Source organism: Micromonospora sp. NPDC002411, assembly GCF_053592955.1.
The window spans coordinates 1-55,956 of sequence record NZ_JBSFBM010000001.1 but is presented as its reverse complement, the minus strand read 5'-3'; the positions used below and the strand labels follow the sequence as shown (position 1 = coordinate 55,956).

Sequence of the window (55,956 nt, the reverse complement as noted above, 5' to 3'; positions counted from 1 at the left end):
CCCTGTCACCCCTGCGGGGCGCATGGGGAACAATGGTGAGGTGACCAGGCCCGCCTCCACCCGTGCCGCCCGTCTCGACCAGGTCTGCGCCGCCGCCGTCGAGGTGGCTCGTGCTGGCATCACCGAGGTCGACGCCGACGATGTTGGCGACCACCTGCAGGTTGTTGCCGAAGGTGAACGGCTGGTCACCCATTACTTCGAATGCCGCCTCGCTGGCTACCGGGGTTGGCGGTGGGCGGTCACCGTCACCCGCGTGTCGCGCAGCAAGACGGTGACCATCTGCGAGACGGTGCTGCTGCCCGGGCCCGACGCACTGCTCGCGCCCGGCTGGCTGCCCTGGCAGGAGCGTCTCAAGCCGGGCGACCTGGGTCCGGGCGATCTGCTGCCGACTTCGCCGGACGACGACCGGTTGGTCCCCGGTTACCTGCTCTCCGACGATCCGGCGGTCGAGGAGACCGCGTGGGAGTTGGGCCTCGGGCGGGCGCGGGTGTTCTCCCGCGAGGGCCGCATCGAGGCAGCGCAGCGCTGGTACGACGGCGACCACGGCCCCGACGCTCCGATCTCCACGGCCGCGCCGGCCGCTGCCCGTTGCGGCAGCTGCGGTTTCTACCTGCCGCTGGCCGGTGCGATGCGGCAGGCCTTCGGTGCGTGCGGCAACTTCTTCGCCCCGGACGACGGCCGGGTGGTGAGCGCCGACCACGGTTGCGGCGCGCACTCCGAGACGCTCATCGAGGCGGCCGAGACCGCCGTCGAAGAACTACCCACGGTGTACGACGACAGCGCGGTGGAGGCCATGTCGGTCAGCCGTGCCCCGGGCTCGGTGGAGAACGCCGAGCCGGCGGAGCCGTACGGGCACCCCTGACCGTTCGCGGCGGCCGGGCTCAGCTCGCGCGGCGTCGGCGTCGGTTGGCGTCGTGCCGCATCATGACGGCGAGCCCCGGGAAGCCCCACAGGAAACCGGCGAGGCAGGTCCAGAGCCAGTTCTGGTGACCGTGGTCGGTCAGCCAACCCCGGAAGAAGATCAGCAGGACCAGCCCGGCCACCGCCCACGCGATCAACCCGGCGAGGGCGAACGGCACCATCGGCGGGTCCAGCGGTGCGGGCCGCGGTGGCTGCTCGTTCGGCATTCGGCAAGCGTACGCGACTGACTTCCCCTGCCCGTCGCTGATCTGGGACGATGCGCGCGACAACCGGAAGATCACCTGCGAGGACCTGATGGCAGTAGCGCCGCCCGAGAACGGCACACCTCCCAACCCCGCTCAACCGCGTAACGGCTTCGACCGGTTCTTCGAGATTTCCGCCCGTGGCTCGACGATGAGCCGCGAGGTACGCGGTGGCCTGGCGACCTTCTTCACGATGGCGTACATCGTGGTGCTCAACCCGCTGATCCTGGGTGGTGCCGTCGACGGTGACGGCAAGACCCTCCCGATTCCCGCGCTGGCTGCCGCTACCGCGCTGGTCGCCGGCCTGATGACGATCCTGATGGGTGTCGTCGGCCGGTTCCCGTTGGCGCTCGCCGCTGGTCTGGGCGTGAACGCGCTGGTGGCGTACGAGATCGCCCCCGAGATGACCTGGGCCGACGCGATGGGCCTGGTGGTGATCGAGGGTGTGATCATCGCGGTGCTGGTGTTGACCGGTCTGCGGACCGCTGTGTTCCGCGCGGTGCCGACCCAGATGAAGACCGCGATCGGCGTCGGCATCGGTCTGTTCCTGACCATCATCGGCCTGGTGGACGCCGGGTTCGTCCGGCGGATCCCGGACGACGCCAACACCACCGTGCCGGTCGGTCTGGGCATCGGCGGCAAGCTGGTGAGCTGGCCGATGCTGGTCTTCGTGGTGGGTCTGCTGATCACCCTGGTGCTGGTGGTCCGTCGGGTGCGGGGCGCGATCCTGATCGGCATCCTCGCCTCGACGGTGCTGGCGGTGATCGTGGAGGCGATCGGCAACATCGGCCCGTCGTTCGTCAACGGTCAACCCAACCCGAAGGGTTGGTCGCTGAACGTGCCGGAGTTGCCGAAGACGGTGGTGGACCTGCCCGACCTGTCGCTGCTCGGCAAGTTCAACGTGCTCGACTCGTGGGGTCGGGCCGGCTGGGTGGTCGTGCTGATGTTCGTCTTCACGCTGCTGATCACGGACTTCTTCGACACCATGGGCACGATGGTGGCCGTCGGCCAGGAGGGTGGCCTGCTCGACGAGAAGGGCACCCCGCCGCGGGCCAAGGAGATCCTGCTCGTCGACTCGATCGCCGCGGCGGCCGGTGGTGCGGCCAGCACGTCCAGCAACACGTCGTACATCGAGAGTGCCGCCGGTGTCGCGGAGGGTGCCCGGACCGGTGTGGCGAACCTGGTCACCGGCGTGCTGTTCCTGCTGGCGATGTTCCTGGCGCCGCTGGTGGTGATCGTGCCGTTCGAGGCGGCATCGACGGCCCTGGTGGTGGTCGGTTTCCTGATGATGACCGCGGTGCGGACGATCGACTGGTCCGACTACGAGATCGCGATTCCGGCGTTCCTCACCATCGTGTTGATGCCGTTCACCTACTCGATCTCCAACGGGATCGGCGCCGGCCTGATCACCTTCGTGGTGGTCAAGTTGGCGAAGGGTAAGGCCCGCGAGATCCACCCGCTGCTGTACGGGGTGGCCGCGTTGTTCGTGCTGTACTTCCTGCGCGGGCCGATCGAGTCCCTGGTGCTCTGACGGTCGTCCGGGCGGGGAGTCGAACAGGATTCCTCGCCCGGAACTGCACCAATGTCCTCGTGAGCCTGGTCATATGAGATGTCGTTAGCCAGGCTCATTAGTTAAGCTAACTAACGTGATGGAGCGGACGGTGACGGCGGAACGCGTGCCACCGGCGCGACTGGCTCCCCAGTTGCGTGATGCGATCACCCGACTCAACCGGCGGGTCCGCCAGGCCCGACCGGTCGGCGACCTCACAGTCACCCAGGTCTCCGCGCTCACCAGCCTGCGGCTGGCGGGCGCGCTGACGCCCAGGGAACTGGCCGACGTCGAGCGGGTGCAGCCACCGACGATGACCAAGATCGTCGGGAAGTTGGAGGACCGCGGCCTCGTGCGGCGGACACCCCACCCGACCGACGGCCGGCAGGTCATCCTCGCGGCGACCGAAGGGGGGCAGGCCGTGCTCGACCAGTTCGAGCGGGCCCGCGACGAATGGCTGGCCCACCGGCTGGCCGCGCTCGACGAGGACGAACGGGAGACCCTGCAGAGGGCCGCCCAGATTCTCCAGCAGCTCGCTCGCGCCTGAGCCGCGCCCGCGCCACCGGGTCCGTGCCGTCACCTGTCGATGACGCGTACGTCCGGAGGAGGCGCACCAAGAGTGCAGGCCAAGCTGAGCACGATGTTCCAGTCCCTACAGGTCCGCAACTACCGCCTCTTCGCATCCGGGCAGCTGATCAAACTGATCGGCGTCTGGATGATGTTCATCGCCCAGGACTGGCTCGTCCTCGAGCTCTCCGACAACTCGGCGACCGCGCTCGGCGTGGTCACCGCGTGTCAGTTCACCCCGGTGCTGCTGCTCACCCTGCTCTCCGGCAGGCTCGCCGACCGGTACGACAAGCGTGTGCTGCTCTTCGCCGCCAACACCTTCTGGACCGTGCTGGCGCTCGGCATGTCCGTGCTGGTCCTCACCGACCTGGTGCAGCTCTGGCACGTCTTCGCCTTCGCCGCGCTGCTCGGCACTGCCAACGCCGTCGAGACCCCGGTCCGTCAGGCGTTCGTCTCCGAACTCGTCGGCACGTCTCTGCTGCCCAACGCGCTGTCGCTGAACGCCGCCGTGTTCAACTCCGCCCGGATCGTCGGCCCGGCCGTCGCCGGCCTGGCCATCGCCGCGTTCGACGTGGGGCCGGTGTTCCTGTTCACCGCCCTCAGCTCGATCGCGCCCCTGGTCAACGTGGTCCGCATGCGGACGGCCGACCTGCACCGCGACGCCCTGTTGCCGCGCGACGAGCGGGCGTCCGCACGGGTCGTCGACGGTCTGCGGTACGTGTGGCGGCGCCCCGACCTGCTGATGCCGATGGCGATGATGTCGGTGATCGGCATGTCGCTGTTCAACTTCCAGCTCACCCTGGCCGCGCTGGCCAAGACGGTGTTCCACACCGGCGCTGCCTCCTTCGGCCTGTTCAGCACCGCCCTGGCCGTCGGTGCCCTCGGCGGCGCGCTGAGCGGCACCGGCCGGCGTAGTCGCCCGTCGGTCTGGTTGGTGCTCGGTGCGGCGATCGCCTGCGCCAGCTTCGGCACCCTGGTCGGCCTCGCGTCGACGTACTGGCTGGTGGTGGCACTGCTGGTGCCGACCGGCTTCTGCATGGTCTTCTTCGCCCAGGCCGCCAACCAGCGCATCCAGATGGGCGTGGACGCGGCCTTCCGGGGCCGGGTGATGGCCCTGTGGGTGCTGGTGTTCCTGGGAACCAACCCGGTCGGCGCGCCGTTGATCGGCTGGGTCGCGGAGCACTTCGGCGCTGGCGCCAGTATCTGGATGGGCGGGCTGATCTCGCTGGCCACCGCCCTGATCGCGCTCACCTGGCAGCTGCGCCACTCCGGTGCCCGGCTGCGCTTCCGGGTGCTGCCGATGCCCCGCTTCTACGTCACGTCCACCGACTGCTGACCAGTGCGAAGCGCTTCCGCGCCATCCGCGCCGTCTTCGGCGGATGGCGCGGATGCGCGCAAACCGCTGGCGAGGGGGCACGATGGGGCTTAGCGTCGATGTGTGGGAGTCGAGCGCGCGCTGATGCTGGCCCTGGCGCTCCTCGCCGTGGCCAGTCTTCCGGCGGCATTTGCCCTGCTCTTCTGCTACGACGAGATCATCGACCGGATGGTCTGCGGCTGGTCCGAGTGGCGTGAGCGGCGGCGGGAGAAACGGACGATCGCGCGCCTCGACCGGGCCATCGAGGCGGACGCGTTGACCCGGGACATCGACCTCAGCGCCTTCGACAGCACCGACCGTCGTCCCCTGGAACAGCTCGCCGCCGACCTGCGGCGTCTGGGCGGCCAGCGGCTCGGTGGCCCCGGCCGACCGATGGTCTGGCACGGCGCGCTGCTTCAGGCGTACGACGATCGTCTTCGCCTCGCCTGCCGAGCCCTCGGCATCGCCGAGCACCTCGGCGAGTTGGACGGCGTCGACCAGGAGATCGAGCGGGTCCGGGTGGAGGGTGTGCTGCACGCCGCCGGGCTGAGCCTGCCGGCGGCGAGGGCCGGGCACTGGCAGCGGCACCGCTGAGCGTGCGGCTCTTCGTCGCGGTCTACCCCCGTCCCGAGTCGGTCGACCACCTGACCGCGCGGGTCATGCGCCTACAGGTCGCCGCTGCTGCCGCCGCCGGTATCAACGTCCGGCTCGCCGAACCGGCCCACCTCCATGTCACGCTGGCCTTCCTCGGTGACGTCGAGGCTGCCCGGCTGGTCGAGGTGGAGAGCGCGCTCGGGCTGGCCGCGGAGTCGTTCCGGGACGACCGCAACGCCGCGCCCCGGCTGAGTCTCGGCGGCGGTGGTCGGTTCGGCCAGGGTCGGTCCACTGTGCTCTGGGCGGGCCTCCGGGGCGAGGTCGAAGCCCTGCATGCGCTGGCCCGGCTGATCCGGTCCCGGCTGCGGCACGCCGGGCTGCCGTACGACGAGAAGTCGTTCCGCCCGCACCTGACCATCGCCCGGCCCGGTGATCGGATGGACCTGGCCGACATCGAGGCCGACCGGGCCGATCTCGACGACTACCAGGGCCCGGAATGGCCGGCAGCCGAGCTGCTGCTGATACGCAGCCACCTCGACTCGCGGCCATCACGCTACGAACGGCTCGCCGCCTGGCCGCTCTGACCGCCCCGAGGTCGTGATCCCCTCGGGTTCTCGGAAATCGAGGCCTCCTGCTCGCGTCGACAGCCCGGTCTCCGCGAAGCCGAGCCGATCACGGCCCCGCTGCCCCTCGCACTCTGACTCTGGGCCGTTCGACGTCTCACGTTGACGGGTGGTGAACCACCACCCGTCAACGCGAAGCGTCAGGAGGACTCGCGCGCCGCCGGGCCGCTGCCGAAGAGAACGTCGTCCCAGCTGGGCAACCGCTTACGCGGCTTGCCGTTCGCATCGGTGGACTCGCCGCCGCCGGCAGCCGCCGCGGCGCCCGTCCGGCGAGGCCGCAGCACCGCCAGCGACGGCACGGCCGGCACCTCCTTGGGTGCGTCCGAGTCGTCGTCGAAGGCCGACCCCTGGCCGCCGCCGAGCAGCGCGGCAGCGCCCCCGCCGACCGGCCGCTGCCGAGGCGCGTCCGACCCGGCGAGAGCAGCCGGAGTACGCGGCTCCAGACCACGGCCGGACGAGGCGCCGAGTGGACGGTCCAGTGAGGCGAGCAGCGCGTCGCGGCCTGCACGGATCGGATCCCGACCGGGACGCGGGTGCTCGGACGCTGCCGGCAACCCGTGCCCGCCACGGCTCGGCTCACCACGCGACGGACCGGGCAGGGCGTGCCCGCCCCGCTCCGGTGCGGGCTCCTGGCCGAGGATCGGCGTGGGCCGCTCGGCGCACAGGTATTGCGCCATGTCGTCGTGCGGGGCCACCGACTGCCGGGTCTTGTCCAGATCCCAGATGGCCTGGGCGGTGGCCTTGCCGGACGGCCAGGTGGCGATGATCCGCCAGGTGCCGTCGTCACGCCGGTACGCGTCCCAGGAGATCTTCTCGGTGTCGATGCCGTGCTGGCTCAACCGACCGTTGACCACCTCGGCGAGCGGGGTGGGCTTCTCCGCTCCCTTGAGGCGGGTGCGGCGGGCGTGCTGCGCGAGCATCGCCCGCTCCTGCAACACCGGACCGGCGTATCGCAGCACCCGGTCGACCGGCACGCCGGCGATCCGGGCCACATCCTCGGCGGATTCACCGGAGCGGATGCGGGCCTGGATGTCCCGAGGGGACAGTGAGGGAGTCGGGTCGGCCGCCGTCGGCGCCACCACGAGCGGCGGCGCGCCCGGCTCGGCGTGCAGCGCACCGGAGATCCGTTCGTCGATCGGCAGCGCGAGCAACCGCCCGACCTCGTCGGCGAGAACCAGGGCATGGCCGTCCTCGGAGAGGGCGACGAAGCGTACTGGGCGCATTGCGTTGCCTCCGTCCCGCTTCGCTGGCCGCACGCCACGAGTCGGCCACCCAGGCGTCTCCGACCACCGTACGCGCATCTGCCTCGGGGTGGGGGAAGCGACACCCCGCATGTCGTGACTGAGCTGCGGCGATGATCACGGTCGGTGTCCGTGGAGGCCCCGACGGACACCGACCGTGACGAAGCTCAGAGTCGCTCGACCACGTAGTCGATGGACGCGGTCAGCGCCTCGACATCGGCCGGCTCGACGGCCGGGAACAGCGCCACCCGGAGCTGGTTGCGCCCGAGCTTGCGGTACGGCTCGGTGTCCACGATGCCGTTGGCGCGCAGCGCCTTCGCGATGGCCGTGGCGTCCACCCCGTCGGCGAAGTCGATCGTGGCGACCACGTTGGAGCGCAGTGCCGGGTCGGTCACGAACGGGGTGGCCACCGTGGAACGTTCCGCCCAGCCGTACACCGTGGCGGCGCTCTCGGCGGTGCGCTTCGCCGCCCAGGAAAGGCCGCCCTGCGCGTTCATCCAGTCGGTCTGCTCGGCCGCCAGGAAGATGGTGGCCAGCGCCGGGGTGTTGTAGGTCTGCTCCAGCCGCGAGTTGTCGATCGCGGTGACCAGGTCGAGGAAGGCGGGGATGTAGCGCCCGGACGCCTTGATCTCGGCGGCCCGGTCCAGCGCGGCCGGCGACATCAGGGCCAACCAGAGGCCACCGTCGGAGCCGAAGCACTTCTGCGGGGCGAAGTAGTAGACGTCGGTCTCACCGACGTTGACCTCCAGGCCACCCGCGCCGGAGGTCGCGTCGACCAGCAGCAACGCGCCCTCGTCCGCGCCGGCCACCCGGCTGATCGGGACCGCCACACCGGTCGAGGTCTCATTCTGCGGCGTCGCGTACGCGTCCACGCCGGACTCGGCGACCAGTGTCGGCGCGCTGCCCGCGTCGGCCTTGCGGACGGTCGGCTCACCCAGGAACGGCGCGTCCTTCACCGACTTGGCGAACTTGGCGCCGAACTCGCCGAAGCTGGCGAACTGGGCCCGGTCGCGGATCAGGCCGAAGGTGGCGACCTCCCAGAACGCGGTGGTGCCACCGTTGCCGATGACGACCTCGTAGCCCTCGGGCAGCGAGAAGAACTCGGCGATGCCGGAGCGCAGCCGGGCGACCTGGTCACGGACCGTCTTCTGCCGGTGCGAGGTGCCCAGGTAACTGGTAGCGACCTCGGCCAGCGCGGACACCGCCGCGGGACGGACCTTGGACGGGCCGCAGCCGAAACGTCCGTCGGCGGGCTTGATGTCATCGGGAATCCGGATGGTCGGTGCGTCAGCCACGGTCTTCAAGATCCTTCCACAAGGGCGAGGGCGGGCCCGGCGACACTGCCGGCCCCCATCCTCGCACCCGGACCCATCGGTGGAAGCCGGGCCCCTGCGGGCAGGTCTGAGGCCTTCGCCACACCGGCGTGCCCGACCGGGGCACGACGCGCAGGGGCCCCGACCCGACGCCGAACGTCGGGCCGGGGCCCCGGTAAGCAGCTCAGACGCCGTGCGGGATCGCGCCCCAACCCTCGACGTCGGACGGCTTGCGGGTCTCCGGGCCGACGTAGCGGGCGGACGGGCGCACCAGCCGCTGGAGACGCTTCTGCTCCAGGATGTGCGCGCTCCAGCCGCCCATCCGTGCGCAGGTGAACATCGAGGTGAACATGTGCGCCGGCACCTCGGCGAAGTCCAGCACCACGGCCGACCAGAACTCGACGTTGGTGGCCAGCACCCGGTCCGGGCGGCGGGCCTGCAACTCGGCGAGGGCGGCCTTCTCCAGCGCCTCGGCGATCTCGAAGCGCGGCGCGCCCAACTCCTTGGCAGTGCGCCGGAGCACGCGGGCGCGCGGGTCCTCGGCCCGGTAGACGCGGTGGCCGAAGCCCATCAACCGCTCACCGCGATCGAGTACGCCCTTGACGTAGCCCTCCGCGTCGCCGCTGCGCTCCACCGCCTCCAGCATGCTGAGCACCCGGGACGGGGCGCCACCGTGCAGCGGACCGGAGAGGGCACCGATGCCGGAGGAGATGCAGGCAGCCGCGTCCGCACCGGTCGAGGCGACGATGCGAGCGGTGAAGGTGGACGCGTTCAGGCCGTGCTCGGCGGCCGAGATGAAGTACGCGTCGACGGCCTTCACGTGCCGCGGGTCGGGTTCGCCGCGCCAGCGCTTCATGAACCGCTCGACGATGGTCTGCGCCTTGTCGATCTCCTTCTGCGGCACCGCCGGCAGGCCGAGGCCCCGGGCGGACTGGGCGACGAAGGAGAGCGCGGTCACCGAGACCCGGGCCAGATCCTCGCGGGCCTGCTCGTCGGAGATGTCCAACAGTTGGTTGAGCCCCCAGTACGGGGCCAGCATGGCGACCGCGGACTGCACGTCGACGCGGATGTCACCGGAGTGCACCGGCACCGGGAACGGCTCCGCCGGCGGCAGGCCCGGCCCGAACCGGCCGTCGACCAGCAGCGCCCACACGTTGCCGAACGACACCTGGCCGATCAGATCCTCGATGTCGACCCCGCGATAGCGCAGCGCGCCACCCTCGCGGTCAGGTTCGGCGATCTCGGTCTCGAAGGCGACGACGCCCTCCAGCCCGGGTTTGAAATCGGCCATGTCGCTCTCCTGGATCTGGTCGGTGCGCCCGAACAGCTCATCCGGCCTGGTCGGCCGAGCGCCTTAGGCGACCCTCAGGGATGTGTTCGCAACATACTGCCTGCTGAGTAAGGGATACGCGACCCGCTGCGACTGTGCTGCACGCGACATCCTCGGGCGCGCAATCTCCGCTTCACTCGGTGAGACTGGGCAGTGCGGGCTGGCCAGCGCGGGAGGGCGCCGGCAAGCGTGCCGAGAAGGAGTGGGGACGTGACGGGTGACACACCCGCCCCGGCTGCGATGCGTAACGAGTACGCCGCAGACCTGGGCCTGACCGAGGCTGACCTGGCCACCGAATGGCACAGCCAGTTCGACAGCTGGTTCGCCGACGCGGTGGCCTTCGGGCTGCCCGAACCGAACGCGATGGTGGTGGGCACCGCGGACCCGGCCGGCCGGCCGAGCGGCCGGACGGTGCTGCTGAAGGGGTACGACCCGGAGGGCTTCGTCTTCTTCACCAACCACCTGTCGCGCAAGGGCGTCGAGGCGTCCACCAACCCGTACGCCAGCCTGGTCTTTCCGTGGTTCCCCATGCAGCGTCAGGTGGTGGTCGCCGGGCGGGTCGCGCCGGTCGACCGCGCGACGAGCGAGGCGTACTTCGCCAGCCGGCCGCGCGGCTCCCAACTGGGCGCCTGGGCCAGCCCACAGTCCCAGGTGGTGTCGGGTCGGTCGGTGCTGGAGGAGCGCTACCAGGAGGTGACCGAGCGGTTCGCCGGCGCGGCGGAGATCCCGACCCCGCCGCACTGGGGCGGTTTGCGGGTGCACCCCGAGTCGGTGGAGTTCTGGCAGGGCCGGTCCGGCCGGTTGCACGACCGGCTCCGCTTCCGCCGCCTCGACGAGGGCGGCTGGGTCGTCGAGCGGTTGGCGCCGTGACGGGTGTGCAGGAGGCTCGGCCGCGCGGAGCGCGCCGCTGGGCGATCGACGTACGGCCGCTGCGCGTGCCCGCGTACCGGCGGCTGTGGCTCGGCAACACAGTGGCGATGTTCGGTTTCCAGTTCACCGCCGTCGCGGTGCCGGTGGAGATGTACGCCCTGACCCGGGACTCGTTCTGGGTGGGTCTGCTGGGCGTGGCGGCCTTCGTACCGCTGCTGGTCTTCGGGCTCTGGGGCGGCGCGGTCGCCGACGCCCGCGACCGACGTGCCGTCCTGCTCGGTGGCTCATTGTTGCTTTGGGCATCCACTCTCGGACTGCTGCTCCAGGCGGTGCTGGACGTGGGCAGCCCGGTGCTGCTGTTGGCGCTGATGGCGGTGCAGTCGGTGGCGTTCGCGATCAGTTCGCCGGCCCGCAGCGCGATGCTGCCCCGCCTGGTGCCGGAGGACCTGGTGGCGTCCGCCACCACCCTGAACTACACGACGTTCACCGCCGCCTCGGTCGCCGGGCCGCTCGCCGCCGGCCTGATCCTCTCCGCGTCGCCGGACACCGCCGTGGTCCTGCCGATCGCGTACGGGCTGGACGCGGTGCTGTTCACGGCGATGCTCTGGGCCGCGCTGCGACTGCCCAAGCTGCCGCCCGAGCCGACCGAGGACGGTCAGGTCCGCCGGGCCGGTCTGGCCAGCGTCGTCGACGGATTCCGTTACCTGGCCAGCACACCCGTCCTGCTGCTGTCCTTCGGCGTGGACCTGATCGCGATGATCCTCGCCATGCCGCGGGCGCTGTTCCCGGAGATCGCCCACGAACGGTTCGGCGGCGGCGGGTCGGTCGGCCTGCTCTACAGCGCCATCGCGATCGGCTCGATGATCGGTGGGCTGACCTCCGGCTGGATCGGTCGACTCCGCCGGCAGGGCGTCGGTCTGGTGCTCGCGGTGGTGGGCTGGGGCCTGGCGATCGCCGCGGCCGGCCTCGCCCACCAGCTCTGGCTGATGGTGCTCCTGCTCGCCGTGGCCGGTGCCGCCGACCTGATCAGCGCGGTGCTACGCCAGTCGATGCTGCTGGTCTACGCCCCGGACCGGATGCGCGGCCGACTCCAGGGCGTCAACACCGTGGTGGTGGCCGGTGGCCCACGCCTGGGCGACCTGCGGGCCGGCACGATGGCGGCCGGTTTCGGCGGCGGGGTGGCCTGGGTGGCCGGCGGGCTCGCCTCGGCGGTGCTCGTGGTGGTGCTCGCTGTCGCGTTCCCGGCGTTGCTGCGCTACCGGGCGGTGACGGCGTCGAGCGGCGACCGAACCTGACCGGTTAGGGTCGCCGACATGGAAAGCCCCGATCAGCGCCCGTTCTCCGGCGCCCAGTGGACCATCTCCGCCGCCGGCCACGAGGCCGTCATCGTGGAGGTGGGCGGCGGGCTCCGGACGTACCGGCACGACGGCGTCGACCTGGTCGACGGGTACCGGACCGACGAGGTCAGCCCGGGCTGCGCCGGGCAGGTGCTGGCGCCGTGGCCGAACCGGATCCGCGACGGCCGCTACGCGTTCGGCGAGCGGACGCACCAGCTGCCGCTGACCGAGCCGGAGCGGCACGTGGCCATCCACGGCCTGGTCAACTGGGTGCCGTGGCGTCTGCTGGAGCAGTCCGAGGACGCCGTGACCGTCGGCTACGACCTTCCGCCGCAGCCCGGTTACCCGTGGCCGCTGCGGCTGCTCAGCCGTTGGAGCGTCGGCGCGGACGGGCTGCGCGTCGAGCACGAGGTGACCAACACCGGCGAGGAGGCCGCGCCGTTCGGCTTCTCCGTGCACCCGTACCTGCAACTGCCGGGGGTCGCGGTCGACGACCTGGTCATGCGGCTGCCGACCCGTACCCGAATGCTGGTGGACGGCCGGTTGCTGCCGGTCGGCGTGACACCGGTGGTCGGGACGGAGTACGACTGGACCAGCCCGCGCCGGATCGGTGCCGCCGAGCTGGATCTCTGCTTCGGTGAGGTGATCCGCGACCCCGACGGCGGCTCGTCGGTGAGCCTGGCCGCGCCGGACGGTTCGGCGGGGGTCAGCATCTGGGCGGACGCGGAGTTCGGCTGGTGGCAGGTGTTCACCGGGGACGCCCTCGTCGGTGACCGGCACCGCCGCTCGGTGGCGATCGAGCCGATGACCTGCCCGCCGGACGCGTTCCGTTCGGGCCGGGACCTGCTCACTCTCAAGCCCGGTACGACCTGGCGGGGTGCCTGGGGCATCCGGCCCGGGGCCTGATGGAGTTCGCCGAGGTCGTCCGGCGTCGGCGGATGGTGCGCAACTACGACCCGGACCGCCCGGTCCCGCCCGACGTGGTGAACCGGCTGCTCGACCACGCGGTCCGGGCACCGTCGGCCGGCTTCGCTCAGGGCTGGGGCTTCCTGGTCCTGGAGGAGCCCGCCGACCGGGAGCGGTTCTGGGCCGCCACCACACCCGACGGCGGTGGGCGGGAACGCTGGCTGGCCGGCATGCGCCGGGCGCCGCTGATCGTGGTGCCGCACGCCAACGAGTCGGCCTACCTGCGGCGGTACGCGGAGCCGGACAAGGGGTGGACGGACCAGTCCGTGGACCGCTGGCCGGTGCCGTACTGGCACGTGGACACCGGCTTCGCGGCGCTGCTGATGCTGCTCACCGCCGTGGACGAGGGGTTGGGGGCCTGTTTCTTCGGCATTCCGCCGCAGCGATTGGCCACCTACCGGCACGCGTTCGGCGTGCCGGAGGAGTACCAACCCGTCGGTGCCGTCACAATCGGTTACCGAGCGGCCGACCATAGGTCACCGTCGCTGCGTCGGGGACGTCGTCCGATGGACGAGGTGGTGCGGCGCGGCCGGTGGAGCTGAGCGCGCCGTCCCGTTTGTCCGCTTGAGGATCGGACGACCGGTAGTGAAACTGACATCAGGGAGCGAAACGCAGCGTGCGGTGGGCGGCTAGGCTGGCACGGTCATCGGTGCCGCGCCGCGCGGTGCCCGCCGCGGCCCGGCTCGGCGCCGTCGGTCGGCCCGGCCACGGGGAGGGGAGCGTGCCGTCGTGATCTTCAGAGCGGTCCGGGACGGGCGTCCCTATCCGGAGCACAATCTGACGCTCAAGCAGTGGGCGGAGATTCCGCCCCGGCCACTGCGCCTGGACCAGATGATCACCACCAAGCGCGAGTTGGCGCTCGACAAGCTGCTCGCCGAGGACTCCACCTTCTACGGTGACCTCTTCCCGCACGTGGTGCAGTGGAACGGTGGGCTCTACCTGGAGGACGGACTGCACCGCGCGCTGCGCGCCGCCCTCCAGCAGCGCAACCAGATCCACGCCCGGGTGCTGGTGCTCTCCGAGTCGATCGAGTGACGAGCCCTTCTGTCGCGCGCTGAGCCTTCGTTAAGGTGGCGTCCATGACCGCTCCGCTGGACCTGCTCGACCTGGACCCGTCGCTCACCGACGAAGAGCGGCAGATCCGCGACGTCGTCCGCCAGCTCGTCGACGACCGGGTGCGCCCGCACGTCGCAGACTGGTACGAGCAGGGCCAGGTGCCGGCCCGCGAACTGGCCCGGGAGTTCGGCAAACTCGGCCTGCTCGGCATGCACCTCACCGGCTACGGCTGCGCGGGTGCCTCCGCCGTCGCGTACGGGCTGGCCTGCCAGGAACTGGAGGCCGGCGACTCCGGCCTCCGCTCGCTGGTCTCGGTGCAGGGTTCGCTCGCCATGTACGCCATCTGGCGCTACGGCAGCGAGGAGCAGAAGCAACGCTGGCTGCCGTCGATGGCCACCGGCGAGGCGATCGGCTGTTTCGGTCTGACCGAGCCGGACCACGGCTCCGACCCCGCCTCGATGACCACCCGGGCCCGCCGCGACGGCGACGACTGGGTGCTCACCGGTGCCAAGATGTGGATCACCAACGCGCCGATCGCCGACGTCGCGGTGATCTGGGCGCGCACCGACGAGGGAGTGCGCGGCTTCGCCGTACCCATGGACACGCCCGGTGTCACGGCACGGGAGATCCGCCGCAAGATGTCGCTGCGCGCGTCGGTCACCGGCGAGATCGCGCTCGACGACGTCCGGCTCCCGGCGGACGCCCGACTGCCCGAGGCGAGCGGGCTCAAGGCGCCGCTGAGCTGCCTCACCGAGGCCAGGTACGGCATCGTCTGGGGCGCGGTCGGCGCCGCCCGCGACTGTCTGGAAACCACACTGGCGTACGCGGGCACCCGCACCCAGTTCGGCCGTCCGCTCGCCGGGTTCCAGCTCACCCAGGCCAAGCTCGCCGACATGGCCGTCGAGCTGGTGAAGGGGCAACTCCTCGCCCTGCACCTGGGTCGGCTCGCCGACGCCCACCGGCTGCGGCCCGACCAGGTCAGCGTGGGCAAGTTGAACAACGTGCGGGAGGCCCTGGCCATCGCGCGGCAGTGCCGCACCATCCTCGGCGCCAACGGCGTCTCCGGCGAATACCCGATCATGCGGCACGCCAACAACCTGGAGAGCGTGCTGACGTACGAGGGCACGTCCGAGATCCACCAACTGGTCGTGGGACAGCGGCTCACCGGGCTCTCGGCGTTCGCCTGACCTGCCCGTTTGTGCTTTCCGGGCGCTCGACGCGCGACTGTCGCACGGGGGCCGTACCGTCATTGACAGACGACGTGTCTGACAAGGACGGTGAGCGTGATGGCCCGCGACGCTGGCACCAACGAGCCCACGAGGGAGTTCCCCGGTTACCCGACCGGCGACAACCTCAAGGAGCGGTCGGCCGCGACACCCGAGCCGACCATTGACACACCGGGCGACGGCTCCGGAGGCTATGGCGGCCCCGACAGCCCGCCGCCTGGCGGCGGTGGTGGGGCGGCCCGAGGCCTGCTCCTGCTGCTCGGTGCCGCCGCGCTGGCCGTGGTGGTGCTGCTCGGCATCCAGGCGACCGGCTTCCTGCCGGAGTTCCGTAACCCGTTCGCCAAGGAGCAGACCGACCGCAGCCAGCCACCGCTGCTGAAGTCGATCCAGGATCTCAGCCGCTACGTGGCCGCGGAGGGCAACTTCCAGGTGGTGGTCGACACCCAGAACGACCGGCGCAACGTCCCCGACTTCCTGCTCAACGAGCGCACCCTGTTCGTCGGGGCCGGCAGCGTCGAGGCCTACGTCGACTTCACCAAGATCGGTGACGGGGCCATCGTCCAGTCGGCCGACGGCAAGTCCGTCGAGATCAAGCTGCCGGCGCCGCAGCTCGGCGAGACCAACCTCGACATGGACAAGAGCTACGTCTTCGCGGAGCAGCGTGGTCTGCTCAACCGGCTCGGTGACCTGGTCGGCAACGACCCCAACCGGCAGCAGCAGGTCTACAAGCTCGCCGAGGAACGGATCACCGCCGCCGCCCGCGACAGTGGTCTCTCCGCCCGAGCCGAGGAGAACACCCGCAAGATGCTGGAGGGGCTGCTCCGCTCCCTCGGCTACCAGCAGATCACGGTCACCTACATCGCTCCCTGACCTCTTCGACCCCTCGTACGGCGAAGCTGAGCAGGACGGTGGCGAACAGCAACACCGTGACGCGCACCGGCACCGGCAACCCGCCGACCGGGAGCAACCTGGCGATCGGCAAACCGATCACCGCCTCCGGCTTCGTGCACACGTTCGTGGCCACCAACGCCAACGACAACAACGTGGCCACCTACTGGGAGGGCAACGGCAACCCGAGCACGTTGACCGTGCAGCTCGGCGCTAACGCCAGCCTCAGCCAGGTCGTGATCAAGCTGAACCCGGACTCGGCCTGGGGCGCGCGTACGCAGAACATCACAGTGCTCGGCCGGGACCAGGGCTCGTCGAGCTTCACGACCCTCGTCGGTGCGGCGAACTACGCCTTCAACCCGGGCAGCGGCAACACGGTGACCATCCCGGTCTCCGGCGCGGCGGCCGACGTCCGGCTCTCGATCGCCTCGAACACCGGCGCTCCGGCCGGGCAGGTGGCCGAGTTCCAGGTCTTCGGCACCCCGGCGCCGAACCCGGACCTGACAGTGACCGGCATGTCGTTCAGCCCGTCCGCACCGGTGGAGACCAGCACCATCACGCTCTCCGCGACGGTGCGCAACGCTGGCTCGGCGACCTCCGGCGCTACCAACGTCAACTTCTACCTGGGCTCCACCCGGGTCGGCACCGCGTCGGTCGGCAGCCTCGCCGCCGGGGCGTCGACCACCGTCAGCGCCAGCATCGGCACCCGCGACTCGGGCAGCTACCCGCTCAGCGCGAAGGTCGACGAGTCGAACACCGTCGTCGAGCAGGACGACACCAACAACAGCTACACCAACCCCAGCCCGCTGGTCGTCGCCGCGGTCGCCAGCTCCGACCTCGTCGCCTCGGCGGTCGCCTGGTCGCCGGGCAACCCGTCGGCGGGCAACACGGTGACCTTCTCCGTGTCCATCCGCAACGCCGGCAACCAGGCTTCCGCCTCCGGTGCGCACGGCATCACCCTGACCGTGCTCAACGAGTCCGGCACCGTGGTCCGTACCCTGACCGGCTCGTACTCCGGTGTGATCAACGCCGGTGCGACGGTCGGCCCGATCAACCTGGGCACCTGGACCGCCGCGAACGGCAAGTACACCGTCCGGGTGGTGCTCGCCGTGGACGGCAACGAGCTGCCGGTCAAGCAGGCCAACAACACGAGTGACCGCCCGCTCTTCGTGGGGCGCGGCGCGAACATGCCGTACGACATGTACGAGGCCGAGGACGGCGTGGTCGGCGGCGGCGCGGCAGTCGTCGGGCCGAACCGGGAGATCGGCGACCTGGCCGGTGAGGCGTCCGGCCGTCGGGCGGTGACCCTCAACTCGAGCGGCAGCTACGTCGAGTTCACCACCCGGGCCAGCACCAACACGCTGGTCACCCGCTTCTCCATCCCGGATGCACCGGGCGGCGGTGGGATCAACTCGACGCTGAACGTCTACGTCAACGGCACCTTCCACAAGGCCATCGACCTGACGTCCCGGTACGCCTGGCTCTATGGCAACGAGGCCAGCCCGGGCAACTCGCCGAGCGCGGGCGGACCGCGGCACATCTACGACGAAGCCAACGTCATGCTCAACTCCACAGTCCCGGCCGGCAGCAAGATCCGCCTCCAGAAGGACCCGGCCAACACCACCACGTACGCGATCGACTTCATCAACACCGAGCAGGTGGCGCCGATCGCCAACCCGGACCCGGCGCGCTACACCACGCCGACCGGCTTCACCCACCAGGACGTGCAGAACGCCCTGGACCGGGTGCGGATGGACACCACCGGCAACCTGGTCGGGGTGTACCTGCCGGCTGGTAACTACTCCACCTCGTCGAAGTTCCAGGTGTACGGCAAGGCCGTCCAGGTGACCGGCGCCGGACCCTGGTACACCCGGTTCAACGCTCCGTCGGGCCAGGACAACACCGACATCGGCTTCCGGGCTGAGAACTCGGCGGCGAACTCCTCGTTCAAGAACTTCGCCTACTTCGGCAACTACACCTCCCGGATCGACGGTCCGGGCAAGGTGTTCGACTTCGCCAACGTGTCGAACATCGTGATCGACAACATCTGGAACGAGCACATGGTGTGCCTCTACTGGGGCGCGAACACCGACTACATGACGATCAAGAACTCCCGGATCCGGAACATGTTCGCCGACGGCATCAACATGACCAACGGGAGCACCAACAACCTGGTCAGCAACAACGACGCCCGGGCCACCGGCGACGACAGCTTCGCGCTGTTCTCGGCCATCGACGCGGGCGGCGCCGACATGAAGGACAACATCTACGAGAACCTGACCTCGACCCTGACCTGGCGGGCCGCCGGTGTCGCCGTGTACGGCGGCTACGGCAACACGTTCCGCAACATCTACATCGCGGACACGCTTGTCTACTCCGGCATCACCATCAGCTCACTCGACTTCGGCTACCCGATGAACGGCTTCGGCGCCAACCCGCCGACCCGGTTCGAGAACATCTCGATCGTCCGGGCCGGTGGGCACTTCTGGGGTGGGCAGACCTTCCCGGCGATCTGGGTCTTCTCCGCCTCGAAGGTGTTCCAGGGCATCCGGGTCAGCGATGTCGACATCATCGATCCGACCTACAGCGGCATCATGTTCCAGACCAACTACGTCGGTGGGCAGCCGCAGAACCCCATCACCGACACGGTCTTCACGAACGTCTCGATCAGCGGTGCCCGGAAGAGCGGGGACGCCTACGACGCGAAGTCCGGCTTCGCCATCTGGGCGAACCCGATGCCGGAGGCGGGGCAGGGGCCGGCCGTCGGGTCGGTCACCTTCAACAACCTCCGGTTGAGCAACAACGCGGTGGACATCCAGAACCCCACCTCGACGTTCACCATCATCCGCAACTGAGCTAGCCGGTAGCCGACGCCGTCGGGAGGTCCCACCCTCCCGGCGGCGTCGCGCCGTGTCGGCCCTCGCCCGCGGCGAACCGGGCCGCACCGGCCGCCGCGTCAGTGGCCAGCGAATCCATCCCGTACGCCAACTCGGTCGCCAGCGCCTCCGGCTCTCCTCGCCCCGCGCCGGCCAGCATCGCCGCCCGGTCGTTGCGCAGGCAGGTCTGCGGGTGCCAGGCGATCGTCGCCGCCAACTCCTCGGCCGCCGCCCGCGCCTGGCCGGGTGGCACCACCCGATTGACCAACCCCATGGTGTACGCCTCGTCCGCCGACACCGGACGGCCGGTGAGGATCAGGTCCATCGCCCGGCTCTCACCGATCAGCCGGGGCAGCCGGACGGTGCCACCGTCGATCAGCGGCACCCCCCAGCGGCGGCAGAACACCCCGAGCGTCGCGTCGGACTCGGCGACCCGCAGGTCGCACCAGAGCGCCAACTCGAGCCCGCCGGCCACCGCGTACCCGGAGATCGCCGCGATCACCGGCTTGCTCAGCGCCATCCGGGTCGGACCCATCGGCCCGTCTCCCTCCGGCTCCACCCGGTTGCCACTCGGCGTGCCGATCGCCTTCAGGTCCGCCCCGGCGCAGAACGAGCCGCCGGCGCCCCAGAGCACGGCGACCGACGCGTCCGGGTCGGCCTCGAACGCCCGGAAGGCGTCGGCAAGCGCCCGGGCGGTCGGCCCGTCGACGGCGTTGCGAGCGGCCGCCCGATCCAGCACGACCGTCGTCACCGGCCCGGAACGCTCCACCCGCACACCCATCGGCTCAGCATGCCCGCGTCGCCCGGCACCCACAATCCCGGTCGATCTTGCGGCTTCGGCCGGAGGTTCGCCCCTGGATCGCCGAGCCGCAACGACAAGATCGCGCTGAGTGACAGTTTTGTCGCCCGAGACCGGTTTGCGACCCCCTTCGCCGGGAAGTCGGTACGGGTGCGAGCACTTTTGACGAAAGTTGAGCAGGCATCCAGGCTGGACCGGACGGGTGACCGGTTGCAGCGAGTCGTCCTCGGCACGCTGCGTCCGCGCCGGCTGCGGGACCTGCTGCACGGGGTGACCATCGGGCACCCACTGCACCCGGCGATGGTGCAGGTGCCGGTCGGCGCGTGGATCAGCGCCGCGGTCCTGGACCTGATGCCCGGGCAACGCCGACCCGCCACCATGCTGGTCGGCCTGGGCACCGTCAGCGCCGTGCCGGCGGCGATCGCCGGGCTGAACGACTGGGCGGCGCTCGCCCGGGACCAGCGCCGCGTCGGCCTGGTGCACGCCGCCGCCAACACCGTCGGCCTGACGCTCTACGCCGGTTCGTTGGCCGCCCGGATGTCCGGCCGGCACGGCGTCGGTCGAGCTCTCGGCTTCCTCGGCCTCTCCACAGTCAGCCTCGGGGCGTACATCGGGGGTCACCTCGCGTACAAGCAGGGGGCGCAGGTCAACCAGAGCATCTCCGAGTTGCGCCGGATGACCGACGGCTGGCACTCGCTCGTCGACATGGCGACGCTGCCGCAGCGCACCCTGATCACCCGGGAGGTGGACGACGACATCTCGGTGATCCTCTACCGGCACGGTGACGAGGTGACCGTGATGTTGGAGCGCTGCCCGCACCAGAGCGGGCCCCTCGGCGAGGGCGAGGTGCAGGAGATCGACGGTCACGCCTGTGTGGTCTGCCCGTGGCACGGCAGCGCGTTCCGCCTCAACGGCGGCGAGGTCGTGCAGGGGCCGTCCGGCAACGACCAGCAGATCCTGCCCACCCGGATCGAGAACGGTGTGCTCCAGACCCGCCTGCCCTGACGGCTTTCGCTCTCCGAACACCTCGCCCCGGGGCCCGCTGCGAGGGTCGTCGGGTGACGGAGACATCTGATCGCGCCGGGTTCCGATCGGGTCGGGCCCGGATCGTTCCCGGACCGGTCCGGATCAGCTGCGTCGATGGCGGCCTACCGGTGGCCCGTCCGCTACGGAATCCAGACCGTGCCCGCCGGTGAACAGCCCACCCTCGGCGCCGTCACCAGCCCAACCGTCGTCATCGCCCCAACCCGGCGCGCCGGTGGGATCGACCCCGCCGCCGTGAGGTGCCGTGCCGCCGTAGGGCGGCGAGCCGCCGGTTGGAGCCATCCCACCGCCGGGGAACGCCGTGCTGCCGGGGGCAGCCATCCCGCTGCCGGCGGGTGGTGGCGGAGCCTCGATGGCTGCGGCTGCCCGGCTGGCGGCCCAGGCCGCACCGCTTCCAGCCGCTCCGCCGGTGGTCCGCCCGGCGGCGCTTGTGGCTCGGCCCGTGCTGCCGGTGCTCCGCGACGTCTTGCCCGTGTTCCGCGACGTGCTGCCCCGGGGCTTACGGGAGGACGTAGCCAACCGGGGAGCCGCCCCGGCCGTGGCCGGGCGTCGACGCAGACCCAGGACCGCGCCGATCTGGGCGCCGACGATGCTCGCCACGGCCAGTACAGCGGAGACCGCGAGCGGTCGGTTCACCCGGTCGTCCGCACCGGCCCGGGCTGCGCCGACAGTCATCGCGGGTGGTTGGCCCGCTGACTGCGTACCGCTGGGTGGTGCCGGGTCCACCCGCTCCGGTGCGGCAGGTTCGGGCGCCGGCCGGGGCGCGGGCGGCTTCGGCGCTGCGGGCCGGCCGACCAGCCTGCCGCTCGCATGCTCGCGGGCCCCCTGGTCGGCAGCCTCCGACGGCAGCCGGAGTAGTTGGCCGGGGCGGATCCGATCCGGGTCGTCGAGCTTGTTCAGCTTGGCGAGCTGTCGGTAGTCACCGAACTCGTCCAGATAACGCTCGGCCACCTCACCGAGGTAGTCGCCCCGGGCGACCCGGTACACCGGCGCGGCCTCGCCGTTCGCCGCCGATCCGCTCGGTGCGGCCACCTCCGTCCCGGCCAACCCGAGTGGCCCGCTGCGGGCCAGCGGGGCTGCCGTGTCCGGTGTCGCGCCCGCGCGGGTCGGCGCGGCCAGGGTGGCCACCGTCGGCGTGCCCGAGCCCGAGTACGCCGGAGGGCCGTAGAACGCGGCAGCGCTCGCAGCGGCCGGGCTGGCGACGAGGATCAGCGCTACCGAGCCGACCAGCGCGGCGGCGGCCTTCTGCTGACGGCCCATCCCGGGCAACCTCGGCGCAGGTCGACGCAGGGTCTGCGCACCCAGCTCGACGAGAACGGAGAAGGCGAAGGTGGCCCAGCCGAACCAACCGGCTATGGCAAGTGCGCGCAGGAAGAGCTGCCCGTCGTCCCGGCTGGTCAGGGCGGTGCCCACCTCGCTGATCGTGGGGAGATGGTCGGGCAGCGGGTTTCCGGCGAAGGCCAGCAACGCGATCGGCGCACCGGCCAGCAGCAACAGGAGCACGGCCAGCGCGCCGAGGCCGGTGAGGATCCGTCCGGTCCGTCGTACGACGGACCCACCCGATGCGGGCATGGCTGCCTTCCTTCCTACGGTGCTGTGGTGATGGCACTCGCGGTCGCCTCGCCGGTGACGGTGACCGTCTTGCCACTGACGAACGGTCCGAGCATCGAGCGGTGGTAGGTGATGGTGACTGTCACCCGGATCCGGGTTTCCCCGCCGACCTGCGGGAAGCTCACTGTGTGACCGGCGGTGCCGGCGACGGCCAGGTAGTTGTCGACCGCCTTGACCGCCTCTTCCTGGTCGATCCGCTTCGGTCCGCCCTCGATGGCGGTGGCTCGGTCGATGGCCTGGCCGCCGGCCCGCGCCGCCTCGGCGGCCAGGTTCTGGGCGCGTTGCAGGGTGCGGAGCTGCCCGGCGCTGTCGAAGGAGAGGCCGATGATGGCCAGCACTCCGATCATCGTCACCGCGAGGAAGATGCTCACCCGGCCGTGCTCACCCGAGTGCGAGTGGTCAGGTGGCGGCCTGCTGGGGGTCATTGCCGGCTCCGGTAGCGGTCCAACGGCGAGGTGAACGTCGCCGAGACCTTCTTCTCGCCGGGCATCCCGGGCAGGATGCCGAGCAGGATGTCGTCGAACGACACCAGGCAGACGATCTCCACCGTCACTGTGGCGTCCTGACCGACATCGCTGTTGAAAGCGTGGTCGAAGTCGCCGGCGGTCACCGTGCCCACCGAACTTTTGAACTCGGGATCCAACTCGCCCTTACAGGCCAGACCGTGCCAGTCCAGCTGCTTCTGGGCGGCGTCCCGCGCCGCGGTCTCCGCGGCGCTCGCCCCCCGGGAGATCGAGGCGGCCCGGGCGGCGTCGTGGGCGGCGGCCTCGACCGCCTCCGCGGCGAGCGCGGTACGCCCGGCCATGCCGGCCAGCACCATCAACGCGATGAACGCGGGCGCGAGCACCGCCACCTCGATGGAGACCGAGCCGCGCTCGGCGGTGCGGTTCACGGCGTCGTCACCCTCTCCACCGTCCCGTGGGCGGTCTGCTGGACCGCGAAGTCCACGCCCGGTACCACCGACAGGGACCGGCCGCTCACCGTGCAGGTCACCTCGACGTCGTCGATGATCACGCAGCTCGGGCTGGTCGCCTTCCAGCCCACCAGCCAGCCGCCGGCGGTCTCCAGGAACTGAGTGGCGCTCTCCACCCCGACACCGCCCGCCGCCTGATAGGACCGCTGTGCGTTGACGCCGCTCTGTGCGGCGTTCAACGCCGTGGAGCGGGCAAGGAAGACGGCCGCGATCTGGATCGACGCGAAGAGCAGCACCAGGATCAGCGGCATCATCACGGCCAGCTCGACCGGATTGGCCCCTCGCTCCCGGTCGACGCCCGCGAGGTGACGCCGGGCGGCGGTGACCGTCCGGCGTTTCCTCGGGCGCGCTGCTCTGCTCATGCTGGCTACTTCGGGGCCGTCGGGTTCTCGTGGGTCGGGATGCTGGTCATCCAGTCGTCGGCCTTGCTCAGGGCGAGCCCGGTGACGATCGTGGCCACGAAGACGAGCCCGAAGATGATCACAGCGGTAGGAACAGGGCTGTCGCCGCGCTCGCCGTCGCGGCGCAGCTCGGCCAGGCGCGTCGTCAGCACGACGTGCAGATAGCTGAGGATGGACATGGCGTGCTCCTTCGGGGGTGGGGTCAGATACGGGCGATGAACGGATAGACGACGAAGCCGAGCAGCACGAAGACGAGAAGCGCGCCCGGGATGTCGAGCTTGCTGGTGACAGCCTCGGCGCGGGCGAGGTTGTCGGTGCGGATCTGGTCGCGCAACGAGTCGGCCCGGCTGCGCAGGGTCTCGTGCACCTGCGCGCCCTCACTGCCGGAGGAGCGCATGATCGCTCCGACGTCGCCCAGCTCCGGGATGCCGATCTTGTCGGCGAGGTCGCGTAGCTCGTCCCAGGGCGCGTGCATCTGCATCTGGGCGATCCGCAGCGACTCCTGGAGCCGGTCGAACACCCAGCCGTCGCAGACCGCCGCGGCCCGTTCCAGCGACTGCACCGGCCCGTGCGCTGCCGAGAGCTGCAACGCCACCAGATCCAGGTAGGTGCAGACCGCCTGACGGAACTCGTCGCGGGCGGCGTCGGCCTTGGTCAGCACTGCTCGGTGTGCCAGCAGAGCGCCGACCATCGCCAGGCCGAGGCTGCCGAGCACCGGTACGACGAGCGGGAACGAGACGCCGAGCACCACCAGCGCCACCCCGAGCACTGTGGGCATGGCCAGCCCGATCAGCGCGGAGAGCAGCACCGACAGCGCGTACTGCTCGGAGGTCTGGCCGATCAGGGCGAGCTGCCGGTGCGGTGGCCGCAGCCAGCGGGAGAACCCGGTCAACCAGTCCAACCGGCGGGAAGCGGTCGCGGCGACCTGGCCGGTGCCCGGCGGCTGGTGCAGCCGACGGAGCGCCGGCCCGAGCGCCGGAGTCGCCGGTACCAGCTCCCGGATCACCAGGAACACGCCTAACCCGATGCCGGCGCCGCCGCACACCGCGGTGACCAACTGCCAGTTGACCATCATGCGATCACCTCGCTCGGGTCGGGCGTCGGGAGGAACCGGGCCGGCCGCTGCGGCTGGCTCATCGACCGCACCCAGGCCAGCAGACCGATGAAGGCGGCGCCGAGGACAGCCATCACCACCTGACCGACAGGCGTGCCGTACGGCTCGATGTACTCGGTGTTGATCAGTCCGTACGCGAGGGTCGCCAGGGTCATTCCGGTGAGGAAGCGGACCGCGAACCGGGGCTGGGTGCGCTTGGCCTCGATCTCCCGGCGGGTGGCCACCTCCGCCGATGCCGCGCCGGCGATCGAGCCGAGCACGTCACCGAGCCGTTCGCCCCGGTCGGAGAGGTGCAGGATCAACGCCGCGACCACCTGGTCGCAGACCGGGTCGGAGATCTCGTCGGCGAACGCCAACAGCGCGGAGCGGGCCATCCAGCCGGCCTGTAGACGGGCGGCGAGCAGCCGTACCTCGTCCTCGATGCCGGGCGGCACACTGCCGATCGTGCCGATGATCGACTGTTGGAGGCCCTGCCCGGTGCTGGAGACGTCCTTGAGTCGGCGGGTCCACTCGCCGACCGCCTCGATCCGGGCGATCGCCCGCTGTTCGGCCTTGCCCACACCGAACAGCCACGGGGTTCCGGGCACCGCGACCGCCACCAGGAGACCCACCACCGGCAGCCCGGTCAGCAGGAACGCCAACGCTCCCGCGATCAGCGCGGCGACCAGCAGCGCCTGGTAGGACCTCTGTTCGGCAGGCGTGCTGCCAGGTCCGCGCCAGAGCCGACCGAGGCTGGACCCCCCACCTGGGCGTGCCCCCGGGGGTCGACGGGTGCCGACCAACGCCACCACGGCCAGCAGCAGGCCCGCCACACAGGCGGCTCCGGAGACCACAGCGATCAGTTCCAGGCTGCCCATCACGTCACCGCCGGGCCAGTCGGGTCTGCCGGGGTCGCCGCCAGGCACCGGCACCGGCCTCGATCCACCTGGTCAGCAGCCGTACGTCGTACCCCACCCGCAGCAGTTGGTCACGGACCCGCTCCGGCAGGTGCCTCGGGACCGCGCGGCCGTCCGGGCCGGGCCCGAAGACGGTGGTGGTGGTGATCCGACCGGCCTCGCCGGCCCCGATCACCTCCTCGACGTGCGAGACGAACCGGTGTTTACGTCCGCCGATCGCGGTCTCGTCCTCGACGGTGACGTAGACGATCAGGTCGAGGGCGTTGCCGGCCATCCGGCGGGCCTGGTCGACTGTCATCTCACGGCCGTGCGCCAGCGCCAACTCGACGATCCGTTCACCCACCCCGGCAGCGGTGCGGGCGTGGATGGTGCACATCGAGCCACGGCTGGTGGTCATCGCCTGGAGCATCGGCACGATCTCCCGGGACCGCACCTCACCCACGATGATGCGCAGCACACCCATCCGCAGCGACAGCGGGATCAGGTCGGCGATGGTCACCTCGCCGGCCGGGCGGCCGTCGAAGCCGCGCTCGCCGTGCCCTTCCCGGGCCTCGAAACTCATCACCGCCCGGTGTCGCTCCCGGCGGCGGGCCGGTAGCAGCTCGCGGCTCTCCTCCAGCAGCACGTACGGCTCGTCCGGCGGGATCTCGTTCATCAGGGCCCGGATGATCGTGGTCTTACCGGCCCCTGCCAAGCCCGCGACCATGATGTTCAGGCCGGCGCGCATCGCCGCGCGGAGGAAGTCGCGCAGCAGCGGGTCGATCATTTCGTCCAGGTCACCCCGGGCGCCCGCCACGTCGTCCAGGCCCACGTCCAGGGTGTTGTGCTTGCGGATCACCGCGTACGGACGGTGGCTGACCAGGAACACCGCCGCCAGCCGGCTGCCGTCGGGCAGTTGCAGGTCGAGGGTGGGCTTCACAGTGGACAGGGACCGCTCGGTCGCGCCCGCCCGACGGGCCGCCGCCTGGAGGATCTCCACCAGTTCGGCGTCGCTGTCGGCGATCGGCTCGGCCCAGTCGACCCCGCCGCCGTGCCGGGTGATGCGTACCTGGTCGCAGCCGAGGATGTGCACTTCCTCGATGGTGTCGTCGACCAGCAGGGTCTGTAGCCGGCCGAGCCCGACCAGCTCGGCGGTCACCTGGTCGAGCAGCAGACGTTCCTCACCGGCGGCCATCGGAGTGCCGGCCCGGCGTACGGAGTCCGCGTATGCGGCGACCACCATGACGGCGAGTCGGGCCCGCTCGGTGTCCTCCTCGTCGACTGTGAACTCCCGGCCACGCTGCCACAGGGTGAGCCGCTCGGTGAGTTCCCGACGCAGCTCCCGGACCACCTGGAAGTCCATCCGCGGTCGGGGCGCCAGTTCCGGTTGCGCGGTGGCCGTGGGCTGCGGCTGCGGCACCGGCCCGTGCTGTTGGTGCCGGCCGTTCGGGCTGGCCAGGGGCGGCGCGGTGGAGGTGACGCCTGGTGGCTGTTGACGGGGGTCGGCGGAGACCGGCTCAAACCGCATCCGGCACCCCCTGCTGCACGGGCCACGCCAACCGGGCGCGCCGTCGTTCCAGCAGCGCGCCGATCGGCACCTCCAGCGCGCTGGCCGCGCGCATCAGCGGCCGTCCGGCCCGCACGGTTCCACCCAGGGCCAGCACCCCGGCGGTACGCGGGTCCTGCGGCAGCCGTGCGATCACCGGCAGTTTCAGGGCGCGGCTGATCTCGGCTCGCCCGTGACCATCACCGACCAGCAGCAGCCGCAGGGTGCCCGGCGGCACCCGGTGCTCGGCGAAGTCCCGTTCGATAGCGGTGACCACCGCGCGGGTGCCGGAGAGGTCCGGCAGGTGCGCCCCGGTCACCAGGAGCACCACCGACGCGGCCCGGAGCACCGGCCAGGGCGGCCCGTTGACGTGCAGCCGACCACAGTCGACCAGGACGTCGTAGCCGGGGGTGCCACGGTCCAGGGCGTCGAAGTAGTCGGCGAAGCGTTGCCAGAGCGGGGTGACACTGCCGCCCTGGGCGGGGTCGACGAGCCCGGGCAGCAGCAGTCGTTCCCGGCGGGGTGCGTCCAGGTCGACGAGCTGCGACCAGAACGCGGTTTCCAGGTTGCCGTCGCGTAGCTCCCCGACGGCCAACTCGCCGAGGCCGCGTGGCCCGTCCAGTTGACCGCCGAGGTAGCCGGCGAGGATCGAGCCGCCGGCCGGGTCGCACTCGGCGAGGACCAGCCGTCGGTGCCAGGTCAGCGCGCAGGCGAGCGCCGACGTCGTGACGCCGGGCGAGCCCTTCGCTGACACCAGCGCGATGATCGCCATGCTCACGCCGTCTCGGTCAGCACGACGGCGAGCCGGTTCTGTGCGGCGAGCGCCACCACCGCCGGTACGTCGCGGGTGACCAGCGCCAGGTACAGGACTTTGTCGTTGTTTGCCGGGCTGACCATGTCGATGACGGTGGCCGAGAACCTCGTGCCGGCGGCGGCTGCCGCGTCCCCGGTGGTGTTGCTGCGGTCCGGCGTGCTCACCAGCAGGACCTTGTCGCCGGGGTGCAGTTCGCGGGCCGGCACCTGGGCGGTCTTCAGGCCGAGCGCGATCTGCTGTTGGCCGGGGCCGAGCAACGGGTCGTCGGTGACCTGCCCCAGCGTGAGCAGGGTGCCCGGGACCAGCGCCACCGCGGCGCGTTTGCCGACCACCTCGTCGAGCCGCCCGGCGGGCACCGGGCGCAATCCCTGACCACCGGCGACCTGCACACTGACCAGGTCGGCGGCGCTGATCTCGCGACCCACCTCCACCGGTCGGGCCACCGCCAGGTAGCTGCCGGTGGCCCGGACCGAGGTGACAGCGAACGCCGCCCCGAGCCCACCGAGGGCGATCAGGAGTACGGCGAGACCGAGCAGCCCGGGGCGTACCCGCCGCTGCCGGACCACGGTCGGCGGGGTGACCGGAGCGTCGACCGGTGGGGTGCCGTTGCGCGTCGCGAGGCTCACTGGGTCATCTCCGTTCGCGGGGATCGCACAATCGGCTCACTCACCGGGTCACCACCTGGAGTTCGTTGATCTGGATCTGTACGTTCCCGCTGCGGCGGGTCACCGGGATCTCTCCGGTCTGGCCGCCGCCACGCCAGGTCACTGTCCAGTGCGTGGTGGCGCTGATCGTGTACTCGTCGGCCTTCGGGTAGCCGTCGGGGTCGCCGCAGTCCGGGGACTCGCGGCCGGCGAGGTCCTCGTTCTTCGGGTCGTACGGGGTGCCGGCCGAATGGCAGGTGATCTTCTCGCCGTTGCCCATGTCCCAGACGATCCGGCTGACCGCCGCTGTGATCTCGACGGTCACGTTCCGGTCGGTCGCACTGGCGGTCAGCGGGCCGAAGTAGTCCTCGCCCGGGTTCGCCCACAGCCACACCGGCAGGCCGACCAGGCCGGGGCCGATGTTCTTGCGGGGTGCGACCTTCAGGGGCGCCGGCAGCAACTTGATCGAGGCGAGGGCGCGACGGGCCAACTCCTCCGGATTGGGTGGTGCGCCGAAGCCGGCCGGTGGCTCGTCCAGCAACACCTCGGTCTGGTTGCCCACGTCCGCGCCGCCGTTGCAGGTCTGCACGTACCACTGCTGACCCTCGGGTGCCTCACGCTGGGGCACTGACAACTTGTAGTAGCAGCCGTCACCGCTGTTGAACCAGCCCTTGAACTCGTCGTAGCAGGGGACCGTCCGGCCGTCCCACCGGCAGACGCCACCACCGCCACCACCGCCGTCGTCTCCACCGCCGTCGTCACCGCCGCCGCCCGGGTCGCCCGGGTTGCCGGGCTCGTCGTCCCAGACGTTGCAGTCCGGCTGGTCCGGTGGGCAGTTGGCCCCCGGGTCGGCGCGTCCAGCGGTGGCGGCTGCCGGCGGGGTCGCGCCCACCACCAGCAGGAAGGCGAGGCCGACCCCGGCGAGGGCCCGCCAGGATGTGCCAGCGCGGCGTGAGCGTGCTCCGGACGTCAGCACGGCTGGTCCCGGTGCGTGGTGCCAGCGTTGATCAGCCAGCGTCCGTCGGGATACCGGGTCGCGGTGGCGGTGGAGAAGTGCCTGCCGCCTCCGCTGCCGGGGACCACGCGCTTGTCCTTGGCGTAGACCAGCCGGTAGCCGGTCGTGTCCAGGCAGTCCTGGATCTCCACGGTGGCCGGCTTCGCGTCCAGGCTGACCGCGATCACGGTCGGGTCGGACTTCACCGTCCCGGTACGCATAGCGCCGTGCTCCTTAGCGTCGCGAATGGACAATTGGACCCGAGTGAGGAGTGGATCAGCGAGATACCGGGTGAGTTCCGGCGCCCGTGGATCGCTACGCCCGCTCGCCGTCCGCGAGGCTGCGAGATAACCGGAGTACGCGTCAAGTGCCGCCTTTTCGGCGGCTTGCCGATCAATCTCGGGATCGGTCCGTTGTTCGTCCGCACGGGGTGCCGCCGGTCGTTCGACCGACTCCCGTCCGTTGGCGCAGGCGGTGAGCGGCGCTGCCGCCACGACCGCCAGCAGGCAGATTGCCGCTCGTCTGAGCTGCCGTCCGCGCACCGTCGAGCCTCCTCGTGGTCGCCCGGAGCGGTGAGGGGTCACCGCCGTCGGGCATGCGGAAACGCGCCCGGATCAGCACATCCGGAGCTGTTCATTGCGCTTCTGCATTCACCGTTACGGATCTTCTACAAATGCAAGGTCCTGTGTCTTCCGGTTGTCGAGGTGAGGCTTGCGTCACACCCAAGGGGCGAGCATAGGCTGACGCTCGCCGATGCAACAGAGGCAATTCAACCGAACACTCTGAGTGATGACAGGTGGTGGTGGTGGGTGTCCGCACTGCGCACCGGGCAATGGCCGGGCGAGGGGCCGTCGGAGATCGGGCGTCGCCGGGGCGGGCTGGGTCGCCGATGCCCCGCCGTCGTCCCCAGGAGTGGGACATCGCGGCTTGATCCCGGCATCCCAGCGGCGTCGCCGGCCTGTCGAGGGTCCGCCTCGTTCGACGAGTTGTCCGGCCCGGATCAGCTCGACGGTGCCCCACGGCGACCGGGCGAGACTGTCGCTTTCTGCGCCATCCGCCACACCGTGGCGATCGTCCAGTCACGATCCGTGTTCACCTTCACGGTGGAGCGCAGGGGCGTTGCGGAGGCGACATGGCGCTGACCGGCCCCCCGGCAGCCGTCCCTGGTCGGGAGAACCCACCCGATCGGAGCCCGGCAGCCCCACCGACCGGCGGCACGACGGACCGCGTTTCGGCGGCGGCACGCACCCGGCTGTCGACGGGGCTCGCGATCCTCACGGTCGTCCCGCTGATGCGGATGGCCGCGCTGCGCTACGCCGTACCCCCGGGCATGCCCAGCCGGACCGGCTGTGACGCCTGCGGCGCGCCGATCGGCCTGACCCGGCCCTGGCCGGCGCTCGGTCCGACGGCCCGGTGCGGTCGCTGCCGGACGCGGGTCGGCCCGCCTCCCGGCGTGGTCGAGGTGGCAGTGCTCGCCGCGGTGGTGCTGCTGCTCGCTCTGGCCGGCTCCTCGGGCGGGGCGCTGCCGGCGCTGGCCTGGTGGCTGGGCTGGACAATCCCGGCGGTCCTCGTCGACCTGGCCGTGCACCGCCTACCGGACCGACTCACCCTGCCGGCGGCTGCCGGGACCTGGCTCCTGCTCGGCGTCGCCGCGCTCGACGCCGAGCCGGGGCACTGGCTGCGGGCGGTCATTGCTGGCGTCGGGCTGGCGCTCTTCTTCGCCAGCACCACGCTGCTGCTCGGGCGTCGTGGCTTCGGGCTCGGCGACGCCAAGTTGGCGCTCAGCGTGGGAGCCCTGCTCGGTTGGTACGGCTGGCCGGTGCTGGTACTCGGGCTGCTGCTCGCCTTCGGGCTGTCCGCGCTGCTGAGCGTGGGTCTGCTCGCCGCCCGCCGGGCGCACTGGAACACGCATCTGCCCTTTGGCCCGTTTCTCCTGCTGGGCACGGCGGGCGCACTCCTGCTGTCACTCTGATCCCCCAGCGCCTGGCGGGTCAGGGGTTCGGGCGGCCGGCCAGCTTGGGGATCGGGGTTCGGGTGCGGCGACGCAGCAACTCGGTGGTGGGTCGGGCCAGCAGCGGGGTTGCCACCACGGCGACCAGAGCGCCGAACAGCACGCCCGCGATGACGTCGTGCGGGTAGTGCACCCCCACGAAGACCCGGGAGAAGGCGCCGAGCGCGGCCAGTGGCAGCGCGACCAGTCCGAGCCGCCGGGAGAGCAACAGCGTGGTGACCGCCAGCGCGCCGGCCACCGTGGCGTGGTTGCTGGGGAACGACCAGTCACCCGGGGGTGGGCAGGCACCCGCGATGATCGCCCGGCCGACCGTCCGGCAGGGGCGATCCTCGTCCACCACGGTCTTGAACCATTCGCTGCCCACGTACGCCAGGAGGGCAGGCAGCGGCGAGATCAGGGCGAGTGCCCGGTCGCGGGGGCCGCCGGAGCGGCGGCCCAGCGCGGCGATCAGCAGTAGCGCGCCGAGCAGCAGGATCACCCCCTCGGTCGCGTGCCCGACGAACCACTGCACCGGCTCTGGGCTGGCGGCAGCGGCGTCGACGACGTCGCGGTACCACTCGGCGCTGATCTCCGGAACGTCAATGCTGCCGTTGTCGGCCATGCCTCACCTCACTCCATGTTCATACCCCGTTCACCTTGGAGACACCCTAGGAACGCGGCACAGGGCATCGCCGCTGTCGAAGGTCGGGCCGCCGGCACGACCTTCGTCCAGCATTCGTACAGCCGGCTCTGCTTGGCTGGTCAGGGACGTCGGCATCCACAGGAGGCTTCGTGCACACCAGTTCGGCCACCGACCAACCGCCGCCCGCTGCCGGGACGGAGGCCGACGAAACGTGGCGGATCCGGCGTACGGCGGCCGATCTGGACCGGCTCGGCGAGACCGAGTCGATCTTCGCGCTGGGTAACGGGTGGGTCGGATGGCGCGGTGTCCTGGACGAGGGCGCGCCGTGCGGGATGCCGGGCAGCTACGTCAACGGCCTGCACGAGCGACGCGAGCTGAGCTACCCCGAGGAGGGGTATGCCTTTCCGCGGGAAAGTGACACGGTCATCAGCGCGCCGAACGCCGCGCTGATTCGGCTCTGGGTCGGCGACGAGCCGCTGGACATCCGGACCGGGACGCTGCGCAGCCACGAACGGGTGCTCGACCTGCGTACCGGCGTGCTGCGTCGGGACACCGAGTGGATCTCCCCTTCCGGGAAGGGGGTGCGGATCCGCAGCACCAGACTGGTGTCCCTGCCGCGCCGACCGGTGGCCGCGGTCCGGTACGAGGTCGAGGCGCTGGACGCCCCCGTCGAGCTGCGGGTCTGCTCGGACCTGCTGGCCAACGAGAAGGTGCCGGAGCGCTCCGACGACCCCCGAGCGGCCTCGGTGCCCACCGACCCGCTGACCGCCGAGTCGTACGACGCGAGCGGCCTCGACGGGGTGCTGGTGCACCGTACCGAGCGCAGCGGCCAGCGCGTGGCGGTCGCGGTCAGTCACCTCGTGGACGGGCCGGACACGGTCACCACCACCGGCGACTGCACCCCGGACCGGGTACGGCTGACCGTGACGGGTCGCCTGCATCCGGGGGAGCGGCTGCGGCTGACGAAGTTCGCCGCGTACGAGTGGGCGGCGGTCGACGGCGTACCCGTCGACGAGTTGGCCGCCCTGGTCTCCGCCGAGGCGGACGCGGCCCGCGCGGACGGCTTCGACGCACTCCTGACTGACCAGCGTGCCGCCCTGGACGCGGCCTGGCAGGTCGCCGACGTGCAGCTCGACGGCGATCAGGAGCTTCAGCAGGCGGTTCGGTTCGCGATGTTCCACCTGATCCAGGCCGGTCGGCCGGACTCGGACCGGACGATCTCGGCCAAGGGGTTGACCGGCAACGGCTACGACGGGCACGTCCTCTGGGACACCGAGAGCTACGTCCTGCCGGTGCTCACCTACCTGGCCCCGGCGGTGGTCCGTTCGGCGCTGACCTGGCGGCACGCGCACCTGCCGGAGGCCCGGGAGCGGGCCCGCGAGCTGCGGCTGACCGGCGCCACCTTCCCGTGGCGCACCATCGGCGGCCGGGAGTGCTCCGGCTACTGGCCGGCTGGCACGGCCGCGCTGCACGTCAACGCCGACATCGCCGATGCGGTGCTGCGCTACCTGGCGGCCACCGACGACCAGCGCTTCCTCGCCGACGCGGGGCTGGAGTTGCTGGTGGAGACGGCCCGGCTCTGGCACGGCTTCGGCCACTGGTCCGACACCGGCGACTTCCACCTGCACGGGGTGACCGGCCCGGACGAGTACGCCGCGCTGGTCGACGACAACGTCTTCACCAACCTGATGGCGAAGCGCAACCTGCGGGGCGCGGCGGACGCCGCCGAGCGTCACCCCGATCTGGCCGGCCGGTTCGGCGTGGACCACGACGAGGTGGTCGGCTGGCGGGCCGCCGCCGACGCGATGGTCGTTCCGTACGACGACAAGCGCCTGGTGCACGAGCAGGCCGCCGGTTTCACCGAGCAGCCCGAGTGGGACTTCGCGAACACCGGCGAGGACGACTACCCGCTGCTGCTGCACTTCCCGTACCTGGAGCTGTACCGCAAGCAGGTGGTGAAGCAGGCCGACCTGGTGCTCGCCATGCAGCTTTGCCCCGGTGAGTTCACCGCCGCGGAGAAGGCCCGCAACCTGACCTACTACGAGGCCCGAACGGTCCGCGACTCGTCGCTGTCGGCCGCGCCGCAGGCCGTCCTGGCCGCCGAGGTCGGACACCTGGATCTGGCGTACGACCTGTTCGCCGAGTCGGTCCTCCAGGACCTGGCGGACCTGGGCGACAAGACCGCCGACGGACTGCACCTGGCCTCGCTGGCCGGCGCGTGGTTGGCACTCGTGCAGGGCTTCGGCGGGCTGCGTGACGACCGCGGGGTGCTCTCGTTCGACCCGCGGCTGCCGCGTCGGATCGACCGGTTGGCGTTCAGCCTGCGGTGGCGCGGCCACCGGCTGCGGGTCACGCTGACTCCCACCGAGGCCCGCTACGAACTGCCCGACGCCGCCTCCGACACCGAGGTCGAGGTGTGGCACCACGGCGAGTCGATACGGATCACCGGTGCCGAGGCGGTCACCGTGCCGATGCCGCAGGTGCCCGACCCCGGGCCGGAACCAGCCTCCCCGCCCGGCCGCCGCCCCACCCGCCGCTCGGCCGACTGAGCCACCCGGCTCAGGCCGGCACGGGACCGCCGGCCATCCGCTCGCGGACGGCCTCCAGCGCCTCGAAGGCGTACGCCCAGTTGTGGCACTTGAAGCTGCGCAGGCCGTCGATCGCGGTGTGGCAGTCGGAGCAGCGCACGCCGGCGATGGCATCGGGGATCTCGGTGTTGACGTACTTGCGCTCGCCAAGGATGACCGTGGCGATCATGGCCTTGTCGTGCAGCCCGGAGAGCGCCGACGAGACGATGTCGTACCAGGTGACCCGCCGGCCGCACTTCGGGCAGTCCGGTTCGTCGCCGCTGACCCAGAGCGGCGCCCCGATGCTGCGCGCCGGCATGCCGAGCAGCTTCTCCAACCGCCGGACGTCCGCCTCCGGGGTGGTCCAGCGGTGTCGGCCGGGCAGTGACGCGGGCGAGTCGTACACGGCGCGGAACAGGTCGTGGTCGACCTGCACGGTTTCGCGCTGAGCGGTCATCGGCTTACCTCCTCGTTGAGTCGGTGCCCCCACCGTGGTCAGCGACGACCATGGGCGCTGCCGGATCAACGACACGAGGGGGCAGCGAGTCGTCGCCGCGGGTGTTAGACATCGAGATCCACCTCCGCCGAAGGGATCTCACATGACCGACCAGCCGGCGCCTGACGTCACCACCACACCCAACGTCGCCCGGATGTACGACTACTTCCTCGGGGGGAGCCACAACTTCCCGGCCGACCGGGCCGCCGCCGACCGGGTGCTGGAGATCTTCCCGGAGACCGGGGTCGCCGCACAGACCAACAGGCACTTCTTGCGCCGGGCCGTCCGGTACGCCGCCGAGCAGGGCGTCCGGCAGTTCCTGGACATCGGAGCCGGGCTGCCCACCCAGGACGCTGTGCACGAGGTGGTTCGTGCCGTGGCACCCGACGCGCGGGTGGTCTACGTCGACTACGACGAGGTGGCCGTCACGTACGCCCGGCAGTTGCTGGCAGGCGTACCCAGCACTGCGGTTCTTCAGGGCGACCTGCGACGGCCGGACGAGCTGCTGGCCCACCCGGATGTGCGGGCCACCCTCGACCTGGACCAGCCGGTGGCGGTGCTGCTTCTTGCGGTGCTGCACTTCGTGCCGGACCACGACGACCCGTGGGCGGCGGTCGCCCGGCTGCGCGACGCCACCGCGCCCGGCAGTCACCTGGTGGTGTCCCACCTGACGTTGGACGGCATCCCGCCGGCGCTGGCTGAGCGCGGCCAGGCCGTCTATCGCAACAGCAGCGCCCCACTGGTGCCCCGCACGCGCGCCGAGACGGCACGCTTCTTCGCCGGGTACGACCTGGTTGAGCCGGGCCTGGTCGCCACCCCCCGGTGGCGACCGGATGGTGAGCCGGAGACCGTGGACGCACACGGGTACGCGGGGGTCGGCGTCCGCCGCTGACCCCACTTTCGCCTCCGGCGGCCGGCTTCGGGTGGTACGACGGACGCAGGGCGTGTGTGCCACCGGGGGGAGCGCCGATGGCGAGCCGAGGTGACCGGCTGCTGCGGGGCAGCGACTCGCCACTGAGCGCCTCGTTCCTGGAGCTCTTCTTCGACCTGGCGTTCGTGCTGGCCCTCAGCCAGTTGGCCGAGCACCTGCTGCACGACCTCACCGTGGCCGGCGCGCTGCGGACCGCCCTGCTGTTGACCGGGATCTGGTGGATCTGGGTGCCCACGACCTGGTTCGCTGACTGGTACGACCCGGAGAGCCCCGCGGTGCGGTGGTTGCTGGTCGCGTCGGCGCTGGGCGCCCTGCTGGTCGGGGTGGCGATACCGCAGGCGTTGGACGGGAGGGGTCTGCTCTTCGCCGGTGCGTACGTCTCGGTGCACATCGCCCGGGGTGTGGTCACCACCTTCGCGTTACGTGGTCATCCGAGGCAGCGCCGGACGCTGCGGATCCTCTGCTGGTTCAGCGTCTCCGCCGTACCGTGGCTGGCTGGTGGGCTCCTGCCGGACTGGCGGGTGCCGCTCTGGCTGCTCGCCCTCGCCCTGGATCTCACCGGCCCTCGACTGGGCTGGCCCACGCCGCTGATGGGCCGGACCCGCCAACAGGAGTTGCACCTCGCCGGTGAGCACTTCGCCGAGCGGTACCAACAAATCATGATCATCGCGCTCGGTGAACTGGTACTGGTCGCCGGCCTCTCGTACGCCGGCACCGACCTCCACCTCCCGCAGACCGCCGCCTTCCTGCTGGTCTTCGCCACCGCTGTGTTGATCGGTCTGCTCTACGTCACACCCGCCGGCCAACGCCTCGGCCCGGCCATCGAACACGCCGACCCGTCCCGGCTCGGCGTCGTCACCGGATACGTGCACCTGGTGATGATCGCCGGGCTGGTCGTCACCGCCGTCGGCGCCGAACTGAGCATCGCCCACCCCTCGCGGACCGGTGACCTGACCGCTGTCGTCGTCATCCTGAGCGGTCCGACGCTGTTCCTCGTCGGGCGGATCCTCTTCTCGGTGGCGATCCACCGACGGCTTTCCTGGCCGCGGGTCGGGGCCCTGTTCGTGTTGGGGGCTGCGGCGGGGCTCATGCGGATGCCGCTGCTCGCGATCAGCGCGGTCGCCACCGCAGTGGTGCTCGTGGTGGTCGTCCTGGACCACGCCGGCATCATGTCCTACCGCCGACGGGCCGGCGCGTAGGTGCCGCAGGGGCCAGCATTGCAGTCTGCGGGTGGCTGCGGAACGCGCTGCCGTCACGGCCGGGCCCCGGCGCCGACCCGGACCGACACGGCCACGGCGCGCGAAACCGGGCGGCGGCCCGGCCCGACCCATCGGGCCGGGCCGGACCGGGACGTCAGTCGGGCACCACGGTCAGGACCAGCGGACCGTTCGGAATCGGGGTGCCGGCGTTGTTCGGATAGCCCCAAGCGCTGTCGTTTCCGGCCTCGTCGGTCAGCGAGAATCCGATCGTGTACTGCCCCGGCTCCATTCGGCCGGTGGACACCGCGAGATGGAAGACGCCGGTGCCGTCGTCGTGCTCACCGCCGGACATCCCGCCCTTCGGCTCCCCGTTGCTGTCGTAGATCGTCGCGCTGAACTGTTGGATCTTGGCGAACTCGTCCACCTCGACAGTGACGTCGAAGCCGAGCCCCCAGGCGTCCTCGGTCTCCTGCTGCGTCCACGTCGCCTTGGGTAGCGTCGCCGAGAGCACGACCGGCGCCTTCTCGTCCTTCACCCGGGTGACGGTGAGGCCGAGGTCGGGAGCACCGTACGCCGCGCCGTAGAGGGCGACGTTGCCCGCCCCGTCGGTCAGCCTGACCCCGTTGACCGAGCAGGAGCTCATCCAGGAGGAGTGGAGGACGATCTCTACCGAGGCTGATCCGTCGTCACCGACCACCGGGGTGTGTGACGACTGGGAGCACCACGACAATTCGACGTCGACCGAGGTCAGGCCACCAACCACGCCCTGCGGCCGGAAGGTGAGTGCCGTCGAGGCCGGACCGCGCCAGTTGTTCACCTCCGTCTTGGTCAGAGCGAAGTTCGACGCGCTGAGCACCTCGTTGCGGCTCACCTGGACCGGAGCCGCTCCTTCCGGTGACGTGTCGGTCCGGGTGTTGCCCCAACTGTCGGTCAGGTCGAGCCGGGAGACCCGCCAGGTGCCGGACGGTGAGCCGGCCGGCACGGTGACCGGGACGGAGCACGTCACCCACGTCGGGTCCCAGGCGACCTGGCCGTTGCAGGACCACTGCGACCCGTCCTGGGTGAGCTGGAAGGTGCCACTGACCCGCGTGCCGTTCGGGCCGGTGAGGGTGAGCTTTCCCTTCTTGAAGCCGGAGTTGTCGACGACGTACACCGCGTAGCGCAGCGTCACCCCGGAACCGTCGTCGTAGAAGCTGCGAGGTTGGTCGAAGTCGAAGTACAACTGCTCGGCGACCGGCCCTTCGGCGTCGACGATCTGGGCGACGGTGAGCGCGGCCGGGCCCGGGTTGCGCACCGTGCGGGCGTGCGCGACATCGTCGGCGATGGTCACCTTGGTGACCCGCCAGACCGTCTCCGCCACAGGCGCGTAGCGCGGGACCGTGAATTGGTAGGCGTAGGTGGACTCCTGGGCTGTCCCCGAACCCCCGACCTGTGCCCGGCCCCAGTCCAGGTTGTAGCTGACCGTGCGGGGTTGGCCGATCTGCTCGTTGCCGGCGAACTGCCGCAGTTCAACAGCGCCGCTGATCCCCCGGGCCTTGGTGGAGCGGTTGGTGATCGTCCAGTTGAGATTTACTGTCGCGTAGTTCTCGGTGACGTCGACCTGCGTACTGTCGAAGGCGATGGACGCGATGTCGAGCACCGGACTGGTCGCGGGTGCCGCTACCGCCGGACTGGTGATCGACAGGGCAATCGCGGCAACCGCCACGGTTGCGACGAGCGAGCGTAGGTGCCAAGGCTTCATCTGCTCTCCCCGTGAGTCAATGAATCCTGAATGGATGCGCGCCGAGAGTAGCCGTAGCCGACAAACGAATTCGCCCGCCATAGGGCCGTTTTATTAGGCTTGCGATCCGTTTGAATGTCTTATCTGCACGCGCTGGACTGTCGGGTTTTGTCGGCGCTGCTCGCCAGGGTGCCGCCCGAGCCGTACCCGGGATCCTGAATGCCGGCGAGAACGCCGAGTGGTGGAGGGCATGGACAGGCAATGGGGATCCTGACGGCTCCGAGTTCCGGGCCTGCAACAAAACGATCTTGCGAACGGGCACGTCTCCGAGCAGGCTGAGCTTGTCGGATCGAGAACAGGATCCGGCACCGGAGCAAGGAGATACTCGTGCGCAAGCTCGTCTACTACGTCGCGGTCACCCTGGACGGATTCATCGCCGGCCCCGATGGCGCCGACCCCACCGGCCCGGACGGCTTCTGGCCCATCCCGGACGACTACCTGCACCACCTCGTCGCCGAGTACCCGGAGACCCTGCCGGGCCCGGCCCGGCAGGCGATCGGCATCACCGACGCGGGCAGTCGGTTCGACACCGTCCTGGAAGGCCGTCACTCCTACGAGGTGGGGCTGAAGGCCGGTGTCACCGACGCCTACCCGCACCTGCGCCACCTGGTGTTCTCCCGCACGCTGGGTGAGAGCCCGGACCCGGCCGTCGAGGTCATGGCCGAGGACCCCATTGCCACGGTACGAGAGCTGAAGCGCCACGACGGCAAGGACATCTGGGTGATCGGCGGTGGTGCCCTGGCCGGGGCCCTCTACCCGGAGATCGACCAGTTGATCGTCAAGCTCGCTCCGCTGACGGTCGGCGCTGGTATTCCGCTGTTCGGTCGCGAGGCCGTCTTCGCGCCTCGCACCTGGCGTCTGACCGACCACACAGTTCTGGACAGCGGATCTCTCTTCCTTACCTACACCCGGGCACAGACCGGAACCGAGACCGCGTGAGCGCACCGTATTCATGGCGGCCACGCGTCCCGGCACCCGTTCCCCTCCCAGCCGCGAGGTAAAGGTGCGCCACGACTTGGGACCTGGCTCTACGCTCCCCACCATGTTCGCACCAGTGAAGATCATTTCGGGTGGTCTGGAGATCCGTGAGTTCGGCCCGCAGGACGCCACCCAGCTGGCGGCGTTCGTGGCCGCCGATGATCGGAGCGGACTGCCGCCAGGCTCGCCGCAAACCGTCGCCGACGTGGACGAGTGGCTGACCGGGTTGTCGCGCCAACGGCTGGCCGGCGACGGTGTGCGTCTGGCGATGGTGGACACGGCCGAAGGCGAGATCGTTGGCAGCATCGGGTTGCGGGACATCGACTGGAGGGCCGGACGCGGCGAAATCGGCTACGGGGTGCGGGCCAGTCGTCGCGGCAGGGGTTACGCGACCACGGCCGCCCGCGAGGTCGGCCGATGGGCGCTCACCGATTGTGGAATGCGCCGTATCCAGTTGCGCGCCCGGCTCGACAACATCGCTTCCCTGCGGGTCGCGGAGAGGGCCGGATACCAGCGGGAGGGCACCCTGCGAATGGCCGATTGGGATGGCGAGAAGGCACATGACATGGCCGTCTTCTCGATGATCGCGGCAGATGTGGAAGCGGTCCGAGTCACTGGTTGACCCGACGCTTGCCGGAGCTGTCGTGGGGACGGTCCGTTGTCGGGCCGCTGGTGCGCGATCGGCACCAGCGGCCCGTCGGCTCACCCCTTCACCGCGCCCGCGGTGAGACCTTCGGTCAGGAAGCGCTGCCCGAGGGCGTACATGACCACGACTGGGATGCTGACGAGCAGCGACGCCGCGGCGAGTTGTCCTTGTGGGACGACGTCTCCGGCGATCATCGACTGCATCCCGACGGGGAGCGTCTTGTACTCGTCCTTCGTGATGAACACGAAGGCGAACAGGAACTCGTTCCAGGCGTTGGTCAGGGTGAAGAGGGCGACCGCCAGCAGCCCTGGCTTGGCCAGTGGCAGCACCACCCGGCCGAACGCCTGGATGCGGGTGCAGCCGTCGACGAGCGCGGCCTCCTCCAGCTCGATGGGGATCGACGAGAAGTAACCGACCAGCAGCCAGGTGGCGAACGGCAGTGTGAAGGTCGGGTACGTCACCACCAGCGACCACAACGAGTCGGTGAGCCGCGCGCCGATGAGCATCTGGTACAGCGGGATGAACAGCAGCGCGCCCGGCATCACGTAGGTGAGCAGCACCGTGACGGTGAAGCCCTGCGCTCCGCGGAACCGCAGCCGGGCCAGTGCGTAGCCCGCCAGGGCGGCACAGATCAGCGCCACCGCGGTGGACGCCGCGGACACCAGCAGGGTGTTGAGATACCAGCGGCCGAACGGCTGGTTGGCGAACAGGGCACCGAACTGTTCCAGGGTCCACGGCGTCGGCCACAGGTCATCGGTGCGCATGACGACCTGGCCCTCGGACTTGAAGGCCGTGACGGCGATCCAGTACAGCGGGCCCAGCACGAAGAAGAGCAACCCGGCCAGCGCGACCCAGGACCCCAGACCCGACACCGCTGACGACGACCGTCGACCGCCCCGGGACTGCAGGGTCGAGACCACCCGGCCGACCGCCACCGCGATCAGCAGAATCACCCCGAGGACCACCGCCGCCTTCCAGAAGATCTCCGGCGACGCCCAGAAGAGCAGACCGGTGACCACTGCGGTGACGACCCACGGCAGCGCCTTCCGCACCGTCCCGGCCCACCGCCGCGCCCCGATCCGCCACGCCGCCTGGCGTTGTCGGGGCAGTCTGATGTTGGTGTCCTGGCGCAACAACCTGACCAGGACGAACACCAGCCCGCCGATGACCGGCAGCATGACGAGCGTGACCGCCGCGCCGGCGCCGTACTGCAGTTGCAGGATCGCCTTCGAGTAGGCGATGAGCACGTACGGCGCTGTCACGTCGCCCGGGCCGCCCTGCGTCAGCAGCCAGACGAGGTCGAAGTTGTTGAACGTCCAGATCGACGACAGGGTCACCGTCACGGTGAGCACGTGACGCAGCCCGGGCAGCGTCACGTTCATGAACCGCTGCACCGACGAGGCGCCGTCGATGGTCGCCGCCTCGTAGAGGTCCGCCGGGATGGCCTTCAACCCCGCGAGGAAACACACGGTGAAGAACGGCACCCCCTTCCAGACGTTGACGAGGATCACCGACGGCATGGCCAGCTCCGGGTCGGACAGCCAACCCGCCGGCCAGCTGTCGACCAGGTGTGCGCTGGCCAGCAACGGCCCGATTCCGGTTGCGGTGAGCAGCGTGTTGACGCTGCCGAAGATCGGGTCGAGCAGGGAGCGCCAGCTGAACGCCGTCACCACCGTCGGCACCACCCACGGCACCAGCAGCAGCCCGGTCAGCAGGGCCCGCCCGCGACGGCGATGATGCAGCAGCAGGGCCGCGGACAAACCCAGCACAACCTTGAAGATCTCGGCGTACGCGGTGAAGACGAACGAGTTCACCACGCCCGTGTGGAACTGGTCGTCGCCGATGAGCGCGAGGTAGTTGTCCAGGCCGACGAACACGGTGTCCTGCCCGTGCCGTTCGGTGGTGCTGGTGAGGATCGACCTGGCGATCGGCACGAGAACGAGCGCGCCGACCAGCAGGGCCATCGGTGCCAGGAACAGTGTCGCCAGCCGCCAGTCACGCCCCAGCCGCCGCTGCATCATGGTGAGAGAGCCGGGTCCCGACGGCGGGGATTTCCTCGCCGTCGGGACCCGCGCAGGACGGACCGAGCTCACTGCGGCAGCCCCTGCTGGTTGAAGATCTGCACCATCTTCGCGTGCGCGGTCGTCACGGCCTGCGCCGGCGCGGTGCCCTGCACGACCTGCTGCATCATGTCGGTGAGGACGTAGGCCGAGCCGACGGCCTGCTGGCCGGCGCTGGCCTTCTGCGGGAAGGCCAGGCCGTTCTTCGTGTTCAACGGCAGCTTCAGTTCAGTGATCTTGCGCAGCATCGGGAAGGCCGGGTCGCCGCTGGTGAAGAACGGGTCGGCGTCCCAGACCTTCTCCCAGGCGGGCATGACCAGGCCGGGAGCCTCCTTCGCGACGCCGAGCAGCGCGGGCGCGCTGACCAGGTACTGCGCCAGGAGTTTGGCAAGCCCGGGGTTCTTGGCGCCCTTGAAGACGACGAAGCCCTGCGACTGGCCGAGCAGCAGGGGGTTGTTGGTGGCCGGTCCGATGCAGTCAGAGAACACGTGGGTGTTCGCGTGCACCGGGTTCTTCTTGGTCCGGGAGTCCGCGTAGACGCTGAACTGGTTGCGGGTGTAGCCGAGGATCCCGGCGAGCCAGTTCTCGTTGTTGCTGGTGTCGGTCCAGCTCGCGATGCCCGGCGGCAGCATCCGCTTGTACTTCTCGTTGGTGTAGATGTCGCCCAGGAAGGTGACGGCCTGCACCGTCTCGGGGGAGTTGAACGTGACCTTCCGGCCGTCGTTGGAGGCGATCGACCCGCCGTACGCGTTGATCAACGCCTCGATCATGCCGTTGCCGTCACCGGATCGGTTCACCGTCATGCCCCAGCCGAACCGACGCTTGGCCGGATCGGAGATCTCCAGGCAGAGGTCCCGCAGCTCCTCCCAGCTGTAGATGTCCTTCGGAGTGATGCCCTTGTCCTGCATCCAGTCCTTGCGCAGGAAGGACCCGATCCCGATGAAGTGGTACGGGATCGCGAACCACTTGCCGTCGAAGACGCAGAAGTTCTTGGCCTCGGCGCAGGGCTCCCCGTACTTGGCCGTCAGTGCCTGGACGACGTCCGTCACGTCCTCCAGGTCACCCAGCGCCTGGAACTGCGCGACGAAGCGTGAGTCGGTCATGAACGCGAGGTCGCGAGCCACCCCGCCCTCGACCTCGGCGTGGATCTTGGCCACGACGTCACCGGCGTCGGCCTGGACCAGGCTGTTCTCGATCTTCGTCCCGGTGGTGTCGGCGAACTTCTTGATCGAGCCGTCGAGGGCCTCGTTCGCCGCCGTCGAATACAGCTTCTGCGACAGCATCCCCATCGAGGAGCCCTTCATCGACGCCGCGGCGTCGATCAGCTCCTGCGGAACCTCCGGCTGCACCTTGGGGGGCGAGTCGGACTCGCCTCCACACGCGGCCAGACCGGCTGCGCCGAGTACCCCCACCCCCATCCCCAGAAAGCCGCGTCGTGACCAGGCTGGGTTGTATCCCATGGACATTCGCCTCCCTCAAGTCCCTGCGGCACGGCACGCCGAGGGCGTAGCCCGTGCAACAGGTGTGTCTTCATGACGGCGACCACGGATGCGCGTCGCCCGCATCGGTCAGTGCGTTGTGGCGATCGGCGACCAGGCCGAGAAGGGGGCGCTGATGTTCCAGTTCGGTCGGGCCACGGGACCACCGCCGTTCGAAATTTCGAACTCAGTTCGAAATACCGCATCAAGTGGACGCGACGCTAGAACAGCTCTGAGAAGAATGTCAATGTTTCGATGATGTTTCGAACCGAAAACGGGAGGTTGGCTATCGAGGCAAGGCCCGGTAGCCCATCCGGGTGGACAACGTGGCTGCGCCCTCGCGAACCAGCTCGGTCCACTCCCGGTACGCCTGGGCTGTCCAGCGGATGATCGGCGCGGACAGACTCATCGCGGCGATGGTCGCACCGGAGTGGTCTCGGATCGCCGCGGCGACGCAGCGCATGGCCGTGTCGGACTCCCCGATGTCCACGGCGACGCTGTCCGCCCGCACACGGGCGAGATGTGCGCGTAGGCGCTCCGGGTCGGTGATGCTGGCCGGCGTCATCCCGGGCAGGGCGCCGTTGGTCAGGACGGCGTCCAGGCCGGCCGGATCGAGGTCGGACAGCAGGATCTTGCCGACCGCCGTGCAGTGGGCCGGCAGCCGCCGCCCGACCGCGGAGACCATCCGAACCGGGTGCGTGCTGTCGAACTTGACGAGGTAGATGACATCCGCGCCGTCGAGTACCGCCACGTGGACCGCCTCGTCGCACGCTGCGGCCACGTCCCGCGCGACGCACTGCGCCTCACGGACCAGATCAAGCCGGCCGGCGAACGCCGCGCCGAGTTGGAACAGCGGCATGCCGAGCCGATAACGCACCGGCTGGCCCGGTACGGAGATCAGGTACGAGCGAGCCTCAAGAGTGACGAGCAGCTCGTGGACGGTGGTGCGGGGGAGGTCGAGCCGCTCCATCACCTGGCGGGCCGACAGTTCAGGGCAGTCCACGAACAGTTCGAGGACGTCGAGTGCGCGGTTGACCGCCGGTACCACACGGGGCATGTCGATAGTCCCTTCGCAGTGCCGCCACCGCGTCAACGATCTCCACGGGCCGGCACTTGAAGAGGATAACTGCGTCGGCCCTGGGCGCCAGGCTCCGAAGCAAGCGAACGTTCGGGGCGCGGAGCACAGCTCGGGCCCTCAGCCTGCGGCGCCCGGCCACCCGGTACGACATGATTCCGTCCGTGACACTCGTCCTGCCACCGCGTCTGACCGCATCCGCTCTGACATTGCGCGACGCCGCGGAGCGGCGAGGGCTTCGCACCGTGCAGCTACCCACCTTCGACGTGCCCGCTGGTCTGCGAGCCGACCACCTGCATGCCGGCCCGACCTTCGCCGACGTCGTCGCTCCACTGCTCGGAATCGCCCCGCTGGAGGCTCCCCACGACTGGCTGGCCCGACTGCCCCGGGAGCTCACACGCCGAGAGATCACCCTGGTCACGCTCGGGGAAGCCTACGAACTCCGTCGACCGGCATTCGTCAAGTCGCCGAACGACAAGAACATCAAGGCCATGATCTACACAGACGGGTCCCGCCTGCCCGGCCCCGACGCCATCGACCGGCGGACACCCGTACTCGTCAGCGACATCGTCGATTTCACCGCCGAGTACCGGCTGCACCTGCTCGACGGCGCGGTTCAGGTCGGCAGCCAGTACGCCGAGCGGGGAAGGCTGCTTCTCGGACCTCCGTCCGCCGATGCACTCGCCTTCGGAGCAGACCTGCTGGCCAGTGTCGGTCACACACTGCCCACCGCCATCGTGGTGGACGTGGGGGTCATCGACGGTCGCTGGGCCGTGATCGAGTCGAACGCAGCCTGGGCCAGCGGAGCCTACGTAGCGGACCCCGACCTGGCGCTCGATGTCGTCCTGCGCGCAGCCGGACCGGTGGACCGCCTCAGCAGCCACGATCGCCGATTCGTCAGGCCGTCGCACTCCCGTCTCGGCAGTCGCGAACCCACTGGTGCCTGAGCGCACGCGTCTGGCACCCTGCTGGACGTGCCCGAGACGGATTCCCTGCCGTACGACCTGCCCGCACTGCAGGCGTTGGTTGCCGATGGTGGGCGTCCCAAGTACCTGTTCTTCTGGGGCCACCAGCCCCAACCCGACGGCAGCATCGGCTCGGGGTGCCTGAGCCAGTGGTGGCCGGCCCCGTTCACTGTGGACGGCGTCCGCTACCCGACGGCCGAGCACTACATGATGGTCGGCAAGGCTCGTCTGTTCGGTGACGAAGCGATCGCCTCCCGGATGGTGACGGCGTCGCACCCGAACGCGGTCAAGGCCCTGGGCCGGCAGGTACGCGACTTCGATCAGGCCATCTGGGATGCACACCGCTTCGACCTGGTCGTCGCCGGCAACGTGGCGAAGTTCAGCCAGCATCCCGACCTCGGGCTGTACCTGTCCCGCACGGCCAACCGGGTACTTGTCGAAGCCAGCCCTCTGGATCGCGTCTGGGGCATCGGACTGGCGGCCACGGATCCGCGTGCCGAGGACCCTGCTCGGTGGCGCGGCCCGAACCTTCTCGGATTCGCGCTGATGCGCGCCCGCGCGCACCTCGACGCTCGCTGACCTCGGGTGCGGCGGAGGCCCTGGGCGTTAGCCCGAGCATTCGCTGCTACGTCCGCCAAGATCGCGACTTTAGCGATCCTCGGACGGTGCCGCTGACCTGCGGAAGAGTGGGCCGCCAGGGACTCGAACCCTGAACCTATGGATTAAAAGTCCACAGCTCTGCCATTGAGCTAGCGGCCCGCGCGCTCAGGTTACCTGACAGGGCGCGATGCCGGCTCTCGGCTTCCGGCCGGGCGTCGATGCCTGTCGCCAGGCGATCCTGATCATCACGAGGTCGGCGATCTGGCGGTGTCCGGGGCGGTGGAAACCGCCAGGTCGGGGATGTGGAGTGGATCAAGTACCGGCGAGTCCGGTCAGGGTGCGTTGCCTGGCCGCGACCACCCGCCGACGGGGGACGGAGAAGTACGGCGGGTCCGGCACTCCTCTCGGCCCTGATTTACTCGGGTTTCCGGAAGTCGGGCTGTCATGCCCACCCGGATACCGCGACTTTCAGAGAGGCGAGTGGATCAAGCCGCCGGGCGCACGGACCGCGCCGGCGGACAGGTCGGGCCGCGCGGGCGCCGGGTGGTTGAGCTGCTGCTGGACGGGTACGGGGTCGGGCATGCGGATCGTGGTGGTGGGGGCCAGCGGCAATGTCGGTACGGCGTTGCTGCGGCGGCTGCGCCGGGAGCGGGGCGTGGAGTTGGCCGGGGTGGTCCGGCGGTTGCCCGGCCCGGATGCCGGCGAGCCGTACGACCAGGTGGAGTGGCACTCCTGCGACATCGGCGCGCCGGGCGCGGTGGGGCAGCTGGCCGAGGTGTTCGCGGGAGCGGACGCTGTGGTGCACCTGGCCTGGCAGATCCAGCCCAGTCATGACCAGCGGGTGCTGCGGCGGACCAACGTCGACGGCAGCCGGGCGGTGATCGACGCGGTGGTCCGGGCCGGGGTGCCGGCCCTGGTGTACGCCTCGTCGGTCGGCACCTACGCGCCCGGCCCGAAGGACCACCCGATCAGCGAGCGGTGGCCGGCCACAGGTGTGCCCGGCTCGTCGTACAGCGAGCACAAGGCGGAGGTGGAGGCACTGCTGGACGAGGTCGAGCGGGAGCACCCGACGCTACGGGTGGTGCGGATGCGACCCGGGTTGATCTTCCAGCGGGCCGCCGGTGTGGAGATTACCCGCTACTTCCTCGGCCCGCTGGCGCCGGTACGGCTGCTGCGCTTCGGTCGGATTCCGTTGGTGCCGACGAACCGGCGGTTGCGGATGCAGGCGGTACACGCCGACGACGTCGCTGATGCGTACACCCGGGCGGTGTTGGGTGATGCGCGCGGCGCTTTCAACGTCGCCGCGGACCCGGTGTTGACGCCGGAGCTGGTGGCCCGGCACTTCCACGGTTGGACGGTGCCGGTCGCCGCGCCGGTGCTGCGGGTGGCGGCGGCGCTGAGCTGGCGGGCGCGGCTGCAACCGGTCGACGCGGGCTGGGTGGAGCTGGGTCTGAACGCCCCGCTGATGTCCAGCGAGCGCGCGGAGACCGAGCTGGGCTGGCGGCCCAAGGTCAGTGCTCTGGCGGCCCTCAAGGAACTCTTCGCCGGCATGGCCGACGGCGACCACACGGCAAGCCCACCGATGTCCGGCGCACGGGATCTGCCCGGCCGCCCGGCCGCCCTCCTCCACGCCCGCCCACCAGGCCAGGGCAACCCCTACTGACCCTCACCCCGCGGGCTCGTTGATCAAGAGCTTTCGGTCAGAAATCGCCGCCCCGGTGACCGAAACCTCTTGATCACCGGCGCAGGCGGGCGGCGCGGGCACACGGCGCGGCACGGGGCACGGACGGCGCGGGGGTTAGGAGAGCTTGGAGCCGGTGACTGTGGGGTTGCGGGCGCCCAGGAAGAAGATGCCGGGGAAGCCTCGGGTCTCGAACTTGCCACTGGGGTTGCGGCGCAGGGTCGAGCCTTCGATCCGCATCGTGCCGGTGCGGTTGTTGCTCACGAAGAAGATCGCTCCGCCGCCCTCGTTGGCCTTGTTGTTCTCGATGATCGTGCCGGCGATCCGTACGGTGAACTCGTTGCCGTCGCAGTAGATCGCGCCGCCGCTGCCGCCGCCCGGCGTGCCGGACTTGGCCGGGTTGGCCCCGTTGCCGATCGCCTCGTTGTTCTTGAGCAGGCTGTTCAGCACCACCCACGACACGCCGATGCTGCTCAGCGCCCCTCCGTTCGAGCAGGAACCGCCGTCGAAGGTGCTGCCCACCACGTACACCGGCTTGTTCTCGTGCTGGCTCAGCACCCGGATGGCCGCGCCTCCGAGGTCGGGGCCGGTGCGGTCGCAGCGGTTGCGGACGAAACGTGAGTTGACCACCTTGAACCGACCGCCACGTACGAAGATCGCCCCACCGCCGCCGCCCTCGGCCTTCTCGCCGGTGGAGTTGCCGTCGGCGAACGTCAGGTTCTGCACGGTGAGCTGCGGGTGATCCTGGTTCTGGCAGTGCGAGGTGGTGAAACCCTGCGCCTCGTCGCAGGTGTTCATGTAGAGGATGCGGCGCTGGCCCTGGCCGCTCAGCGTGACAGTGCCTCCGCCGTCCAGCACGACCTTCGGCCCGTTGGCGTTGCGCACCTTCGCGGTGGCGGCCATCTTGATCGTCACCGGTGCCGGACCACAGTTGAACGTGATGACACCGCCCGCCGCGACGGCCTTCACGACCGCCGCGGAGGTGCAGCTGGCCGGGGTGCCGGTGCCGATGGTCCGGGTCGGCTTCGAGGTGTCCACCGCCCGCCCCTCGGCCGGCACGCTGGCCTTGCCGTTCGGGTTTCCGGCCGCGAGGACCTTCTCGGCGGGCTTGGGGCTGGCGCTGGCGCCCGGGCCGCCGAGGCCGTCACGGGCCTCCGGCGAGGCACTCTGGTCGCCGGTCGCCACTGCCGTCGGCGCGGCGGACGAGCCGGACTGGAAGGCGGGCGCCGGGTCGTCGGCCGCGCAGGCGGGCAGGGTCGCGGTGGCGACACCGAGGACGAGCAGGGCGGCAAGCGACGTCATGCGCACCCCGTGATGCTAGGAGCCGTGCCGGTGTCACGACGAATCCGCCGTGCCGGTTTAATGCGCCGCTAAGACGGCATCATCAGGCGTGGGACAGGGCGAACGCGGTCAGGAAACCGGCGACCGTGATCAGGCCGACCAGCAGGTGGGCCTCCTCGAACGCCTCGGGAACCATGGTGTCGGTGATCATCGCGAGGATCGCGCCGGCGGCCAGGGCCGTGATCCCGGCCAGCACCTCCGGCGGAGCACCGCCCAGCAGCGTGTTGCCGAGCAGCGCCGCGATTCCGCTGATCAGGGCGATCCCGGTCCAGAGCAGGAAGACGTACCGCCGGGTTCGGCCGGCCTGGCGCATGCCGGCCGCGCTGGACAGCCCTTCCGGGACGTTGCTGAGGAAGACCGCCGCCACCGTGACCAGGCTGACCGCGCCGCCGCTGAGCAGGCTCGCACCGATCACCACCGATTCCGGTACGCCGTCGAGCAGAGCGCCCACGGCGATCGCCGACCCGGAGCCGGGCTTCTCGTTCTCGGAGGGCTGCTGGTCACCGGACCGCTTCCGGTGCCGTGCGCCGTGCCGAGCGAGCGCCAGGTTGGCCGCCGTGTAGACGACCGCGCCGGCGGCCGCGCCGAGCGCGGTGGGCAGCAGCCCACCCTGCGCGTGGGCCTCGGCGATCAACTCGAACGACACGGCGGAGAGCAGCACCCCCGCACCGAACGCCATGATCGACGCGATGAGGCGCTGCGGCACCCGCGCGAACCAGCCGATCGCCGCTCCAACCAGCAGAGCCGATCCGGCCAGCAGCCCCCACCCACCCGCCTGTAACCACTCCGGCATTCGCGGGGAACTACCCACGGCCGCCGGGCCGACAAACCCGGTCGTGAGGAAGACTCAGAAGTCGGCGAAGAGGTACGGCACCCGGCGGGGGAAGATGCCGCGCAGCTCGGCGGCGGCGTCCGCCGGCACCTCACCAAGGCCCCGCAACGGCAGCTCGGCCGGGTCCAGCACCCCGTACGCGAGGGCGGAGAGCCCGGCCGCGGTGAGGGTGGCGGTCGGCGTACGGCCGGTGGTGTCGTCGACCAGTTCCAACGCTCCGGTGGTGCCGTCCAGCAGGTGGGTGCCGGCCAGCCAACGGTCCCCGGTCAGCTCGACCCGTATCCGACCGGGCCCGGCGGGCAGCCCGCGCAACGCGTCCATCGACAACAGGCGGGCCATCGGGGCCGACGAAACCGGCACGGCCGTGCGCGCCTCGACGTGGACGTCCAGATCGGTCAGCCACAGATCCGGCAACTCGTCGGGCGGGACCTGGACGGTGATCCGCTCGATCTGGTCGACGTGCCGGGCGAAGAACTGCAACAGCAACATCCGGGCGAGCGGGTCGACGCACAGCATCTCGTTGCCGTGCAGCGTGCCGCCGTGCCCGTCGACCCGGTACGTCACCGCGCCGGTGACCTCCCCGCCCACCCGGGCGGTGACCAGCCAGTACTCGTCCCGGTCGCGCATCCCGACCGCCCGGTAGTCCGGGAAGATCGAGAAGCCGTGCCGTTCCTGGAGGTTGCGCTCGGTGAACGCCCGCCACACCGGATAGCCGGCCGCGATGCGCTCCCAGCTCACCTCGCCGGGCAGGTCCACACGGAGCAGCGAGCCCAGGTTGGCCGGGGCGAAGGTGACCCGGCGCGGCTTGGGCAGCCCGATGTAGCCGAAGCGGGCGTAGAAGCTGGGCCGGAACGGATAGAGCGCGCTGAGCGTGTGCCCCTCGTCGCGTACCTCGTCGAGGAGTTGGTGCAGCAACGTCCGGACGTGCCCCTGCCGGCGGGCCAGCGGATGGGTAGCCACCCCGGCGACGCCGGCCATCGGCAACACCGCACCGCGCAGGTTCTGCCGCATCGGAATGGCCGAGACGGCGGCCAGCGTGGCACCGCCCTCCTCGGCGATCAACGTCCGGTTGCCCTCCTGGTAGGGCAGGTAGTCGCGGAACTCGTCGATCCGTGCCGCACCGAGCGGCGAGGACTCGAAGGCGTACGCGGCCAGGGGGAAGCTGGTGGTGAGACGGTCGTCGGCGGTCACCCGGCGGATGGTCATTCGCCCATCTCAGCCTGCCGTGCAGGTGACAGCAACCGGATTGGCCCGATCCACGGCGTCGACAGGCGCGGTGCCCGGCGTCGACAGCGTGCCGGTCAGCCGACCGGCAGATGCCGCAGGTGCCGGCGGCGGCGCAGACGGATGCTGGCCACGGCCGCCACGCCGACGACCAACAGGGCGGTGACGACGAGCCCGTGCAGCACCCCACGGGAGAGGTAGCCCTGGTCGGTGTGGTCGACCGCCCAGGTGGCGATCTCCCGGGTCGACCAGAACGGTGTCAGCTTCGCCCCGGACCCGGCGGGGTCGATCAACATCTGCACCGTGACCACGGTGAGCAGCAGCAGGGTGCCCTCCATCTCCCGGGGCAGCAACGTGCCGATCAGCATCCCGAACGGCGCCGCCACCGCGACGGAACAGAGCAGCGCGGCGGCCAGGCCGCCGTACCGCAGCTCCGCGCCGTCGATCATCGGCAGCAGGAAGAACGGCACGGAGATGATCAGCCCCACCGTCCACAGACCGAGCACCCGACCGAGGTAGAGGTGATGTGGGCGGTAGCCGGCCAGCCGCAGCCTCGGCTCCAACTCACGAGCCGCGGTCGTGGCGAACAGCGCGGCCGTGCTCACCGCCCAGCCCACGCCGAGGAGCAGCGACCGGACCGACTGCCCGAGGTAGGCGTCCCGCCGGATCAGGTAGAAGGTCAACGGCATCAACAACAACAGCAGGAGTACGCCCCGACGCCGCAGCAACTCCCGCACCGTCATCTCGGCGACGGTGACGAGCCGGTTCACTGGTGACCTCCCTGGATGCCGGGCGCGTGCCACTCGGCCTCTCGGGCCGGGGTCAGGTCGAGCACGATGTCCACCCGGTCGAGTTGGTTGAGCAGGTGGGTCACCACGACGATCGCCGTGCCGGCGTCGCGCAACCTGCTGAGCTGGTCCCAGAAGTTGACGTAGGTGCCCTGGTCGAAGCCCTGGTACGGCTCGTCGAGCAGCAGGACGTCGGGGGTGCTGAGCGTGGACATGGTCAGGTTGAGCTTCTGCCGGGTGCCGCCGGACAGGTGGCGGGCCTGCACGTCCCCGCCCGCCTCCCACCCGAGCTGACGTGCCGCCGCCCGACCGGCCCGGCGGGCCGGACCCCGAGCCACGCCCTGGCCGGCTCCGACCAGCACGAAGTGCTCGTCGGCGAGCAGGAAGTCGGCGGTGCCGCCGGACTGCGGGCAGTAGCCGAGTCGCCCCGAAACTGTCACCTCACCGGCGTCCGGGGACATCAGTCCGGCGCAGATCCGCAGGAAGGTGCTCTTGCCGCAGCCGTTCGCGCCGACGACGGCGGCGATCTGTCCCGCCCGGACGGTCAGCGCGGCGTCCCGCAGGACCGTTCGTCGCCCGTACCGCTTGGTGATGCCCGCCGCGTGCAGCCGGACCGGTCCGGGGCGTGGTCCGGGGGCGGTGCCGATGCTCTCCACGACCGCGCCCGCGTACTGCTGGGGTGGACCGAAGACGACCCAGGGATCACCGCCCCCGTCACGTAGGTGTGTGGCGGCCTCAGCGACCACGTGTCGGGCGGCGTCCGGCGCCACCCGGCGCTGGTGCAACTCGGCTGTGAGCGTCCGCAGCCAATCGTCGGCGTTCACCGGGTGACCCCCTTCGTGACGATGTCGTTCACCGGCTGGACGAAGGCGAGCCAGGCGCTGCCGCCCGCGCGGAGCGCCGCGTACCCGTCGTCGGTGAGCCGGTAGTACTTGCGGGCCGGCCCGGCGCTGCCCTCCCGCCACTGCGCGGTGACCAGGCCGGTCTTCTGCAGGCGCAGCAGCACGGGGTAGAGCGTGCCGCCCTGGATGGGCCCCACACCTGAGGCGTCGAGGGCCTGGGCGAGCTGGTAGCCGTAGGACTCGCGGTCGGCCAGCAGGGCCAGCACGCAGATGTCGAGCACCCCACGCAGCCACTGCCCGCGCCGGTCGGAATCCACGCGTCGGACAGTAGCGGTGCAAGCTAGATGGCACAACTACCTACTTGGGCGGCCGGACCCGATCCGGTGGGTTCCATGAATCGCGGAGTGCGTCCTACTGGTCAGCGGGCGACGACGTCGGAGACCACGACTGTCACGTTGTCCGGAGCGCCGGCGTGGTGGGCCAGCTTCACCAACTGCTCACCGCACTGCTGGCGGTCGGCGTACATGCCCAGCGCCGCCGCGATGGCGTCGTCCTCGACGTAGTCGGAGAGCCCGTCGCTGCACAGCAGCAGCCGGTCACCGGACACCACGGTGAGCACCCCGATCGCCGGAGGGGTGTCGGCACCCTGCACGGCCCGGGTCACCAGCGACCGCTGCGGATGGTGACGGGCCTGGTCGGGGGAGAGCGTGCCCTGGTCGACGAGCGCCTGCACGAACGTGTCGTCCCGGGTGAGCTGGGTCAGCTCCCCGTCGCGCAGCAGGTAGCACCGGGAGTCGCCGACCTGGGCCAGCACCAGCGTCTCCCCGGCCAACAGCGCCGCGGTGAGCGTCGTGCCCATCCCCTCCCGGGTCGGATCGACGGTGATGGCGGCGTGGATGCGCTGGTTGGCGGTGCTGACCACGGCGCGCAGGGCGTCGGCGGCGCCGTCGGGGTCGGTGGGCGGGGCCAGCTCGTCCAGGATCCGGATCACGATCTCGCTCGCCACCTCGCCCGCGGGCAGCCCACCCATGCCGTCGGCGACGGCGATCAGGCGGTCACCGGCGAGGGCGGAGTCCTCGTTGTTGGTGCGAACCAAGCCGATGTCGTTGAGGATGGCCGAGCGGAGGATCAGCGTCATGGGGTCAAGCTTGCCAAGAAGACCCTGCCTTCGTCTCTACGCACTACTGCGTGGGGCGAAAATGATTGAGATATAGGCCGTCGGAACCGGTCTCAGCGGCGCGGGTAGCGCAGCAGCAGGCTGGCGGCGACCTCCTCGTCACCCACCGCCGCGTACGTGTGCGGCACGTCGGACACCCAGCGGAGGTGGCCGCCGGCCGCGGCGGTCAGCGGTGCGTCGGCCGGCCCGGCGCGCAGCACTCCGGCGAAGACGGTGATGTGCTCGGTCACTCCTGGTTGGTGGGCGGGAGAGGTCTGCACGACGCCCGGCGCGACGCGCATCCGGTACAGCTCGTAGGTCGCGTCGGTGTCGGTGAACACCTCCAGCAGGGTGGCGGTGACGGCGGTGCCGTGCACGATCGGCTCGGCCGCCGGTTCGGCCAGCAGGGCGGTGAACGGCACGCCGAGCTGCGCGGTGACGGCCCAGAGCGTCTCCAGGGTGGGGTTGCGGGTGCCGTGTTCCAGGCCCGAGAGGGTGGCCTTTCCGACGCCGGCGAGCCGGGCGAGTGTGGACAGCGAGATGCCCCGCTCCTCGCGTAGGGCGCGGACCCGGCGGCCGACGACGACGGGATCCACGTCGAGGCCCGGGCGGCGGGCTGGTGGTGGCTGCGGCACCCGACTATGGTGCTACACGCTGTCGTTCCGTAAACGGAACAGTCGGGGGAGTCGGATGGCCGGACGTGTGCAACCACTGCTGGCGGGTGTGGTGACCGCGCTGGTCGGCTTCGCCAGCTCGTTCACCGTCGTGCTGGCCGGACTCCGCGCGGCCGGCGCGTCGGACGCGCAGGCCGCCTCCGGGTTGCTCATGGTCATCGGGGAATGTGGCTTCTGGTCGAGTGGAGTGAATGACTAAGCTCCCCGCCATGGCGACGCCGATGACGATCTCAATGGGTGGT

The 55,956-nt window shown here is 70.6% G+C and carries 54 protein-coding genes, 1 tRNA gene and 2 pseudogenes (1 of these 57 only partly in view); 25 read left to right on the top strand and 32 right to left on the bottom strand.

Annotated features, from left to right (window positions below):
• Positions 1-862: the 3' portion of a DUF3027 domain-containing protein gene (locus tag ACWCO3_RS00285; RefSeq protein WP_208745223.1), read on the top strand. The gene continues 68 nt to the left of window position 1, outside the view; 862 of the gene's 930 nt are visible here — the last part of the coding sequence; the start codon falls outside the window, past its left edge; the stop codon is at positions 860-862.
• 19 nt (positions 863-881) lie between these two features.
• Here ACWCO3_RS00285 and ACWCO3_RS00280 read toward each other — a convergent pair whose 3' ends face one another.
• On the bottom strand, positions 882-1,127 hold the full coding sequence (locus tag ACWCO3_RS00280; RefSeq protein ID WP_347662626.1) for a DUF2530 domain-containing protein: 246 nt from the start codon (positions 1,125-1,127) through the stop codon (positions 882-884).
• 88 nt (positions 1,128-1,215) lie between these two features.
• On the opposite strand from ACWCO3_RS00280, the gene ACWCO3_RS00275 reads away from it, so the two are divergent.
• The 5 genes from ACWCO3_RS00275 to thpR all read left to right on the top strand — a co-directional run bounded on the left by ACWCO3_RS00275 (position 1,216) and on the right by thpR (position 5,811).
• Positions 1,216-2,694 carry an NCS2 family permease gene (locus tag ACWCO3_RS00275; protein WP_145786021.1) on the top strand — a complete coding sequence of 493 codons (1,479 nt, stop codon included), beginning with the start codon at positions 1,216-1,218 and terminating at the stop codon, positions 2,692-2,694.
• Positions 2,695-2,809: 115 nt separating this feature from the next.
• Positions 2,810-3,259, top strand: coding sequence for a MarR family winged helix-turn-helix transcriptional regulator (locus ACWCO3_RS00270; RefSeq protein WP_197699303.1), 450 nt, complete (start codon positions 2,810-2,812; stop codon positions 3,257-3,259).
• Between the two features lie 72 nt (positions 3,260-3,331).
• Positions 3,332-4,615 (top strand): MFS transporter, encoded by a 1,284-nt coding sequence (locus tag ACWCO3_RS00265; protein ID WP_145786022.1) that lies wholly within the window; start codon positions 3,332-3,334, stop codon positions 4,613-4,615.
• Positions 4,616-4,717: 102 nt separating this feature from the next.
• Entirely contained in the window at positions 4,718-5,227 is a 510-nt protein-coding gene (locus ACWCO3_RS00260; RefSeq protein ID WP_358162137.1) for a hypothetical protein, read from the top strand.
• 2 nt (positions 5,228-5,229) lie between these two features.
• Positions 5,230-5,811 (top strand): RNA 2',3'-cyclic phosphodiesterase, encoded by a 582-nt coding sequence (gene thpR, locus ACWCO3_RS00255; RefSeq protein ID WP_450007661.1) that lies wholly within the window; start codon positions 5,230-5,232, stop codon positions 5,809-5,811.
• Positions 5,812-5,990: 179 nt separating this feature from the next.
• Here thpR and sepH read toward each other — a convergent pair whose 3' ends face one another.
• From sepH to ACWCO3_RS00240, 3 genes are all read right to left on the bottom strand, one after another.
• Positions 5,991-7,073: a septation protein SepH gene (gene sepH / locus ACWCO3_RS00250; protein WP_145786025.1), complete on the bottom strand. Its 1,083-nt coding sequence runs from the start codon at positions 7,071-7,073 to the stop codon at positions 5,991-5,993.
• A gap of 185 nt (positions 7,074-7,258) precedes the next feature.
• Positions 7,259-8,386: a phosphoserine transaminase gene (serC, locus tag ACWCO3_RS00245; protein ID WP_145786026.1), complete on the bottom strand. Its 1,128-nt coding sequence runs from the start codon at positions 8,384-8,386 to the stop codon at positions 7,259-7,261.
• A gap of 202 nt (positions 8,387-8,588) precedes the next feature.
• Positions 8,589-9,695, bottom strand: a complete 1,107-nt coding sequence (locus tag ACWCO3_RS00240) for a citrate synthase 2 (protein ID WP_145786027.1) — start codon at positions 9,693-9,695, stop codon at positions 8,589-8,591.
• A 279-nt stretch (positions 9,696-9,974) separates the two neighbouring features.
• Here ACWCO3_RS00240 and pdxH point away from each other — a divergent pair, with 279 nt between their 5' ends.
• The 8 genes and pseudogenes from pdxH to ACWCO3_RS00200 form a co-directional block, all read left to right on the top strand.
• Positions 9,975-10,604 (top strand): pyridoxamine 5'-phosphate oxidase, encoded by a 630-nt coding sequence (pdxH, locus tag ACWCO3_RS00235; protein WP_450007703.1) that lies wholly within the window; start codon positions 9,975-9,977, stop codon positions 10,602-10,604.
• Entirely contained in the window at positions 10,601-11,899 is a 1,299-nt protein-coding gene (locus ACWCO3_RS00230) for an MFS transporter (protein ID WP_145786028.1), read from the top strand. Before pdxH ends, ACWCO3_RS00230 begins: the two co-directional genes overlap by 4 nt.
• A gap of 18 nt (positions 11,900-11,917) precedes the next feature.
• Positions 11,918-12,847, top strand: a complete 930-nt coding sequence (locus ACWCO3_RS00225; RefSeq protein WP_450007658.1) for an aldose 1-epimerase family protein — start codon at positions 11,918-11,920, stop codon at positions 12,845-12,847.
• The gene (locus tag ACWCO3_RS00220) at positions 12,847-13,449 is read left to right on the top strand and encodes a nitroreductase family protein (protein WP_145786030.1); all 603 of its coding nucleotides are present in this window, start codon (positions 12,847-12,849) and stop codon (positions 13,447-13,449) included. Before ACWCO3_RS00225 ends, ACWCO3_RS00220 begins: the two co-directional genes overlap by 1 nt.
• A 187-nt stretch (positions 13,450-13,636) precedes the next feature.
• The gene (locus ACWCO3_RS00215; RefSeq protein ID WP_145786031.1) at positions 13,637-13,942 is read left to right on the top strand and encodes a type II toxin-antitoxin system VapB family antitoxin; all 306 of its coding nucleotides are present in this window, start codon (positions 13,637-13,639) and stop codon (positions 13,940-13,942) included.
• A gap of 44 nt (positions 13,943-13,986) precedes the next feature.
• On the top strand, positions 13,987-15,150 hold the full coding sequence (locus tag ACWCO3_RS00210; RefSeq protein ID WP_145786032.1) for an acyl-CoA dehydrogenase family protein: 1,164 nt from the start codon (positions 13,987-13,989) through the stop codon (positions 15,148-15,150).
• Between the two features lie 96 nt (positions 15,151-15,246).
• A complete protein-coding gene (locus tag ACWCO3_RS00205) occupies positions 15,247-16,059 on the top strand; it encodes a DUF4230 domain-containing protein (RefSeq protein WP_423436201.1) in 813 nt (270 codons plus the stop codon).
• Between the two features lie 38 nt (positions 16,060-16,097).
• A pseudogene (locus tag ACWCO3_RS00200) lies at positions 16,098-18,932 on the top strand (CARDB domain-containing protein); the annotation flags it as partial.
• Position 18,933: 1 nt separating this feature from the next.
• On the opposite strand, the gene ACWCO3_RS00195 reads toward ACWCO3_RS00200, so the two are convergent.
• On the bottom strand, positions 18,934-19,734 hold the full coding sequence (locus tag ACWCO3_RS00195; RefSeq protein WP_145778145.1) for a crotonase/enoyl-CoA hydratase family protein: 801 nt from the start codon (positions 19,732-19,734) through the stop codon (positions 18,934-18,936).
• Positions 19,735-19,902: 168 nt separating this feature from the next.
• Here ACWCO3_RS00195 and ACWCO3_RS00190 point away from each other — a divergent pair, with 168 nt between their 5' ends.
• Positions 19,903-20,757 (top strand): DUF2231 domain-containing protein, encoded by an 855-nt coding sequence (locus tag ACWCO3_RS00190; RefSeq protein WP_145778144.1) that lies wholly within the window; start codon positions 19,903-19,905, stop codon positions 20,755-20,757.
• 543 nt (positions 20,758-21,300) lie between these two features.
• Here the strand turns inward: ACWCO3_RS00190 and ACWCO3_RS00185 are convergent.
• The 12 genes and pseudogenes from ACWCO3_RS00185 to ACWCO3_RS00130 all read right to left on the bottom strand — a co-directional run.
• Positions 21,301-22,368: pseudogene (locus ACWCO3_RS00185) on the bottom strand (LysM peptidoglycan-binding domain-containing protein); the annotation flags it as partial.
• A 14-nt stretch (positions 22,369-22,382) separates the two neighbouring features.
• The gene (locus tag ACWCO3_RS00180) at positions 22,383-22,832 is read right to left on the bottom strand and encodes a pilus assembly protein TadG-related protein (protein WP_145778143.1); all 450 of its coding nucleotides are present in this window, start codon (positions 22,830-22,832) and stop codon (positions 22,383-22,385) included.
• On the bottom strand, positions 22,829-23,299 hold the full coding sequence (locus ACWCO3_RS00175) for a TadE/TadG family type IV pilus assembly protein (RefSeq protein ID WP_357931492.1): 471 nt from the start codon (positions 23,297-23,299) through the stop codon (positions 22,829-22,831). The genes ACWCO3_RS00180 and ACWCO3_RS00175 overlap by 4 nt, the downstream gene beginning before the upstream one ends.
• Positions 23,296-23,742, bottom strand: a complete 447-nt coding sequence (locus ACWCO3_RS00170) for a TadE family protein (protein ID WP_450007652.1) — start codon at positions 23,740-23,742, stop codon at positions 23,296-23,298. The genes ACWCO3_RS00175 and ACWCO3_RS00170 overlap by 4 nt, the downstream gene beginning before the upstream one ends.
• Before the next feature lie 5 nt (positions 23,743-23,747).
• Positions 23,748-23,960 carry a hypothetical protein gene (locus ACWCO3_RS00165; protein WP_145778140.1) on the bottom strand — a complete coding sequence of 71 codons (213 nt, stop codon included), beginning with the start codon at positions 23,958-23,960 and terminating at the stop codon, positions 23,748-23,750.
• 23 nt (positions 23,961-23,983) lie between these two features.
• The gene (locus ACWCO3_RS00160) at positions 23,984-24,853 is read right to left on the bottom strand and encodes a type II secretion system F family protein (protein ID WP_450007701.1); all 870 of its coding nucleotides are present in this window, start codon (positions 24,851-24,853) and stop codon (positions 23,984-23,986) included.
• Entirely contained in the window at positions 24,853-25,752 is a 900-nt protein-coding gene (locus ACWCO3_RS00155) for a type II secretion system F family protein (RefSeq protein ID WP_357931488.1), read from the bottom strand. The genes ACWCO3_RS00160 and ACWCO3_RS00155 overlap by 1 nt, the downstream gene beginning before the upstream one ends.
• Positions 25,753-25,756: 4 nt before the next feature.
• Positions 25,757-27,298, bottom strand: a complete 1,542-nt coding sequence (locus tag ACWCO3_RS00150) for a CpaF family protein (protein ID WP_450007649.1) — start codon at positions 27,296-27,298, stop codon at positions 25,757-25,759.
• The gene (locus tag ACWCO3_RS00145; RefSeq protein WP_145778137.1) at positions 27,288-28,088 is read right to left on the bottom strand and encodes a P-loop NTPase family protein; all 801 of its coding nucleotides are present in this window, start codon (positions 28,086-28,088) and stop codon (positions 27,288-27,290) included. Before ACWCO3_RS00145 ends, ACWCO3_RS00150 begins: the two co-directional genes overlap by 11 nt.
• Before the next feature lie 2 nt (positions 28,089-28,090).
• Positions 28,091-28,756, bottom strand: coding sequence for an SAF domain-containing protein (locus tag ACWCO3_RS00140; protein WP_145778136.1), 666 nt, complete (start codon positions 28,754-28,756; stop codon positions 28,091-28,093).
• A 40-nt stretch (positions 28,757-28,796) separates the two neighbouring features.
• Positions 28,797-29,750 (bottom strand): hypothetical protein, encoded by a 954-nt coding sequence (locus ACWCO3_RS00135; RefSeq protein WP_450007648.1) that lies wholly within the window; start codon positions 29,748-29,750, stop codon positions 28,797-28,799.
• Complete coding sequence (locus ACWCO3_RS00130) at positions 29,744-30,310, bottom strand: hypothetical protein (RefSeq protein WP_358162322.1); 567 nt, start codon at positions 30,308-30,310, stop codon at positions 29,744-29,746. The genes ACWCO3_RS00135 and ACWCO3_RS00130 overlap by 7 nt, the downstream gene beginning before the upstream one ends.
• Positions 30,311-30,900: 590 nt before the next feature.
• On the opposite strand from ACWCO3_RS00130, the gene ACWCO3_RS00125 reads away from it, so the two are divergent.
• On the top strand, positions 30,901-31,740 hold the full coding sequence (locus tag ACWCO3_RS00125; protein WP_145778134.1) for a prepilin peptidase: 840 nt from the start codon (positions 30,901-30,903) through the stop codon (positions 31,738-31,740).
• A 19-nt stretch (positions 31,741-31,759) separates the two neighbouring features.
• On the opposite strand, the gene ACWCO3_RS00120 is transcribed toward ACWCO3_RS00125, so the two are convergent.
• On the bottom strand, positions 31,760-32,380 hold the full coding sequence (locus ACWCO3_RS00120) for a phosphatase PAP2 family protein (protein WP_145778133.1): 621 nt from the start codon (positions 32,378-32,380) through the stop codon (positions 31,760-31,762).
• A 170-nt stretch (positions 32,381-32,550) separates the two neighbouring features.
• Here ACWCO3_RS00120 and ACWCO3_RS00115 point away from each other — a divergent pair, with 170 nt between their 5' ends.
• Positions 32,551-34,950, top strand: a complete 2,400-nt coding sequence (locus ACWCO3_RS00115) for a glycoside hydrolase family 65 protein (RefSeq protein WP_358162320.1) — start codon at positions 32,551-32,553, stop codon at positions 34,948-34,950.
• 10 nt (positions 34,951-34,960) lie between these two features.
• Here the strand turns inward: ACWCO3_RS00115 and ACWCO3_RS00110 are convergent, their stop codons facing one another.
• Positions 34,961-35,425, bottom strand: coding sequence for a hypothetical protein (locus tag ACWCO3_RS00110; protein WP_145778131.1), 465 nt, complete (start codon positions 35,423-35,425; stop codon positions 34,961-34,963).
• Between the two features lie 142 nt (positions 35,426-35,567).
• Between ACWCO3_RS00110 and ACWCO3_RS00105 the strand changes: the two genes are divergently transcribed.
• On the top strand, positions 35,568-36,356 hold the full coding sequence (locus tag ACWCO3_RS00105) for an SAM-dependent methyltransferase (protein WP_145778130.1): 789 nt from the start codon (positions 35,568-35,570) through the stop codon (positions 36,354-36,356).
• A 77-nt stretch (positions 36,357-36,433) separates the two neighbouring features.
• On the top strand, positions 36,434-37,594 hold the full coding sequence (locus tag ACWCO3_RS00100; RefSeq protein WP_358162316.1) for a low temperature requirement protein A: 1,161 nt from the start codon (positions 36,434-36,436) through the stop codon (positions 37,592-37,594).
• Positions 37,595-37,748: 154 nt separating this feature from the next.
• On the opposite strand, the gene ACWCO3_RS00095 is transcribed toward ACWCO3_RS00100, so the two are convergent.
• Positions 37,749-39,335 (bottom strand): hypothetical protein, encoded by a 1,587-nt coding sequence (locus tag ACWCO3_RS00095; RefSeq protein ID WP_450007642.1) that lies wholly within the window; start codon positions 39,333-39,335, stop codon positions 37,749-37,751.
• 366 nt (positions 39,336-39,701) lie between these two features.
• Between ACWCO3_RS00095 and ACWCO3_RS00090 the strand changes: the two genes are divergently transcribed.
• Positions 39,702-40,313: a dihydrofolate reductase family protein gene (locus tag ACWCO3_RS00090; RefSeq protein WP_145778127.1), complete on the top strand. Its 612-nt coding sequence runs from the start codon at positions 39,702-39,704 to the stop codon at positions 40,311-40,313.
• 64 nt (positions 40,314-40,377) lie between these two features.
• A complete protein-coding gene (locus ACWCO3_RS00085; RefSeq protein WP_450007640.1) occupies positions 40,378-40,974 on the top strand; it encodes a GNAT family N-acetyltransferase in 597 nt (198 codons plus the stop codon).
• A gap of 80 nt (positions 40,975-41,054) precedes the next feature.
• Here the strand turns inward: ACWCO3_RS00085 and ACWCO3_RS00080 are convergent, their stop codons facing one another.
• The 3 genes from ACWCO3_RS00080 to ACWCO3_RS00070 form a co-directional block, all read right to left on the bottom strand.
• Positions 41,055-43,016 (bottom strand): ABC transporter permease, encoded by a 1,962-nt coding sequence (locus ACWCO3_RS00080; RefSeq protein ID WP_357931461.1) that lies wholly within the window; start codon positions 43,014-43,016, stop codon positions 41,055-41,057.
• A gap of 71 nt (positions 43,017-43,087) precedes the next feature.
• Positions 43,088-44,518 carry an extracellular solute-binding protein gene (locus ACWCO3_RS00075; RefSeq protein ID WP_358050056.1) on the bottom strand — a complete coding sequence of 477 codons (1,431 nt, stop codon included), beginning with the start codon at positions 44,516-44,518 and terminating at the stop codon, positions 43,088-43,090.
• A 304-nt stretch (positions 44,519-44,822) separates the two neighbouring features.
• Positions 44,823-45,593: an IclR family transcriptional regulator gene (locus ACWCO3_RS00070; protein ID WP_145778123.1), complete on the bottom strand. Its 771-nt coding sequence runs from the start codon at positions 45,591-45,593 to the stop codon at positions 44,823-44,825.
• A 182-nt stretch (positions 45,594-45,775) separates the two neighbouring features.
• On the opposite strand from ACWCO3_RS00070, the gene ACWCO3_RS00065 reads away from it, so the two are divergent.
• Positions 45,776-46,558, top strand: coding sequence for an ATP-grasp domain-containing protein (locus ACWCO3_RS00065; RefSeq protein WP_450007636.1), 783 nt, complete (start codon positions 45,776-45,778; stop codon positions 46,556-46,558).
• A 27-nt stretch (positions 46,559-46,585) separates the two neighbouring features.
• Complete coding sequence (locus tag ACWCO3_RS00060; RefSeq protein WP_450007634.1) at positions 46,586-47,155, top strand: NADAR family protein; 570 nt, start codon at positions 46,586-46,588, stop codon at positions 47,153-47,155.
• Positions 47,156-47,263: 108 nt separating this feature from the next.
• Here ACWCO3_RS00060 and ACWCO3_RS00055 read toward each other — a convergent pair.
• A tRNA-Lys gene (locus tag ACWCO3_RS00055) sits at positions 47,264-47,335 on the bottom strand.
• A gap of 421 nt (positions 47,336-47,756) precedes the next feature.
• On the opposite strand from ACWCO3_RS00055, the gene ACWCO3_RS00050 reads away from it, so the two are divergent.
• Positions 47,757-48,839, top strand: a complete 1,083-nt coding sequence (locus ACWCO3_RS00050) for an NAD-dependent epimerase/dehydratase family protein (protein WP_358162304.1) — start codon at positions 47,757-47,759, stop codon at positions 48,837-48,839.
• A gap of 135 nt (positions 48,840-48,974) precedes the next feature.
• Here ACWCO3_RS00050 and ACWCO3_RS00045 read toward each other — a convergent pair whose 3' ends face one another.
• The 8 genes from ACWCO3_RS00045 to ACWCO3_RS00010 form a co-directional block, all read right to left on the bottom strand.
• A complete protein-coding gene (locus ACWCO3_RS00045) occupies positions 48,975-50,159 on the bottom strand; it encodes a hypothetical protein (RefSeq protein WP_450007698.1) in 1,185 nt (394 codons plus the stop codon).
• An 82-nt stretch (positions 50,160-50,241) separates the two neighbouring features.
• On the bottom strand, positions 50,242-50,991 hold the full coding sequence (locus ACWCO3_RS00040; RefSeq protein ID WP_450007632.1) for a ZIP family metal transporter: 750 nt from the start codon (positions 50,989-50,991) through the stop codon (positions 50,242-50,244).
• A 54-nt stretch (positions 50,992-51,045) separates the two neighbouring features.
• Complete coding sequence (locus ACWCO3_RS00035; RefSeq protein WP_244311510.1) at positions 51,046-52,221, bottom strand: GNAT family N-acetyltransferase; 1,176 nt, start codon at positions 52,219-52,221, stop codon at positions 51,046-51,048.
• 110 nt (positions 52,222-52,331) lie between these two features.
• Complete coding sequence (locus tag ACWCO3_RS00030; RefSeq protein WP_145778109.1) at positions 52,332-53,024, bottom strand: ABC transporter permease; 693 nt, start codon at positions 53,022-53,024, stop codon at positions 52,332-52,334.
• Positions 53,021-53,866 (bottom strand): ATP-binding cassette domain-containing protein, encoded by an 846-nt coding sequence (locus ACWCO3_RS00025; RefSeq protein WP_450007629.1) that lies wholly within the window; start codon positions 53,864-53,866, stop codon positions 53,021-53,023. The genes ACWCO3_RS00030 and ACWCO3_RS00025 overlap by 4 nt, the downstream gene beginning before the upstream one ends.
• Complete coding sequence (locus ACWCO3_RS00020; protein WP_145778107.1) at positions 53,863-54,201, bottom strand: PadR family transcriptional regulator; 339 nt, start codon at positions 54,199-54,201, stop codon at positions 53,863-53,865. The genes ACWCO3_RS00025 and ACWCO3_RS00020 overlap by 4 nt, the downstream gene beginning before the upstream one ends.
• A 101-nt stretch (positions 54,202-54,302) precedes the next feature.
• Positions 54,303-55,022: a PP2C family protein-serine/threonine phosphatase gene (locus ACWCO3_RS00015; RefSeq protein ID WP_358162300.1), complete on the bottom strand. Its 720-nt coding sequence runs from the start codon at positions 55,020-55,022 to the stop codon at positions 54,303-54,305.
• A 92-nt stretch (positions 55,023-55,114) separates the two neighbouring features.
• On the bottom strand, positions 55,115-55,675 hold the full coding sequence (locus ACWCO3_RS00010; protein ID WP_354882952.1) for a helix-turn-helix domain-containing protein: 561 nt from the start codon (positions 55,673-55,675) through the stop codon (positions 55,115-55,117).
• A gap of 55 nt (positions 55,676-55,730) precedes the next feature.
• Between ACWCO3_RS00010 and ACWCO3_RS00005 the strand changes: the two genes are divergently transcribed.
• A complete protein-coding gene (locus tag ACWCO3_RS00005) occupies positions 55,731-55,913 on the top strand; it encodes a hypothetical protein (protein WP_450007625.1) in 183 nt (60 codons plus the stop codon).
• Positions 55,914-55,956 lie beyond the last annotated feature (43 nt).

Coding starts and splice junctions, on each gene's coding strand:
- ACWCO3_RS00280 (WP_347662626.1), bottom strand. CDS start 1,127: ATGCCGAACGAGCAGCCACCGCGGCCCGCACCGCTGGACCCGCCGATG.
- ACWCO3_RS00275 (WP_145786021.1), top strand. CDS start 1,216: ATGGCAGTAGCGCCGCCCGAGAACGGCACACCTCCCAACCCCGCTCAA.
- sepH (WP_145786025.1), bottom strand. CDS start 7,073: ATGCGCCCAGTACGCTTCGTCGCCCTCTCCGAGGACGGCCATGCCCTG.
- ACWCO3_RS00240 (WP_145786027.1), bottom strand. CDS start 9,695: ATGGCCGATTTCAAACCCGGGCTGGAGGGCGTCGTCGCCTTCGAGACC.
- pdxH (WP_450007703.1), top strand. CDS start 9,975: ATGCGTAACGAGTACGCCGCAGACCTGGGCCTGACCGAGGCTGACCTG.
- ACWCO3_RS00225 (WP_450007658.1), top strand. CDS start 11,918: ATGGAAAGCCCCGATCAGCGCCCGTTCTCCGGCGCCCAGTGGACCATC.
- ACWCO3_RS00220 (WP_145786030.1), top strand. CDS start 12,847: ATGGAGTTCGCCGAGGTCGTCCGGCGTCGGCGGATGGTGCGCAACTAC.
- ACWCO3_RS00210 (WP_145786032.1), top strand. CDS start 13,987: ATGACCGCTCCGCTGGACCTGCTCGACCTGGACCCGTCGCTCACCGAC.
- ACWCO3_RS00195 (WP_145778145.1), bottom strand. CDS start 19,734: ATGGGTGTGCGGGTGGAGCGTTCCGGGCCGGTGACGACGGTCGTGCTG.
- ACWCO3_RS00180 (WP_145778143.1), bottom strand. CDS start 22,832: ATGACCCCCAGCAGGCCGCCACCTGACCACTCGCACTCGGGTGAGCAC.
- ACWCO3_RS00170 (WP_450007652.1), bottom strand. CDS start 23,742: ATGAGCAGAGCAGCGCGCCCGAGGAAACGCCGGACGGTCACCGCCGCC.
- ACWCO3_RS00165 (WP_145778140.1), bottom strand. CDS start 23,960: ATGTCCATCCTCAGCTATCTGCACGTCGTGCTGACGACGCGCCTGGCC.
- ACWCO3_RS00160 (WP_450007701.1), bottom strand. CDS start 24,853: ATGGTCAACTGGCAGTTGGTCACCGCGGTGTGCGGCGGCGCCGGCATC.
- ACWCO3_RS00155 (WP_357931488.1), bottom strand. CDS start 25,752: ATGGGCAGCCTGGAACTGATCGCTGTGGTCTCCGGAGCCGCCTGTGTG.
- ACWCO3_RS00150 (WP_450007649.1), bottom strand. CDS start 27,298: ATGCGGTTTGAGCCGGTCTCCGCCGACCCCCGTCAACAGCCACCAGGC.
- ACWCO3_RS00145 (WP_145778137.1), bottom strand. CDS start 28,088: ATGGCGATCATCGCGCTGGTGTCAGCGAAGGGCTCGCCCGGCGTCACG.
- ACWCO3_RS00125 (WP_145778134.1), top strand. CDS start 30,901: ATGGCGCTGACCGGCCCCCCGGCAGCCGTCCCTGGTCGGGAGAACCCA.
- ACWCO3_RS00120 (WP_145778133.1), bottom strand. CDS start 32,380: ATGGCCGACAACGGCAGCATTGACGTTCCGGAGATCAGCGCCGAGTGG.
- ACWCO3_RS00110 (WP_145778131.1), bottom strand. CDS start 35,425: ATGACCGCTCAGCGCGAAACCGTGCAGGTCGACCACGACCTGTTCCGC.
- ACWCO3_RS00105 (WP_145778130.1), top strand. CDS start 35,568: ATGACCGACCAGCCGGCGCCTGACGTCACCACCACACCCAACGTCGCC.
- ACWCO3_RS00100 (WP_358162316.1), top strand. CDS start 36,434: ATGGCGAGCCGAGGTGACCGGCTGCTGCGGGGCAGCGACTCGCCACTG.
- ACWCO3_RS00095 (WP_450007642.1), bottom strand. CDS start 39,335: ATGAAGCCTTGGCACCTACGCTCGCTCGTCGCAACCGTGGCGGTTGCC.
- ACWCO3_RS00080 (WP_357931461.1), bottom strand. CDS start 43,016: ATGCAGCGGCGGCTGGGGCGTGACTGGCGGCTGGCGACACTGTTCCTG.
- ACWCO3_RS00075 (WP_358050056.1), bottom strand. CDS start 44,518: ATGGGATACAACCCAGCCTGGTCACGACGCGGCTTTCTGGGGATGGGG.
- ACWCO3_RS00070 (WP_145778123.1), bottom strand. CDS start 45,593: ATGCCCCGTGTGGTACCGGCGGTCAACCGCGCACTCGACGTCCTCGAA.
- ACWCO3_RS00050 (WP_358162304.1), top strand. CDS start 47,757: ATGCGGATCGTGGTGGTGGGGGCCAGCGGCAATGTCGGTACGGCGTTG.
- ACWCO3_RS00045 (WP_450007698.1), bottom strand. CDS start 50,159: ATGACGTCGCTTGCCGCCCTGCTCGTCCTCGGTGTCGCCACCGCGACC.
- ACWCO3_RS00040 (WP_450007632.1), bottom strand. CDS start 50,991: ATGCCGGAGTGGTTACAGGCGGGTGGGTGGGGGCTGCTGGCCGGATCG.
- ACWCO3_RS00015 (WP_358162300.1), bottom strand. CDS start 55,022: ATGACGCTGATCCTCCGCTCGGCCATCCTCAACGACATCGGCTTGGTT.
- ACWCO3_RS00005 (WP_450007625.1), top strand. CDS start 55,731: ATGGCCGGACGTGTGCAACCACTGCTGGCGGGTGTGGTGACCGCGCTG.